Origin of the sequence: Streptomyces sp. NPDC091271, assembly GCF_044757505.1 — a bacterium.
In the GTDB taxonomy this organism is placed as follows: Bacteria; Actinomycetota; Actinomycetes; order Streptomycetales; family Streptomycetaceae; genus Streptomyces.
Genome location: NZ_JBIVVD010000008.1, coordinates 171056 through 227875 on the forward strand (window position 1 = coordinate 171056; position 56820 = coordinate 227875).

General features: G+C 70.4%; 53 protein-coding genes, 1 tRNA gene and 1 pseudogene (2 of these 55 only partly in view). 37 read left to right on the forward strand and 18 right to left on the reverse strand.

Annotated features, from left to right (window positions below; genetic code table 11):
* Positions 1–59 carry the end of an alpha-L-arabinofuranosidase C-terminal domain-containing protein gene (locus ACIQM3_RS30560; RefSeq protein WP_401630098.1) on the forward strand. It extends 2494 nt beyond the left edge of the window, so 59 of the gene's 2553 nt are visible here — the last part of the coding sequence; its start codon lies beyond the left edge, outside the window; its stop codon occupies positions 57–59.
* A gap of 45 nt (positions 60–104) precedes the next feature.
* Here the strand turns inward: ACIQM3_RS30560 and ACIQM3_RS30565 are convergent.
* Positions 105–192: transfer RNA gene (locus tag ACIQM3_RS30565), tRNA-Leu, on the reverse strand.
* 184 nt (positions 193–376) lie between these two features.
* Here ACIQM3_RS30565 and ACIQM3_RS30570 point away from each other — a divergent pair.
* From ACIQM3_RS30570 to ACIQM3_RS30580, 3 genes are all read left to right on the forward strand, one after another.
* A complete protein-coding gene (locus ACIQM3_RS30570; RefSeq protein ID WP_401630100.1) occupies positions 377–1711 on the forward strand; it encodes a M20/M25/M40 family metallo-hydrolase in 1335 nt (444 codons plus the stop codon).
* A 144-nt stretch (positions 1712–1855) separates the two neighbouring features.
* Positions 1856–2089: a chaplin ChpH gene (gene chpH, locus ACIQM3_RS30575; RefSeq protein WP_351283273.1), complete on the forward strand. Its 234-nt coding sequence runs from the start codon at positions 1856–1858 to the stop codon at positions 2087–2089.
* A gap of 139 nt (positions 2090–2228) precedes the next feature.
* Complete coding sequence (locus tag ACIQM3_RS30580; protein WP_401630102.1) at positions 2229–2972, forward strand: chaplin; 744 nt, start codon at positions 2229–2231, stop codon at positions 2970–2972.
* Between the two features lie 51 nt (positions 2973–3023).
* On the opposite strand, the gene ACIQM3_RS30585 is transcribed toward ACIQM3_RS30580, so the two are convergent.
* A complete protein-coding gene (locus ACIQM3_RS30585) occupies positions 3024–3212 on the reverse strand; it encodes a DUF5703 family protein (RefSeq protein ID WP_053930948.1) in 189 nt (62 codons plus the stop codon).
* A 47-nt stretch (positions 3213–3259) separates the two neighbouring features.
* Here ACIQM3_RS30585 and ACIQM3_RS30590 point away from each other — a divergent pair, with 47 nt between their 5' ends.
* A complete protein-coding gene (locus ACIQM3_RS30590) occupies positions 3260–3928 on the forward strand; it encodes a hypothetical protein (protein WP_401630104.1) in 669 nt (222 codons plus the stop codon).
* 80 nt (positions 3929–4008) lie between these two features.
* On the opposite strand, the gene ACIQM3_RS30595 is transcribed toward ACIQM3_RS30590, so the two are convergent.
* Together ACIQM3_RS30595 and ACIQM3_RS30600 are read right to left on the reverse strand one after the other, a co-directional pair.
* Entirely contained in the window at positions 4009–6267 is a 2259-nt protein-coding gene (locus ACIQM3_RS30595; RefSeq protein WP_401630106.1) for a helix-hairpin-helix domain-containing protein, read from the reverse strand.
* Positions 6264–7247, reverse strand: a complete 984-nt coding sequence (locus ACIQM3_RS30600) for an aldo/keto reductase (RefSeq protein ID WP_401630108.1) — start codon at positions 7245–7247, stop codon at positions 6264–6266. The genes ACIQM3_RS30595 and ACIQM3_RS30600 overlap by 4 nt, the downstream gene beginning before the upstream one ends.
* Positions 7248–7389: 142 nt before the next feature.
* Between ACIQM3_RS30600 and ACIQM3_RS30605 the strand changes: the two genes are divergently transcribed.
* Together ACIQM3_RS30605 and ACIQM3_RS30610 are read left to right on the forward strand one after the other, a co-directional pair.
* Positions 7390–8442: an LLM class F420-dependent oxidoreductase gene (locus tag ACIQM3_RS30605; RefSeq protein WP_356714632.1), complete on the forward strand. Its 1053-nt coding sequence runs from the start codon at positions 7390–7392 to the stop codon at positions 8440–8442.
* Between the two features lie 240 nt (positions 8443–8682).
* The gene (locus tag ACIQM3_RS30610; protein WP_401630109.1) at positions 8683–9471 is read left to right on the forward strand and encodes a ferritin-like domain-containing protein; all 789 of its coding nucleotides are present in this window, start codon (positions 8683–8685) and stop codon (positions 9469–9471) included.
* A gap of 6 nt (positions 9472–9477) precedes the next feature.
* Here the strand turns inward: ACIQM3_RS30610 and corA are convergent, their stop codons facing one another.
* A complete protein-coding gene (gene corA, locus ACIQM3_RS30615) occupies positions 9478–10464 on the reverse strand; it encodes a magnesium/cobalt transporter CorA (RefSeq protein ID WP_401630111.1) in 987 nt (328 codons plus the stop codon).
* Between the two features lie 52 nt (positions 10465–10516).
* Here corA and ACIQM3_RS30620 point away from each other — a divergent pair, with 52 nt between their 5' ends.
* The 4 genes from ACIQM3_RS30620 (at position 10517) to mshC (ending at position 14122) form a co-directional block, all read left to right on the forward strand.
* Positions 10517–11227 (forward strand): histidine phosphatase family protein, encoded by a 711-nt coding sequence (locus tag ACIQM3_RS30620; RefSeq protein WP_362937750.1) that lies wholly within the window; start codon positions 10517–10519, stop codon positions 11225–11227.
* A gap of 105 nt (positions 11228–11332) precedes the next feature.
* A complete protein-coding gene (locus ACIQM3_RS30625) occupies positions 11333–11923 on the forward strand; it encodes a DUF3090 domain-containing protein (protein WP_104790241.1) in 591 nt (196 codons plus the stop codon).
* On the forward strand, positions 11887–12747 hold the full coding sequence (locus ACIQM3_RS30630; RefSeq protein ID WP_401630114.1) for an SCO1664 family protein: 861 nt from the start codon (positions 11887–11889) through the stop codon (positions 12745–12747). Before ACIQM3_RS30625 ends, ACIQM3_RS30630 begins: the two co-directional genes overlap by 37 nt.
* 145 nt (positions 12748–12892) lie before the next feature.
* On the forward strand, positions 12893–14122 hold the full coding sequence (mshC, locus tag ACIQM3_RS30635; RefSeq protein ID WP_401630116.1) for a cysteine--1-D-myo-inosityl 2-amino-2-deoxy-alpha-D-glucopyranoside ligase: 1230 nt from the start codon (positions 12893–12895) through the stop codon (positions 14120–14122).
* A gap of 85 nt (positions 14123–14207) precedes the next feature.
* Here mshC and ACIQM3_RS30640 read toward each other — a convergent pair whose 3' ends face one another.
* The gene (locus tag ACIQM3_RS30640) at positions 14208–15251 is read right to left on the reverse strand and encodes a PAC2 family protein (RefSeq protein ID WP_401630118.1); all 1044 of its coding nucleotides are present in this window, start codon (positions 15249–15251) and stop codon (positions 14208–14210) included.
* A 229-nt stretch (positions 15252–15480) separates the two neighbouring features.
* Between ACIQM3_RS30640 and ACIQM3_RS30645 the strand changes: the two genes are divergently transcribed.
* Both ACIQM3_RS30645 and ACIQM3_RS30650 read left to right on the forward strand, forming a co-directional pair.
* Positions 15481–16803, forward strand: a complete 1323-nt coding sequence (locus ACIQM3_RS30645; RefSeq protein WP_401630119.1) for an L-fuconate dehydratase — start codon at positions 15481–15483, stop codon at positions 16801–16803.
* Complete coding sequence (locus tag ACIQM3_RS30650; protein ID WP_401630121.1) at positions 16800–17585, forward strand: SDR family NAD(P)-dependent oxidoreductase; 786 nt, start codon at positions 16800–16802, stop codon at positions 17583–17585. Before ACIQM3_RS30645 ends, ACIQM3_RS30650 begins: the two co-directional genes overlap by 4 nt.
* Here the strand turns inward: ACIQM3_RS30650 and ACIQM3_RS30655 are convergent.
* The 7 genes from ACIQM3_RS30655 to ACIQM3_RS30685 all read right to left on the reverse strand — a co-directional run bounded on the left by ACIQM3_RS30655 (position 17574) and on the right by ACIQM3_RS30685 (position 25541).
* Positions 17574–18245 carry a FadR/GntR family transcriptional regulator gene (locus tag ACIQM3_RS30655; protein ID WP_401630123.1) on the reverse strand — a complete coding sequence of 224 codons (672 nt, stop codon included), beginning with the start codon at positions 18243–18245 and terminating at the stop codon, positions 17574–17576. The genes ACIQM3_RS30650 and ACIQM3_RS30655 overlap by 12 nt on opposite strands.
* Before the next feature lie 100 nt (positions 18246–18345).
* The gene (locus ACIQM3_RS30660; RefSeq protein WP_401630125.1) at positions 18346–19404 is read right to left on the reverse strand and encodes an LLM class flavin-dependent oxidoreductase; all 1059 of its coding nucleotides are present in this window, start codon (positions 19402–19404) and stop codon (positions 18346–18348) included.
* Positions 19405–19438: 34 nt separating this feature from the next.
* Complete coding sequence (locus ACIQM3_RS30665; RefSeq protein ID WP_401630127.1) at positions 19439–20404, reverse strand: LLM class flavin-dependent oxidoreductase; 966 nt, start codon at positions 20402–20404, stop codon at positions 19439–19441.
* A 125-nt stretch (positions 20405–20529) separates the two neighbouring features.
* Positions 20530–22140 (reverse strand): FAD-dependent oxidoreductase, encoded by a 1611-nt coding sequence (locus ACIQM3_RS30670; RefSeq protein WP_401630129.1) that lies wholly within the window; start codon positions 22138–22140, stop codon positions 20530–20532.
* A 12-nt stretch (positions 22141–22152) separates the two neighbouring features.
* Positions 22153–23682, reverse strand: coding sequence for a glycerol kinase GlpK (gene glpK, locus ACIQM3_RS30675; RefSeq protein WP_401630131.1), 1530 nt, complete (start codon positions 23680–23682; stop codon positions 22153–22155).
* Between the two features lie 40 nt (positions 23683–23722).
* Complete coding sequence (locus tag ACIQM3_RS30680; RefSeq protein ID WP_401630133.1) at positions 23723–24514, reverse strand: MIP/aquaporin family protein; 792 nt, start codon at positions 24512–24514, stop codon at positions 23723–23725.
* A gap of 262 nt (positions 24515–24776) precedes the next feature.
* A complete protein-coding gene (locus ACIQM3_RS30685; RefSeq protein WP_362943046.1) occupies positions 24777–25541 on the reverse strand; it encodes an IclR family transcriptional regulator in 765 nt (254 codons plus the stop codon).
* A 239-nt stretch (positions 25542–25780) separates the two neighbouring features.
* Between ACIQM3_RS30685 and metH the strand changes: the two genes are divergently transcribed.
* The 3 genes from metH to ACIQM3_RS30700 all read left to right on the forward strand — a co-directional run bounded on the left by metH (position 25781) and on the right by ACIQM3_RS30700 (position 32091).
* Positions 25781–29293, forward strand: coding sequence for a methionine synthase (metH, locus tag ACIQM3_RS30690; protein WP_401630135.1), 3513 nt, complete (start codon positions 25781–25783; stop codon positions 29291–29293).
* A 140-nt stretch (positions 29294–29433) separates the two neighbouring features.
* Entirely contained in the window at positions 29434–30132 is a 699-nt protein-coding gene (locus tag ACIQM3_RS30695) for an HAD family hydrolase (RefSeq protein WP_401630137.1), read from the forward strand.
* A 366-nt stretch (positions 30133–30498) separates the two neighbouring features.
* Positions 30499–32091, forward strand: a complete 1593-nt coding sequence (locus ACIQM3_RS30700; protein WP_401630139.1) for an ABC transporter substrate-binding protein — start codon at positions 30499–30501, stop codon at positions 32089–32091.
* Between the two features lie 96 nt (positions 32092–32187).
* Here ACIQM3_RS30700 and ACIQM3_RS30705 read toward each other — a convergent pair whose 3' ends face one another.
* Together ACIQM3_RS30705 and ACIQM3_RS30710 are read right to left on the reverse strand one after the other, a co-directional pair.
* Positions 32188–32859, reverse strand: coding sequence for a response regulator transcription factor (locus ACIQM3_RS30705; protein ID WP_104790259.1), 672 nt, complete (start codon positions 32857–32859; stop codon positions 32188–32190).
* Between the two features lie 9 nt (positions 32860–32868).
* Positions 32869–33714 (reverse strand): RecB family exonuclease, encoded by an 846-nt coding sequence (locus ACIQM3_RS30710; RefSeq protein ID WP_401630615.1) that lies wholly within the window; start codon positions 33712–33714, stop codon positions 32869–32871.
* A 170-nt stretch (positions 33715–33884) separates the two neighbouring features.
* Here ACIQM3_RS30710 and ACIQM3_RS30715 point away from each other — a divergent pair, with 170 nt between their 5' ends.
* The 3 genes from ACIQM3_RS30715 (at position 33885) to ACIQM3_RS30725 (ending at position 36881) form a co-directional block, all read left to right on the forward strand.
* Positions 33885–35135 (forward strand): site-2 protease family protein, encoded by a 1251-nt coding sequence (locus tag ACIQM3_RS30715; protein WP_401630617.1) that lies wholly within the window; start codon positions 33885–33887, stop codon positions 35133–35135.
* Between the two features lie 42 nt (positions 35136–35177).
* A complete protein-coding gene (locus tag ACIQM3_RS30720; RefSeq protein ID WP_401630141.1) occupies positions 35178–36086 on the forward strand; it encodes a tRNA (adenine-N1)-methyltransferase in 909 nt (302 codons plus the stop codon).
* A 198-nt stretch (positions 36087–36284) separates the two neighbouring features.
* On the forward strand, positions 36285–36881 hold the full coding sequence (locus ACIQM3_RS30725; RefSeq protein ID WP_401630143.1) for a hypothetical protein: 597 nt from the start codon (positions 36285–36287) through the stop codon (positions 36879–36881).
* A 4-nt stretch (positions 36882–36885) separates the two neighbouring features.
* Here ACIQM3_RS30725 and ACIQM3_RS30730 read toward each other — a convergent pair whose 3' ends face one another.
* Complete coding sequence (locus tag ACIQM3_RS30730; RefSeq protein WP_104790263.1) at positions 36886–37197, reverse strand: ferredoxin; 312 nt, start codon at positions 37195–37197, stop codon at positions 36886–36888.
* Between the two features lie 241 nt (positions 37198–37438).
* Here ACIQM3_RS30730 and arc point away from each other — a divergent pair, with 241 nt between their 5' ends.
* From arc to prcA, 6 genes and pseudogenes are all read left to right on the forward strand, one after another.
* Positions 37439–39205, forward strand: a complete 1767-nt coding sequence (gene arc, locus ACIQM3_RS30735) for a proteasome ATPase (RefSeq protein ID WP_401630145.1) — start codon at positions 37439–37441, stop codon at positions 39203–39205.
* 227 nt (positions 39206–39432) lie between these two features.
* On the forward strand, positions 39433–40944 hold the full coding sequence (dop, locus tag ACIQM3_RS30740; RefSeq protein WP_401630147.1) for a depupylase/deamidase Dop: 1512 nt from the start codon (positions 39433–39435) through the stop codon (positions 40942–40944).
* A gap of 120 nt (positions 40945–41064) precedes the next feature.
* Entirely contained in the window at positions 41065–41283 is a 219-nt protein-coding gene (locus tag ACIQM3_RS30745; protein WP_104791959.1) for a ubiquitin-like protein Pup, read from the forward strand.
* A gap of 127 nt (positions 41284–41410) precedes the next feature.
* A pseudogene (locus ACIQM3_RS30750) lies at positions 41411–41590 on the forward strand (endonuclease domain-containing protein); the annotation flags it as partial.
* Positions 41542–42387, forward strand: a complete 846-nt coding sequence (gene prcB, locus ACIQM3_RS30755) for a proteasome subunit beta (RefSeq protein ID WP_401630150.1) — start codon at positions 41542–41544, stop codon at positions 42385–42387. The pseudogene ACIQM3_RS30750 and the gene prcB, both read left to right, overlap by 49 nt.
* A 55-nt stretch (positions 42388–42442) precedes the next feature.
* A complete protein-coding gene (gene prcA / locus ACIQM3_RS30760; protein WP_401630152.1) occupies positions 42443–43303 on the forward strand; it encodes a proteasome subunit alpha in 861 nt (286 codons plus the stop codon).
* 62 nt (positions 43304–43365) lie between these two features.
* Here prcA and ACIQM3_RS30765 read toward each other — a convergent pair whose 3' ends face one another.
* Complete coding sequence (locus ACIQM3_RS30765) at positions 43366–44394, reverse strand: LacI family DNA-binding transcriptional regulator (protein WP_401630153.1); 1029 nt, start codon at positions 44392–44394, stop codon at positions 43366–43368.
* A 129-nt stretch (positions 44395–44523) separates the two neighbouring features.
* On the opposite strand from ACIQM3_RS30765, the gene ACIQM3_RS30770 reads away from it, so the two are divergent.
* The 12 genes from ACIQM3_RS30770 to ACIQM3_RS30825 all read left to right on the forward strand — a co-directional run bounded on the left by ACIQM3_RS30770 (position 44524) and on the right by ACIQM3_RS30825 (position 56522).
* A complete protein-coding gene (locus ACIQM3_RS30770; RefSeq protein ID WP_401630155.1) occupies positions 44524–45783 on the forward strand; it encodes an MFS transporter in 1260 nt (419 codons plus the stop codon).
* Between the two features lie 9 nt (positions 45784–45792).
* Entirely contained in the window at positions 45793–47154 is a 1362-nt protein-coding gene (gene pafA / locus ACIQM3_RS30775) for a Pup--protein ligase (RefSeq protein WP_401630157.1), read from the forward strand.
* A gap of 121 nt (positions 47155–47275) precedes the next feature.
* Complete coding sequence (locus ACIQM3_RS30780; RefSeq protein WP_401630159.1) at positions 47276–48211, forward strand: FKBP-type peptidyl-prolyl cis-trans isomerase; 936 nt, start codon at positions 47276–47278, stop codon at positions 48209–48211.
* Positions 48212–48254: 43 nt separating this feature from the next.
* A complete protein-coding gene (locus tag ACIQM3_RS30785; protein ID WP_124279619.1) occupies positions 48255–48629 on the forward strand; it encodes an FKBP-type peptidyl-prolyl cis-trans isomerase in 375 nt (124 codons plus the stop codon).
* 115 nt (positions 48630–48744) lie between these two features.
* A complete protein-coding gene (locus ACIQM3_RS30790) occupies positions 48745–49698 on the forward strand; it encodes a YafY family protein (protein WP_104790273.1) in 954 nt (317 codons plus the stop codon).
* A 15-nt stretch (positions 49699–49713) separates the two neighbouring features.
* A complete protein-coding gene (locus tag ACIQM3_RS30795) occupies positions 49714–50670 on the forward strand; it encodes a helix-turn-helix transcriptional regulator (RefSeq protein ID WP_401630162.1) in 957 nt (318 codons plus the stop codon).
* Between the two features lie 37 nt (positions 50671–50707).
* A complete protein-coding gene (locus ACIQM3_RS30800; RefSeq protein ID WP_362939756.1) occupies positions 50708–50983 on the forward strand; it encodes a hypothetical protein in 276 nt (91 codons plus the stop codon).
* Between the two features lie 23 nt (positions 50984–51006).
* A complete protein-coding gene (locus tag ACIQM3_RS30805) occupies positions 51007–51204 on the forward strand; it encodes a hypothetical protein (protein WP_129261536.1) in 198 nt (65 codons plus the stop codon).
* A gap of 214 nt (positions 51205–51418) precedes the next feature.
* Positions 51419–51712, forward strand: a complete 294-nt coding sequence (gene tatA, locus ACIQM3_RS30810; RefSeq protein ID WP_356716962.1) for a Sec-independent protein translocase subunit TatA — start codon at positions 51419–51421, stop codon at positions 51710–51712.
* A gap of 49 nt (positions 51713–51761) precedes the next feature.
* Positions 51762–52724 carry a twin-arginine translocase subunit TatC gene (tatC, locus tag ACIQM3_RS30815; protein WP_401630164.1) on the forward strand — a complete coding sequence of 321 codons (963 nt, stop codon included), beginning with the start codon at positions 51762–51764 and terminating at the stop codon, positions 52722–52724.
* An 18-nt stretch (positions 52725–52742) separates the two neighbouring features.
* Positions 52743–53633: a diacylglycerol kinase gene (locus ACIQM3_RS30820; protein WP_401630166.1), complete on the forward strand. Its 891-nt coding sequence runs from the start codon at positions 52743–52745 to the stop codon at positions 53631–53633.
* A 60-nt stretch (positions 53634–53693) separates the two neighbouring features.
* Entirely contained in the window at positions 53694–56522 is a 2829-nt protein-coding gene (locus tag ACIQM3_RS30825; protein ID WP_401630168.1) for a DEAD/DEAH box helicase, read from the forward strand.
* Positions 56523–56609: 87 nt separating this feature from the next.
* Here ACIQM3_RS30825 and ACIQM3_RS30830 read toward each other — a convergent pair whose 3' ends face one another.
* Positions 56610–56820: the 3' portion of an SPW repeat protein gene (locus tag ACIQM3_RS30830; RefSeq protein ID WP_401630619.1), read on the reverse strand. It continues 176 nt past the right edge of the window; only the last 211 of its 387 coding nucleotides appear in the window; the start codon falls outside the window, past its right edge; its stop codon occupies positions 56610–56612.

Sequence of the window (56820 nt, forward strand, 5' to 3'; positions counted from 1 at the left end):
GCGTACTCACCCACACCTTCCCGGCACATTCCGTGACCTTCCTGCGCATCAGGGAGTAGGGCGGGAAAAGCGAGAACCCCCAGGATGACCTGGGGGTTCTTCGCTGGTGTCCGAGGGGGGACTTGAACCCCCACGCCCGATAAAGGGCACTAGCACCTCAAGCTAGCGCGTCTGCCATTCCGCCACCCGGACAAGGTGTCTGTCTCGCGGGCCCTGGCCCGTTCCGACGTGGAAAACCATAGCAAACATTCGAGGGTGCTCGATCACGCCCCTGTCATGTGAAAGGCGCATGACGGGGGCCGGGCGGTCTTGGGCAGGCGGGGCCGGGCGCGCGAGGATGAGGGGGAGCACCACCGCGACAGTGGAAGGAAGCAGCGTGAGCGAGACCAACACGGCCCGGGCCGGCATCGGCGAGACCGCGGAGAATGAGGTCGTGGACCTCTGTCGTGACCTGATCCGGATCGACACCAGCAATTACGGCGACCACTCCGGCCCCGGAGAACGGGCCGCCGCCGAGTACGTCGCCGAGAAGCTCGCCGAGGTCGGGCTGGAGCCGAAGATCTTCGAGTCCCACAAGGGCCGCGCCTCCACCGTGGCCCGGATCGAGGGCGAGGACCCCTCCAAGCCGGCGCTGCTGATCCACGGGCACACCGACGTCGTGCCGGCCAACGCGGCGGACTGGACGCACGACCCGTTCTCCGGCGAGATCGCGGACGGCTGTGTGTGGGGACGCGGCGCGGTCGACATGAAGGACATGGACGCGATGACCCTCGCGGTCGTCCGCGACCGCATGCGCAGCGGCCGCAAGCCCCCGCGCGACATCGTGCTGGCCTTCCTTGCCGACGAGGAGGCGGGCGGCACGTACGGGGCGCGCCACCTCGTCGACAACCACCGGGACCTCTTCGACGGCGTCACCGAGGCTATCGGCGAGGTCGGCGGTTTCTCCTTCACCGTCAACGAGAACCTGCGCCTCTATCTGGTGGAGACTGCGCAGAAGGGCATGCACTGGATGCGGCTCACCGTGGACGGCACCGCCGGTCACGGCTCCATGACCAACAACGACAACGCCATCACCGAGCTCTGCGAGGCCGTCGGCCGGCTGGGCCGGCACAAGTGGCCGGTCCGGGTGACCAAGACCGTACGGTCCTTCCTCGACGAGCTGTCCGACGCGCTGGGCACCCCGCTCGACCCGGAGGACATGGAGGCGACGCTCGCCAAGCTCGGCGGGATCGCCAAGATGGTCGGCGCCACCCTGCAGAACTCCGCCGCCCCCACCATGCTCGGCGCCGGCTACAAGGTGAACGTGATCCCCGGACAGGCCACCGCGCACGTGGACGGGCGCTTCCTGCCCGGCTACGAGGAGGAGTTCCTGGCCGACCTCGACCGGATCCTCGGGCCGCGGGTCAGGCGCGAGGACGTGCACGGCGACAAGGCGCTGGAGACGAGCTTCGACGGGTCCCTGGTGGACGCGATCCAGCTCGCGCTCAAGGCCGAGGACCCGATCGCCCGTGCCGTGCCCTACATGCTCTCCGGCGGCACCGACGCGAAGTCCTTCGACGACCTCGGCATCCGCTGCTTCGGCTTCGCCCCGCTGAAGCTGCCGCCGGAGCTGGACTTCGCCGGCATGTTCCACGGTGTGGACGAGCGGGTGCCGGTGGACGGCCTGAAATTCGGCGCGCGAGTGCTCGACCGGTTCATCGACCACTCCTGACCGTCGGACGACCGAATTCGCCTGCCTGTACGGACCTCACCGGAAAGGGTGAAAGGCATCGTGCGCTCGTAGCCCCCTCACTGCCTCCTCGTTACAAGTGATGCGGTCCGCGGCTGGGACCGCACTTGTCAATCAGGAGGAATAATGATCAAGAAGGTCGTCGCAATCGCGGCTGCTACCGGTGGTCTCGTGCTCGCAGGTGCGGGTATGGCTTCCGCCGACGCCGGCGCCCAGGGTGCCGCCATCGGCAGCCCCGGCGTGCTCTCGGGCAACGTCGTTCAGGTGCCGGTCCACGTTCCGGTGAACGTGTGCGGCAACACGATCAACGTGATCGGGCTGCTGAACCCCGCCTTCGGCAACACCTGCGTCAACGCGTGACGATGCGCGTCAACCCGTAAGGGTTTGAGTCCGGTCGGCCTCGGGGTGCGCGCCATGCGCCCCGGGGCCGCTGGGCATTCGGCCCCCGGCACGGCTGTGCCCGGGGCATTTCGGTAGGCAGAAGGCAGGAAGACAACCTATGCGACAGGTCACACGTAAGGGCCTGATCACCATGGCAGCGGCGGGTGGAGTGCTCGCGCTCGGCGGCGGTTACGCGCACGCCGACGCGGGAGCGGCCGGCGCCGCGTCGGGTTCACCGGGAGTGCTCTCGGGGAACTCGATCCAGGTCCCGATCGATGTACCCGTCAACGTGTGCGGAAACTCCGTGGACGTCGGCGGTCTGCTCAACCCCACGAGCGGAAACGACTGCGGAAACGGATCTTCGGAGTCCGGCCACGCGCACACCTCCGACGGCGCTGCCTCGTCCGGTCACGGCTCCGGGAGCCGGGCGTCCGGGCACGAAGAGGCGGGCGACAGCGGGGCGGGGACGGGCAGGCACCGTGCCTCCGGCACCTCGGCCCAGGCGGAGACGAAGGGGTCCCCCGGGATCCTCTCCGGCAACCAGGTGCAGGTGCCGGTGGAGATCCCGCTGAACGTCTGCGGCAACAGCGTCACCGTCGGAGGACTGCTCAACCCGGTCTTCGGCAACGGCTGCGAGAACGACTCGGAGACGGTCCCGCCTCCCGTCGTGCCGCACACCCCGGAGAAGCCGGTCACGCCGGACGCCCCTCCGGCCCCCGAGACCCAGCTGGTGACGGGCGAGCAGCTCGCGCAGACCGGCGGGGGCGGGCTCGACCTGCTCATCCCGGCGAGCGCGGGGATGCTGCTCGCCGGTGCGGGCACGGTCCTGTACCGGCGGTCGCGCGGCGCCGCACAGCGGTAGCACGACAGCGGTCCGACGAGCGGGTTCCGCGCACGCGGGACCCGCTCCGTCCTACCAGGTGGGCCGGAGCTGGCGGATGATGCGGCGGCGCAGCCGCACCCGGCGGCTGCCGTCACGGCGCAGCGTCAGCCGGTCCAACTCCCAGTGCCCGTACTCGGCATGGTCGGTCAGCAGGCGGGCCGCCTCCTTGCGGGACACCCCGCGCGGCACGTACACGTCGATGAATTCGTATTCCGGCATCGCATCTATTGTGCGGGCAGACCCCCGGTACGGATAGCGTCTGTCCTATGTCTGATGCTGCGCAGCCCACCGCTGCCGAGGTACGCGCCGCCGCCGATGCCGTCAAAACCGCGCTCGACCGCCACCTCCAGGCAGTCGAACGCCGTACCGGGGACGACGACCCCACCGTCTACGACGCGTTCAACGCACTGGCCGCTGCGGCCGAGGTCTACGACGAACTGCTCTACGAGCGCTACGACGAGGTCACCCCCTTCGAGATCCCGGCCGCGGAGGACTCCCTCCCGCCCTATGCGGGCCCGGAGGAGCCGCACGCCGTCAGCGTGCTGATCAGGCGCGACTACGCGGTGGCGGAGCCCGCGCGGCTGCTCGCCCAGGCCCAGCGGCTCGCCGACCTCGATCCGGACGGACAGGACGGGGACGCCGACGCCGTGGCGGCCGCCGGCGCCGGCGTGCATGCCGCGCTGGGAGTGGTGTTCGGCGAGTACGAGGCGGACGAAATCGCGTCCCGGCACAAGGAGTTCGGCCTGGAGGAGGGGGACTCCACCCTCTGGGTCTCCGCCGTGGAGGAGCTTCCCGAGCCGGGGGAGTGGCTCGGGGCGCCGTTCGACGAGGCGGATCCCGCCATGGTGGTCTGCCGCTTCGACGCCAGCTCGGTCTTCGACGAGGAGGACGAGCTGGACGGCGACCTGGACGACATCGTCCCGGACCGCGCCTGATCCCACGACCGCCCGCCGGTCCCGGTGCGCAGTGCACCGGGACCGGCGTCCTACGAGGCGTCCGGAGCCCGGGGACGGGCCTACGAGGCGTCCGGAGTGGGCAGCGCCTTTAGCAGGGGCCGCAGCCGGGTCGTCCGCTCCTGGGCGGGCACCTCGGCCACCGCGCGCGGCAGGGCCTGGTCCACGCCGTGCACCACGGACAGGTGCCGCTCCCCACGGCTGAACGCCGTGTACACCCAGGGCCTGCTGAGCCCCTGCGCGGCGTCGCCGGGCAGGACGACGACGGCGGCCGGCCAGCGCATCCCGGCCGCCTGGTGGGCGCTGAGCGCCCACCCGTGGCGTACCGAGGTCTCCACCCGGTCCTGCGGTACGACGACGGGTGTGCCCGCGCAGTCCAGGTGCAGCCCCTCGGCGTCGGCCGAGACGACCGAGCCGGGCACCGCCCTGCCGGGCGAGGGGACGTGGACCACGCGGTCACCGGGATCGAAGCCGTCGAACCGGCCCGGCCCCGGATTGAGCCGCTGCTTGAGCGCGGCGTTCAGGGCGGTCGTGCCCGCCGAGCCGCCGTGCCCGACCGTGATCACCTGGGTGTCGGAGGAGGGTACGCCGATGGCGCGCGGCACCGAGTCGGCCACCAGCTGCACCGTGCGGTGGACGGCCTCACCCGCGTCCCGCACGGGCACGATCACCACTTCCTTGCCGGGCGCCTCGACCTGGGCGAGCTCCCCGGCCCCGATGCCGGAGACCAGCTCGCCGATCGGTCCGGGGTCGGGCGTGCGCGAGACCACGTGCGGACAGGCCCGAGCCGCGATCACATCGGCGAAGACCCGGCCCGCGCCGGCCGACCCGAGCACTCCCGGGTCGCCGCTGAGGATCAGCCGCGTCCCGTCGGCGAGGGACTCCACCAGCATCGCGGCCGTCTCCACGTCGAGCTGCGGGGCGTCCAGCACCACCAGCACGTCGAGCGCGAACGCGCCGTCCGCGTCCCGGCCGGGTCCGTCCTCGCCGGAGAGCAGGGCGGAGAGTGTGACGGCGGAGCCCGGGTCACCGACCGCGGCCGCCAGCCTGCGCCGCCCGTCCTCGCTGTGGGTGGTGCCCAGGGCCCGCAGCCCGAGGCCGTGCGCGGCGGCGACGAGGGCGGCGGGCTCGGCCCGGGCGGTCTCGCCCCCGCTGTGGGCCACCAGGCCCGCGGTCGCGGCAGCCCGGACCAGCTCGCCCGCCGAAGGTGACGGGACGGCGGCAGCGGCATCCGTCCAGTCGGCGCCCTTCTCGCAGGTGTTGACGAGCCGTGCCAGACCGTCGGCGAGGCTCTCCTCGGCCAAGGCGTACCTGTCGAGGCCCAGCAGCACCCTGACCGGCTCCTCGTCCCCCCGCGTGCCGTCCTCGGGCGTCTCGCCGGCCTCCTCGGTGTCCTCCGGCTCCGTGGCGCCGTCCTCGGCTTCGTCGTCCTGGAAGACCAGCACGACGCCCTCGGCTGCGGCCTGCTGGACGGCCTCCCCGGGATCGGTCACCGCGAATCCGGCGAGCGCCGTCCGCACCTCGTCGGCGTCCATCGCCGTGTGGCCCCGCAGCGCCGCCCGCTCCAGCAGCCAGCCCACCAGGGCAGCCGTGCGCCGCTCGTCGCCGGGTCCGCACCCGGCGCCCAGCAGCGCCCGCGCGAAGCCGTCGGCCTGCTCGGGCCGCACGCCCGGCACGGACAGCAGCTGCCACGGGTCCTCCCGGAGGACACCCGCGGCCCCTTCGCCGAGCGTGGCGGCGGCAGGGCCTGCCAGGGCCCCGGGGGCACCGCCCTCGGCGAGCACCTCCGCGACCGAGGCGGCGGCCTCGGGGGACGCGGCCCGGTGAGCCTGCCGCTCCGGGGCCGGGGAGGGACGGACGGGTGCGGCCGGGGCGGCGGGGGCCGCCCGGCGGGGTGCGGGCGCCGAGGCGGGCGAGTCGAAGAAGGCGGTGCCAGGCTTCTCGCCGCTCTCCACCGCGCGCACCGCCGCGAGCAGATCCGCCGCCGGCCCGCTCAGCTTCGTGCCCGCGGCGATCGGCGCTTCCTTCTCGGCCTTGCGCTGCTCGATCCGCTCGCGCAGCTCGCGCTGCGCGGCCAGCTCCGCCTCGGCCTCCGAGAGGGCGGGCGCGGGGGAAGCGGCCGCTTCGGGAGCCTGCTCCAGGTCCTGTGCGCCCTCCGTGCCGTCCGCGGCCTCCGCGCCGTCGTCCGCCGCCTCCGCACTCCCCGCGCCGCCCTCGTCGGGCGTGCCGGGCGTGTCGGCGGCCTGGGTAACGGCGTCCTCGACGGCCTCGTGGTCCTCGGCCGCGGGATCCGGGGATTCTCCCCGGGGATGCGCAGTCACAGCGTGCTCCAGTCCTGGTCGGGATAGCGGTGCACGGGCGCCGACACATCGTCGAGCGCCTGGCAGATCTCGTCAGGAAGACTAAGCGCCTCCACTGACAACGCTTCGGTCAGCTGCTGCGCGTTGCGCGCGCCGACGATCGGAGCCACCACTCCCGGCCGGTCCCGCACCCAGGCGAGCGCGACCTGGAGGGGCGTCGTGGCGAGGCCGTCGGCGGCCGTGGCCACCGCGTCCACGATCCTGCCCGCCGCCTCGTCGAGGTACGGCTCGACGAAGGGGGCCAGCTGCTCGGAGGCCCCGCGCGAGCCGGACGGCGTGCCGGTGCGGTACTTGCCGGTCAGCACGCCGCGGCCCAGCGGCGACGACGGCAGCAGCCCGACCCCGAGGTCCAGCGCGGCCGGCAGCACCTCCCGCTCGACGCCCCGCTGGAGCAGTGAGTACTCCATCTGCGTGCACGCCAGCCGGGTGCGCAGCCCGGGCGCGGCGAGCTGCCAGGTCGCCGCCTTGGCCAGCTGCCAGCCGCTGAAGTTGGACACTCCGGCATACCGGACGCGCCCCGAGGACACCGCCAGGTCCAGTGCCTGCAGGGTCTCTTCCAGCGGCGTCACGGGGTCGAAGGCGTGGATCTGCCACAGGTCGACGTAGTCCGTCCCGAGCCGCCGCAGGGACGCGTCGAGCGCGGCGAGGAGATGCCCCCGCGATCCGTCGAAGCGGCGGTAGGGGTCGGGCACACTGCCCGCCTTGGTCGCGACGACCAGGTCCTGCCGCGGCACCAGATTGTCCAGAAGGCGCCCCAGCAGATATTCGGCCTCCCCGCCGCCGTAGACGTCGGCGGTGTCGACGAGGGTGCCGCCCGCGTCCCAGAAGGCCTTGAGCTGGTCCGCGGCGTCGTGTTCGTCGGTGTGCCGGCCCCATGTGAGGGTGCCCAGCCCGATCCGGGACGCGCGAAGGCCGGTACGGCCGAGATGCCTCTGCTCCATGGGCGCTGAGATTACTGGCCAAGGCACCACGGGGTGGAGGCCTGTGGACAACCGTCGTCCCCGGGCGCGCCTGCCGGATTCGGGCGCCCCGCGCTAGAGTCCGGGACACAGGAACGTTACTGATCAGTAGAGGAGCGTGGGTATGCGGCTCGGCATCAATCTCGGTTACTGGGGTGCGGGGATGGACGGCGACAACCTCGCCGTGGCCCAGGAGGCCGACCGGCTCGGCTACGACGTCTGCTGGGCGGCCGAGGCGTACGGCTCCGACGTGCCGACGGTGCTCGCCTGGGTCGCGGCCCGGACCGAGTCCATCGACGTGGGCTCCGCCATCATGCAGATCCCGGCCCGCCAGCCCGCCATGACGGCCATGACCGCGGCCACCCTCGACTCGCTCTCCGGGGGCCGTTTCCGTCTCGGCCTCGGTGTCTCCGGACCGCAGGTCTCCGAGGGCTGGTACGGCGTCAAGTTCGACAAGCCGCTGGCCCGCACCCGCGAGTACGTCGAGATCGTGCGCAGGGCGATGTCCCGGGAGCGTCTGTCCTACGAGGGCGAACACTGGACGCTGCCGCTGCCCGACGGCCCGGGCAAGCCCATCAAGCTGACCGTCCACCCGCAGCGCGAGCACATCCCGCTCTACATCGCCGCGATCGGCCCGAAGAACCTGGAGCAGACCGGCGAGATCGCCGACGGGGCCCTGCTGATCTTCCCCTCCGCCGACCACCTGGAGGAGACCGCGGTGAAGCACCTGCGGGCCGGGCGCGAGAAGGCCGGTAAGACGATGGACGGCTTCGACGTCTGTCCCACGGTGCCGCTCGCCGTCGGCGACGACGTCAACGGTCTCGCCGACATGTTCCGCCCGTACACCGCTCTCTACGTCGGCGGCATGGGCAGCCGCAAGCAGAACTTCTACAACCAGCTCGCCCAGCGCATGGGCTACGAGAAGGAAGCCGCCGAGATCCAGGACAAGTACCTGTCAGGCGACAAGGCCGGCGCGGCGGCCGCCGTCCCGCACCAGCTGATCGACCAGACCACGCTGCTCGGCTCGGTGGACCGGATCGCAGACCGGATGCAGGCGTACGCGGCCGCCGGCGTGACCACGCTGACCCTCGCCCCGGCGGGCTTCACGCTCGACGAGCGGCTCGCGGCCCTGCGCGCCGGGACCGACGCCCTGGAGCGCTCCGGCCTCGCCGCGTAACCACCGGCGCAGCACTACGGCCGTGGTGGGGGCTCGGGGGTCCTCCCCGCCACGGCCGTCACACGGAACAACGCGCCGCCGGGCCCCCGGGTTACGCCCCGTACTCCTTGCGGGACGCCCGGGCAGGTCCGGCCGCCGCCGGGCGCCCGTTCGGCCCTGCCGGGCCCCTCCCGTGTTGCCTACCGACGCGTACCGAATTTGACTGTGCCTCTGCGGACACCGGTGCGAAAGGTGGCAGTGATGCTCTCGGCAAAGAGTCTGTTCCAGGAGATCCTCGACAACGACGAGTCGTTCCGGCTGTTCTGCTCGATCGCCGCCGGCGGGGAGACGCAGGGCGGCTGGGAGAACGGTCGTATCGCCGCGCTCGTCCCCCCGGGCCTGCGCGAGCTGGCGCCCAAGGTCGCCCGGCACGGTGCCGACGAGGACAAGCACGGCCGGATCTTCAACGCCCTGCTGAAGCAGCGCGGACTCCAGCCGGTGACGGTGCCGTACGAGACCGACTACACCCTCCTGCTGGAGCGCCACGGCATCGGCCTGGCACACGACCGGCTCAGCCGTGAGGAGCCGCTCACCGAACGGGACATCATCGTCTACCTGGCCCACAGCAGGGTCACCGAACAGCGGGCGTCCGAGCAGATGCGGCTCCTGCTCAAGTACTTCGCCGGGCACCCCGTCCTCGGCCGCGCCGTGAAGATGATCTCGCGGGACGAGGACAACCACCTCGCGTACTGCCACGAGGAACTCCTCCGCTTCGCCCGGGCCGGACACGGCCGGACGATCCAGTCCGTCCTGCGGGAGTGCGCCCAGGCCGAGATCCGCGTGTACCGCGACGTCAGCATCGCCGTGATGAGCCACATGGGAGCCGTGCTGGGCTGGCCCCGCGCCAAGTCCGCCGTACTCGTCGCGGGCATCCACGCGATGCACGCCTACGAGCGGCTGGTGGGATGGCGGCGCATGGTGAGCCTCGAACAGCCCGCCCTGCGCGACGCGCTCGGCGGCCCGGCCGTACCCGAGAACGAATACGCCTGAGACGCCCTACAGCCAGTCTCGGCGCTTGAACAGGCGGTACAGCCCGGCGACCGCGATGCCCATCAGCGCGATCACCGCCGGGTAGGTCCAGGCCCAGTGGAGTTCGGGCATGTGCTCGAAGTTCATGCCGTAGATCCCCGCCACCATGGTGGGTACGGCGGCCATGGCGGCCCACGCCGAGATCTTCCGCATGTCGTCGTTCTGCCGGACGCCCACCTGCGCCAGGTGCGCCGACAGAATGTCCGAGAGCAGCCGGTCGAGCCCTTCCACCTGCTCGACGGCACGCGTCAGGTGGTCGTTCACGTCCCGGAAGAACGGCTGCGAATCCGTGTCGACGAACGGCACGCCCGCGCTCGACAGCCGTGCCATCGGTGCGCTCAGCGGATTCGTCGCCCGGCGGAATTCGAGCACCTGCCGCTTGAAGGTGTAGATGCTCGCCGCCGTGTTCGTGGTGTCCCTGGAGCCGGTCGGGGCGAAGACCTGGGCCTCCAGCTCCTCCAGGTCGACCTGGAGCTCCGCGGCGACCTCGATGTAGTGGTCGACCACGGCGTCGCTGACCGCGTAGAGCACCGACGTGGGCCCGTGCCTGAGGACCTCGGGCTCGGCCTCCAGCCGCTGCCGCACCGCCGCGAGCGGCGCGCCCTCGCCGTGCCGCACCGTCACCACGAAGGAATCGCCTATGAACAGCATCAGCTCACCGGCGCTCACCGTGTCGCTCTCCTGCTCGTAGACCACCGGCTTGATCACCACGAACAGTGAGTCGTCGTAGATCTCCAGCTTGGGCCGCTGATGGGCGCGCAGGGCGTCCTCCACCGCCAGCGGATGCAACGAGAACTCACTGGTGACCAGGTCGAACTCCTTCTCCGTCGGCTCGTGCAGCCCGATCCAGAGAAAAGCGTCCCCGCTGGAACGTGCCTCGTCGAGGGCATCGGAGAAGTCGGCGGGACCTTCGGTCCGACGCCCGTCCCGGTAAATTCCGCAGTCGACGATCACTCGCGCATTCTTCCCTGCCGCGGAGGGTTCACGCACCTCTACGCTGGCAGGTATGCCCACGCTCATCCTTGTACGCCACGGACGCTCGACCGCCAACACCTCCGGAGTGCTCGCGGGCCGGACCCCTGGCGTCTCCCTCGACGAACGCGGCGGAGAACAGGCCGCGGCCCTGCCCGGCCGCCTGGCCGCCCTCACGCTCGTGGCGGCCGTCAGCAGCCCTCTGCAGCGCTGCCGGGAGACGCTCCAGCCGCTGCTCGACGCCCGCCCGGACCTCCCGCTGCACACCGAGGACCGCATCAGCGAGTGCGACTACGGGGACTGGTCGGGGCGCAAGCTCGCCGAACTCTCCGACGAACCGCTGATGAGGGTCGTCCAGCAGCACCCCTCGGCCGCCGCCTTCCCCGGCGGCGAGTCCATGCGGGCCATGCAGGCCCGGGCCGTCGACGCCGTGCGGGACTGGAACTCCCGTGTGGAGGCGGAGCACGGCGAGGACGCCACGTATGTGATGTGCTCGCACGGCGACATCATCAAGGCCCTCGTCGCCGACGCGCTCGGCATGCACCTCGACCTCTTCCAGCGCCTGCACGCGGACCCGTGTTCCGTCACCGCGATCCGCTACACCTCGTTGCGCCCGTTCCTCCTCCGCCTCGGCGACACCGGCGACTTCGCGTCCCTGGCACCACGGGAACAGGCCATCGGGGCCGACGCGGCAGGGGAGAGGGCAACGGATGCGGCCGTCGGGGGCGGCGCTGGGGCACCGTGATCGCTCCGCGCAGTAGGGTGGACGCGCCGTAGAGCCCTTGCGGGACATCTCGCAGGGCCCCGGGGCCGCCCCCATCCGCCATCACATTCTCAAGGGAGACAGGACGTGTCCCGTCAGGTGTTCCTCTACGACCCTCCGGACCGTTTCGTGGCCGGTACGGTCGGGCTGCCTGGCCGCCGTACGTTTTTCCTGCAGGCATCCTCGCGCGGACGGGTCACCAGCGTGGCCCTGGAGAAGACGCAGGTCGCCGCGTTGGCCGAACGGATCGACGAACTCCTCGACGAGGTCGTGCGGCGGACCGGCGGCAACTCACCGGTGCCCGCGGTGGCACCCATGGACGTCACCGACAGCGCTCCGCTCGACGCCCCCGTCGAGGAGGAGTTCAGGGTCGGCACGATGGCACTCGCCTGGGACGGCGAGGAGCAGCGCATGATCGTCGAGGCGCAGGCCCTCGTCGAACTGGACGCCGACTCCGAGGACGACCTCGCCGAGGCCGAGGAAAGGCTTCTGCAGGACGAGGAGAACGGCCCGCCGATGCTGCGCGTCCGGCTGAGCGGTGCCCAGGCGCGGGCGTTCGCCAAACGCGCGCTGGACGTCGTGAACGCGGGCCGCCCGCCCTGCCCGCTCTGCAGCCTCCCCCTCGACCCGGAAGGACACGTATGCCCGCGCCAGAACGGATACCGTCGCGGGGCCTGACGGAGGCGGGGCTGCGCACTCTCCTCGCCGAGGGGGAGCTCACGGTCCTCGGCCGGGTCAGGGGCGCGTCGAACGCGGTGCTCCACTGCACGGTCGCGTACGAGGGCGAGGAACGCCTCTGCGTCTACAAGCCGGTCGCCGGCGAGCAGCCGCTGTGGGACTTCCCCGACGGCACGCTCGCCCAGCGGGAGGTCGCCGCGTACGAGATCTCCGAGGCCACCGGCTGGGGACTCGTGCCGCCCACGGTGCTGCGGGAGGGCCCCTACGGCGAGGGGATGTGCCAGCTGTGGATCGAGGCGGAGGCCGACGGCGAGGACGCCGCGGCGTCCGCCCACGGGCTGCCGCCCCTGCTCGCGCTCGTCGAGGCCGAGGAGCCCGGGGACGGCTGGAAAGCGGTCGGCTTCGCCGAGGTGGGGGAGGGGAAGACCGCCCTGCTGGTGCACGCCGACGATCCCCGTCTGCGCAGGCTCGCGGTCCTGGACGCGGTGATCAACAACGGTGACCGCAAGGGAGGGCACCTGCTGTCCGCTCCGGGCGGGCGGCTGTACGGCATCGACCACGGCGTCACCTTCAACGCCGACGACAAGCTGCGCACGCTCCTCTGGGGGTGGGCGGGCGAGCCGCTGACTGCGGAGGCGGCCGAGGTGCTCGACCGGCTCTCCGCCGGCCTGGAACCGGGCGCGGTGCTTGCCACCCGGTTGGGGGAACTGATCACCGCCGCGGAGACCGAGGCGCTGCGCGACCGGGTGGAGAGCCTCCGCAAGTCCGGCCGCCACCCCCTGCCGAGCGGGGACTGGCCGCCGATCCCGTGGCCGCCCGTGTGACACCGCCCCACCGGGGCCCGGGGCGGGTGGGCCGCTCCGGGCCCCGGTGCGTAGGCGAAGACCGCCCCGCCCGCAAGACCGCCTCTTCGGCCACGATCTGCCATCCGGTTCGTATCCGGAAGCATCGTCCGGTTACGCTCATGACATGCATGCCTGGCCCGCTTCTGAGGTCCCCGCCCTGCCTGGCAAGGGCCGCGACCTTCGGATCCACGACACCGCGACCGGCGGACGGATCACCCTTGACCCCGGTCCCGTCGCCCGCATCTATGTCTGCGGCATCACGCCGTACGACGCGACCCATATGGGTCATGCGGCGACCTACAACGCGTTCGACCTCGTGCAGCGCGTGTGGCTCGACACCAAGCGGCAGGTTCACTACGTCCAGAACGTGACCGACGTGGATGATCCGCTGCTGGAGCGGGCCGTGCGCGACGGCGAGGACTGGACCGAGCTCGCGGAGCGCGAGACGGCTCTCTTCCGGGAGGACATGACCGCACTGCGCATGCTCCCCCCGAAGCACTACATCGGGGCCGTCGAGGCGATACCCGGCATCGTCCCGCTCGTGGAACGTCTCCGTGACGCGGGCGCCGCCTACGAACTCGACGGGGACGTGTACTTCTCCGTCGAGTGCGACCCGCACTTCGGCGAGGTCTCCGGCCTCGACGCCGAGGCCATGCGGCTGCTCTCCGCCGAGCGCGGCGGTGACCCGGAGCGCCCCGGCAAGAAGAACCCGCTCGACCCGATGCTCTGGATGGCCGCCCGTGAGGGCGAGCCGAGCTGGGACGGCGGCTCCCTCGGCCGTGGCAGGCCCGGCTGGCACATCGAGTGCGTCGCCATCGCGCTCGACCACCTCGGGATGGGCTTCGACGTGCAGGGGGGCGGCTCCGACCTCGCCTTCCCGCACCACGAGATGGGCGCCTCGCACGCCCAGGTGCTGACGGGCGAGCACCCCTTCGCCCGCGCCTACGTCCACGCCGGCATGGTCGCCCTGAACGGCGAGAAGATGTCCAAGTCCAAGGGCAACCTCGTCTTCGTGTCGGCGCTGCGCCGGGACGACGTGGACCCCGCGGCGATCAGGCTCGCCCTGCTCGCTCACCACTACCGTGCCGACTGGGAGTGGACCGACCAGGTACTCGCCGACGCGGTCGAGCGTCTCGCCAAGTGGCGCGCCGCCGTCTCCCGTCCCGACGGTCTCCCCGCCGACGCGCTGGTCGAGGAGGTGCGGGAGGCCCTGGCCGACGACCTGGACGCCCCGGCCGCCCTCGCCGCCGTGGACCGCTGGGCCGCGGAGCAGAACTCCGGCGGGGGCACGGACGAAGGTGCGCCCGGGCTCGTCTCACGCACCGTCGACGCCCTGCTGGGCGTCGCGCTCTGACCCTGCCCACAGGTCGCCGAACGGCCCCGGACTTCGTGAGAGATCGACGAAGTCCGGGGCCGTTCCCCGTGCGGGAGGCGGGCGGTCAGTCGTCCGAGGCGTCCTCGTCCGGCCCTGCGGGCGGCGGGTCCTCGGGCGTGGTGCCCCCGTCGGCGTCCTTCGGCCGGCCCTTGTCCTTCTCCGGACGCTGCGGCTTCGGCGGCCTCGTACGGCCGCTGGAGGTGTCCCGCAGATAGGGCACGTCGCCGCTCTCCGTGGCGTGACCGCCCGGCCCCTGGCCGGGGCCGCCGATGTCCCTGCGCCGCAGGTAGCGCTCGAACTCGCGGGCGATGGCCTCTCCCGACGCCTCGGGCAGCTCGGCGGTGTCCCGCGCCTCCTCCAGCGTCTGTACGTACTCCGCGACCTCGCTGTCCTCGGCGGCCAGCTGATCGACCCCGAGCTGCCAGGCGCGGGCGTCCTCGGGCAGCTCGCCCAGCGGGATCCGCATTCCGAGCAGATCCTCCAGGCGGTTCAGGAGCGCCAGCGTCGCCTTGGGGTTCGGCGGCTGCGACACATAGTGCGGCACCGCCGCCCACAGGCTCACCGCGGGCACCCCCGCATGCGTGCAGGCCTCCTGGAGGATGCCCACGATGCCGGTCGGCCCCTCGTACCGGGTCTCCTCCAGGTCCATGGTCCTCGCCAGGTCCGGATCCGAGGTGACCCCGCTGACGGGCACCGGCCTGGTGTGCGGGGTGTCGCCGAGCAGCGCTCCCAGGATGACGACCATCTCGACGCCCAGCTCATGGGCGAAGCCCAGGATCTCGTTGCAGTACGAACGCCAGCGCATGGACGGTTCGATGCCGCGGATCAGGACCAGATCACGGGGCTTCTCGCCACCGACCCGCACCACGGAGAGCCGGGTGGTGGGCCAGGTGATCTTGCGTGTCCCGCCGTCCAGCCACACCGTGGGCCGGTTGACCTGGAAGTCGTAGTAGTCCTCGGCGTCGAGCGCCGCGAAGACCTCGCCCTTCCACTCCCGGTCCAGATGCGCGACCGCTGTGGAGGCGGCGTCACCCGCGTCGTTCCAGCCCTCGAACGCGGCCACCATGACCGGGTCGATCAGCTCGGGTACCCCCTCGAGCTCGATCACCCAGGCCTCCTTCCGAAGTTCCCTTGTGTACGGACCAACCTTACGGCTTCCGCCCTGTTCCGCCGTAGCCGTTTGCGCGCGGAGGTGAAGCGTGCCACCTCTTGATTCATCCGAGCTGTAACGGCTGAAACTGATCGAAATCGCTCCGGGCCCTGGACTGTGGGGCCTGCGGGAGGTTATACATCGGATGACCACTGAGAGATCCGATGTTATTCCCCTGGGGGCGCACATGAGTCTGACCGTCATGGATTTCGAGGTCGACGACATCCGCTTTCCCACCTCGGAACAGCTGGACGGCTCGGACGCCATGAACCCCGACCCCGACTACTCCGCCGCCTATGTCGTCCTGCGCACGGACGGCGAGGGCGCGGAGGGGCACGGCTTCTGCTTCACCATCGGCCGCGGCAACGACGTGATGGCCGCGGCCATCGAGGCACTCCGCTCCTATGTGGTGGGCCGCCCCGCACCACGGACGGCGGCGGACCTCGCCGCCCTCTACCGCCGGCTCACGCACGACTCCCAGCTGCGCTGGCTCGGCCCCGAGAAGGGCGTGATGCACATGGCGGCCGGAGCCGTCGTCAACGCGGCCTGGGACCTCGCGGCGCGGCTGGCCGGGAAGCCCGTCTGGCGGTTCCTCGCGGAGATGACCCCGGAGGAGCTCGTCTCCCTCGTCGACTTCCGCTACCTCAGCGACGCCCTCACCCCGCAGGAGGCGCTCGGCATCCTCCGCGCCGCGGAGCCGGGCCGCGCCGAGCGCACCGAGCGGCTGCTGGCCGAGGGCTATCCGGCGTACACCACCTCGCCCGGCTGGCTGGGATACGACGACGACAAGCTCGTGCGCCTGGCCGAGGAGGCCGTCGCGGACGGTTTCACCCAGATCAAGCTGAAGGTCGGCGGCGATCTGGACGACGACATCCGCAGACTCACGCTCGCCCGCCGGGCCGTCGGCCCCGGCATCCGGATCGCCGTCGACGCCAACCAGCGCTGGGACGTCGCCGAGGCGGTGGAGTGGATGACCGCCCTCGCCCCGTACGACCCGTACTGGATCGAGGAGCCGACCAGCCCCGACGACGTGCTCGGCCACGCCGCCGTGCGCGCCGGGCAGCCCGTCAAGGTCGCCACCGGCGAACACATCGCCAACCGGGTCGTGTTCAAGCAGCTGCTCCAGGCCGGCGCGGTCGACTTCGTCCAGATCGACGCCGCACGCGTGGCCGGGGTCAACGAGAACCTCGCGGTCCTGCTGCTCGCCGCCAAGTTCGGCGTCCCGGTCTGCCCCCACGCCGGAGGCGTCGGACTCTGCGAACTCGTCCAGCACCTCTCGATGTTCGACTACGTCGCGGTCTCTGGCAGCCAGGAGGACCGCGTGATCGAGTACGTCGACCATCTCCACGAACACTTCGCCGACCCGGCCGTCGTCGAGCACGGCCGCTACGTCACCCCGCGCGGACCGGGCTTCTCGGCCCGGATGCTCCCCGCCTCCATCGCCGCGCACCGTTACCCGCAGGGCCTCGCGTGGCAGGCCCCCCGCACCCCCGAGGAGACCGACCGATGACCGGTACGCAGGATTTCGACGGACTGTCCGCCCTGGTGACGGGCGGCGCGTCCGGGATCGGGGCCGCCGTGGCGACCCTGCTGCTCGCCCGTGGGGCGCGAGTCGCGGTACTCGACCTCGATCCCAAGGGCGCTCCCGAGGGGGCACTCGCCCTGGAGGCAGACGTCACCGACGACGAAGCCGTACGGGACGCCGTCGACCGGGCCGCCGCGGAACTGGGCGGCCTGCACACCCTGGTGTCCAACGCGGGGATCGGCTCGATCGGCACCGTCGAGGACAACACGGACGCGGAATGGACTCGCGTACTGGACATCAACGTGCTCGGCATGGTCCGCACGGCCCGTCACGCGCTGCCCCATCTGCGCCGCGCCGCCGCCGGGCGGCCAGGGGCCGTGTCGATCACCCAGACCTGCTCCATCGCCGCGACAGCCGGTCTGCCGCAGCGCGCGCTCTACAGCGCCAGCAAGGGGGCCGTGCTCTCCCTCACCCTCGCGATGGCCGCCGACCACGTCCGCGAGGGGATCAGGGTCAACTGCGTCAATCCGGGGACCGCGGACACCCCCTGGATCGGCCGGCTGCTCGGCCGGGCCGAGGACCCGGCAGCCGAGCGCGCCGCGCTCGACGCCCGTCAGCCACTGGGACGGCTGGTCTCCGCCGACGAGGTGGCCGCGGCCGTCGTCTACCTGGCGAGCCCGGCGGCGGCGTCCGTCACCGGCACCGCGCTCGCCGTCGACGGCGGGATGCAGGGCCTGCGGCTGCGCCCCGCCCCCTCACAGGGTTGACCGCAGCCACTGCTCCACGCTCGCCACGTGCACCGTCGCCCAGGACCGGGCCGCCTCGGCGTCCCGGTCCCGCAGCGCGGCCAGAATCGCCCGGTGCTCGCGCAGGGTGCGGCCGACCGCGTCCTCCTGGGTCAGCCCGCGCCACACCCTGGCCCGGGTGGTCGGGCCGGACAGGCCGTCCAGCAGGGAGCACAGCACCGAATTGCCGGAGTGCTGGACGATGCTGCGATGGAACTCCAGGTCGCCGGCGACCAGCGCCTCCACCGATGGCTCCGGGCCCAGCGCGTCCAGCTGGGCGCTCAGCGCGTCCAGTTGTTCCTCGGTGATGCGCAGTGCCGCCATCGCCGTGGCCGCCGGCTCCAGGATCCGGCGGACCGCGAAGAACTCCAGCACCGTGTCGTCGCGGTGGAAGTCCACCACGAAGCTGAGTGCCTCCAGGAGCAGCTGCGGGTCCAGACTGGTGACGTAGGTGCCGTCGCCCTGACGGACGTCGAGGATCCGGATCAGCGACAGCGCGCGCACGGCCTCCCGCAGGGAGTTGCGCGACAGGCCCAGTTCGGCCGCGAGTTCGCTCTCCTTGGGGAGACGGTCCCCCGGGGCCAGCGCGCCTGAGACGATCATTCCCTTGATCTTCTCGATCGCTTCGTCGGTGACGGCCATGAAGGCCTCCTCGCGCACAAGACATCCGATGTATGGATCTCATTATGCGGCCCCCGGGCGTCGCCGCGCCCCACACCCGGTCGGAGGCACCGGCCCCCGGTCACTCCCAGAGCGTGGAGGGCGCCTCGCGCCGTACGACCGGGGCGATCTCCTCGGCGAACCGCTGCAGTGTCTCCAGCTGTTCGCCGTGCGACAGGCCGAAGCCGTCCACGGTGATCGACTGCAGGTCATGCCCGTACACCGCGTGGTAGCCGAGGATCTTGTCGATGATCTGCTGAGGGGAGCCGATGAGCTGCGGCCCGTTCGCGATCGCGTCCTCGATCGTGCGGAACGGGGTGTTGTAGCCGGCCCTGCCTTCCAGGTGCGGCTTGAACGACCGGGCGACCCCGGCCTCGTACAGCTCCTTGTAGCGCTCCACGGCCTTCTCCGTCGTGTCCGCGATCAGCAGACCGCCGGAGCCCGCCGCTACCCGCGCTCCCGCCGGATCGTGTCCGTACTCCTCGAACCGCTCCCGGTAGTGGGCGATCAGCCCGGCGTATGCCTCACGGGGCTGGATCGCGTTGGCCGTGAAGAGCGGATCGCCGTGCTTCGCCGCGAGCTCGGGGGAGTTGAGGCTGGTCGCCGAGCCGTGCCAGACACGCGGGGGACCGGCGTACGGACGTGGCACGGTCGTCACGCCCTTCAGCGGCGGACGGAACTCACCCTCCCAGTCGACGCCCTCCTCGCTCCACAGCCGCCGCAGCAGCTCGTACTTCTCCCTCTGCAGATCCCACTGCCGCTCCTCGTCCAGCCCGAACAGGCTGAAGTGACCGGCCTCCGCGCCCTTCCCCACGACGAGTTCGAGCCTGCCCCGCGAGATCTGGTCGAGTGTGGCGAACTCCTCCGCCACGCGCACCGGATCGAGGATCGCGACGACCGTGACCCCGGTCAGCAGCCGGATGGTGGAGGTCCTCGCGGCAAGCGCGCCCAGCACCACGCCGGGGCTCGACGAGAGGAACGGCCCGGCGTGCCGTTCCCCGACGGCGTACGCGTCGAAGCCGAGCCGCTCCGCCGCCGCACCGGTCTCGATCACTTCGTGGAACCGCTCGGCGGCCGAGGGGAGCCCGCCCGTCAGCGGATGCGGGGCATGGCCGAGGAGGGAGAGTACGGAGAACTTCAAGGGGGCCTTCCTTCGTCGGATCCGGGGGCGGGGGTCAGGCGGCGGCGAGGCCGAGGTGGCCGCGCAGGGTCCGGGCGGAGTATCCGGTGCGGAAGAGCCCTCGTCGCTGCAGCACGGGCACCAGCCCGGCCACGATCGCGTCGAGGTCGTCGGGAAGCACCGCAGGCCGCAGCCGGAACCCGTCCGCGCCGCCCTCGTGGAACCACTCCTGAAGAAGGTCGGCCAGCCCCGCCGGCGTACCGGAGAAGACGGCGGCGTCCGAGGTGAAGGGCGCTCCGGCGGCCTCCTCCAGACCGGCCCGGCGCGCGTCGGCCGCCTCCTGGCTGTCGTCCAGTACGACATCGATGTCGGCGAAGACGCGCAGCGAGCCGGCCGGGCGGCCCGCCTCCTCACGCAGCGACTCGACCTCCTCGCGCACGGCGGCCAGCGCCTCGGTGTCCGCCGGGGTCACGAGGACGACATCGCCGTGGGCGGCCGCCAGCCGGTACGGGACCGTGGCGTGCGCGAGCAGCACCAGCGGCGGCCGGCCCTGCGGAGAGGGCACGGCGTTCTCCCACGCCGCTGTGGCCTCGGTCAGGAAATCATCTGCCTGCGAGAAGAGTTGGGCCACCCGCCGGTCGCCCTCGGGAGTGCCGAGGATCGCCACGAGCCGGGCGTGCTCCGGATTGCCCGTCGTGGCCCGGGGCCGTACCCCCGCCCGCCCCGCGCTCAGATGGTCGAGCGTCGCGATCCGCGTCGCCCAGGCCGTGGGGTCACCCGTCGTGGGGCCCAGCGGGACGAGCCCGATCCGGTCGGTGACCTGCGCCGCCAGCGCGAGCAGCAGCGCGGAGTCGAGCCGCCCCGGGCCGTCCTCCACCGTGATGAAGTCGAGGAGCCCGGCCTCGGCGCCGCGCACCAGCCGGGCGTAGTCGTCGGGTGTGAAGGGTCTGGCGGGCGCGGCCGGATGCGAACCGGCGCCGTTGAGCGCCACTGACAGATGGAATCCCTGGTGTTCGGACATCTCTCCACTGTCCCCGCGTCACATTGCACCCGTATGGCGGCTGCATGGCACGTCCCGGGGAGCCCACGCCGCAGGGGCGGCCTCCCCGACCGGGAGACCGCCCCTGCTCCTGCGTGCCGGCGCCGTCAGCGCCCGTCGGCCAGCATGTCCTCGACCCTGGCCCGGATGCCGTCCGTCGCCAGGCCCCGGATCGTCAGCGTCGTCCGGCGGCGCAGCACGTCGTCCGCCGTCTCGGCCCACTCGCGGTCGCGCGCGTACGCCACCTGCGCCCAGATCTCCGGGGCGTCGGGGTGGATGCGCTCGGCCAGCGCGGGGTTCTCGTTCGCGAGACGTGCGATGTCGAAGGAGAGCGAGCCGTAGTGGGTGGCCAGGTGCCGGGCCGTGTCGGCGGGCATCCGCGGACCCGGCGTACCGCCGTCGACCAGCAGCCGGTGCGCGACCGCGTTCGGGTTGGCGATACCGGGCAGCGGCACCTTCTTCGGCAGCCGTGCCATCGGCTCCATGTCCTCGCCGAGGGGGTGCCCGGGCAGTTCGGCCAGCTTGTTCATCACCGTACGGCCGATGTGGCGGAAGGTCGTCCACTTGCCGCCCGCGACCGACAGCATCCCGCCGCGGCCCTCCGTCACGACCGTCTCGCGCTTGGCCTTGGACGTGTCGCCCGGACCGCCGGGCAGCACCCGCAGCCCCGCGAAGGAGTACGTGATCAGATCGCGGGACAGCTGCTGGTCCCGGACGGAGAAGGCCGCCTCGTCGAGGATCTGCGCCGTGTCCTTCTCGGTGACCGCGACATCGGCCGGGTCGCCCTCGTACTCCTCGTCGGTCGTGCCGAGCAGCAGCATGTCCTCCCACGGCAGGGCGAACGTGATCCGGTACTTGTCGATCGGCGTCGCCAGCGCGGCCTTCCACGGGCGGGTGCGCCTGAGGACGAGGTGGGCGCCCTTGGACAGACGTATGGAAGGCGCGGAGGCCGGGTCCTCCAGCTTCCGCAGGTGGTCGACCCACGGGCCGGTGGCGTTCAGCACGAGCCTGGCGTTCACGCCGAACTCCGAGCCGTCCTGACGGTCCTCCAGCTCGGCCCCCGTGACGCGGCCCTTGGTGAACCGCAGCCCGGTCACCGCGGCGTGGTTGAGGACGACGGCGCCCGCGTCGACGGCCGCGCGGACGGTCATCAGCGCCATCCGGGCGTCGTTCATCTGGTCGTCGCCGTAGACCGCGACGGCCTTCAGATTGTCCGTACGCAGCTCGGGCACATCGCGCGCGGCCCGGGACGGGCTGATCACATGGCCGACACCGTCACCGAACGCGGACAGCGCCGAGTAGGCGAAGACACCCGCGCCGAGCTTGGCGGCGCCGTGCGGCCCGCCCTTGTAGACGGGCAGGTAGAAGGTGAGCGGGTTGGCCAGGTGCGGGGCGACCTGACGGGACACCGCGCGCCGCTCGAAGTGGTTCTCGGCGACCAGCTTCACCGCGCCGGTCTGGAGGTAGCGCAGACCGCCGTGGAGCAGCTTGGAGGAGGCCGAGGAGGTGGCGCCGGCGAAGTCGCCGGCGTCCACCAGGGCCACCCGCAGTCCGGACTGCGCGGCATGCCAGGCGGTGGAGATGCCGAGGATGCCGCCGCCGATCACCAGGAGGTCGTACGTCGCCTTGGAAAGCTGCTCCCGGGTTTCGGCACGGCTCGGGAGGGAGCCGGAGGCCGGATGCGTCCCGAGGGCGGGGACGCTCTGCAGGGTGGTCATGTCGATTGCTCCTCAGATCTCTTCGTCCTCGATCCAGCCCATGGTCCGTTCGACGGCCTTGAGCCAGCTCTTGTACTCGCGGTCACGGGTGGCCGCGTCCATGCGGGGTGTCCACTCGGCGGCACGGCGCCAGTTGGCGCGCAGTGCGTCGGTGTCCGGCCAGAAGCCGACGGCGAGGCCGGCGGCATAGGCGGCGCCGAGGCAGGTGGTCTCGGCGACCATGGGGCGCACGACGGGCGCGTCCAGGAAGTCGGAGAGCGTCTGCATCAGCAGGTTGTTGGAGGTCATGCCGCCGTCGACCTTGAGCGCGGTCAGCTCGACCCCGGAATCCTTGGTCATGGCGTCGCTGATCTCGCGGGTCTGCCAGGCGGTGGCCTCGAGCACGGCCCGGGCGATGTGCGCCTTGGTCACGTAACGGGTGAGACCCGCGATGACACCGCGGGCGTCGGGCCGCCAGTACGGGGCGAACAGACCCGAGAACGCGGGCACGAAGTACGCGCCGCCGTTGTCCTCGACGGAGGAGGCCAGCGTCTCGATCTCGGCCGCGGACTTGATCAGGCCCATCTGGTCGCGCATCCACTGGACCAGCGAACCGGTGACGGCGATGGACCCCTCGAGGGCGTACACCGGCTTCTGGTCGCCGATCTGGTACCCGACGGTCGTCAGCAGCCCGTTGTACGAGTTCACCGGGGTGTGGCCGGTGTTCATCAGCATGAAGGTGCCGGTGCCGTACGTGGACTTGGCCTCGCCCTGGGCGAAACACGTCTGGCCGAACAGCGCCGCCTGCTGGTCGCCGAGCGCGGAGGCCACCGGGACGCCGTCGAGGACGCCGCCCTTGGCGGTGCCGTACACCTCGGCGGAGGACCGGATCTCGGGCAGGACGGCGGGCGGGATCTCCATCGACTGGACGATCTTGTCGTCCCACTGCATCTTGTGCAGGTTCATCAGGAGGGTGCGGGAGGCGTTGGTGACGTCGGTGACATGGACGCCGCCGTCGGTGCCGCCGGTCAGGTTCCAGATGACCCAGGAGTCCATCGTGCCGAAGAGGATGTCGCCACGCTCGGCGCGCTCGCGCAGCCCCTCGACGTTGTCGAGCAGCCAGCGGACCTTGGGGCCCGCGAAGTACGACGCGAGCGGCAGGCCGGTCTCGCGGCGGAACCGGTCCTGGCCCACGTTGCGGCCGAGCTCCCTGCAGAGCGCGTCCGTGCGGGTGTCCTGCCAGACGAGGGCGTTGTGGACGGGCTCACCGGTGTTCTTGTCCCAGAGCAGAGTGGTCTCGCGCTGGTTGGTGATGCCGATCGCCTTGACGTCGGCGGAGGTGATGCCGGCCTTGACGACTGCCCCGGCGACGACCTCCTGGACGTTCTCCCAGATCTCCTTGGCGTCGTGTTCGACCCAGCCCGGCTTCGGGAAGATCTGCTCGTGCTCCTTCTGGTCGACGGAGACGATCCGGCCGTCCTTGTCGAAGACGATGCAGCGGCTGGAGGTGGTGCCCTGGTCGATGGCCGCGATGAACGGTCCGGTGGTGTGTGCGTCGGTCACGGTTGGCTCCCGGAAGTCTGTGTGGTGCGGAGATGAGGGCTCAGGCGAAGGCGAGGTTGTAGAGCCCGCCGGCGAGTGCGCCCCCGATGAGCGGTCCTACCACCGGTACCCAGGCGTAGCCCCAGTCCGACCCGCCCTTGTTGGGCAGGGGCAGCAGCGCGTGCACGATGCGCGGACCGAGGTCGCGCACCGGGTTGATCGCGTAGCCGGTCGGGCCGCCGAGCGACAGACCGATACCGACGACCACCAGTGCGGTGATCAGGGCACCGAGCGCTCCGAGGCCGTTGCCCTCGTCGTTGAGGCCCTGGGTGAGGATCGCCAGAATCAGTACGAAGGTGGCGATGATCTCCGTGACCACGTTCTGCACCGCGTGCCGGATCTCCGGGCCCGTGGTGAAGATGCCGAGTACGGGGCCCGCCTTCGGCGCCGACGACTGGTCGACCATGGCCTTCTCCGTGGGCTGGTCCTTCACGATCTCGGGATCCGTGAGGTGCGCGTGGAACTGGCCGTAGTACACGGCCCAGACGAGCACGGCACCGATGATCGCGCCGAGCAGCTCGGAGGCGAGGTACAGGGGAACATCGCTCCACGCGGTGCCGCCCTGGATCGCCAGGCCGATCGTGACCGCCGGATTCAGATGGGCGCCGGACACACCGGAAGCTATGTAGGCGCCGGTCAGTACGGCGAAGCCCCACCCGAAGGTGATCGCCAGCCAGCCGGCGTTGTGCGCCTTGGAGCGCTTGAGCGTCACGGCGGCACAGACACCGCCGCCGAGCAGTATGAGTACGGCGGTACCGATGGTCTCGCCGATGAAGATGTCGGAGCTGGACACCCGTGACTCCTTTGTCCTTCGTCCAGGGGAAGGCGAAACACCGGGTCCCTCCGGTGGATCGCGCCCCCAGGTGGGTACTCGTCGGGAACGGGCACTTCACCTGTAGGGCTTGACCGGCCCTCGGCACTGTCACACCCTAACGCGTATTGCCGTTAAGCGTTCGACAATGCCGACCGGTGAACGGCAATGTTTCTCCCCGATGGGGGGTGCGTCAAGAGGTGTGTGACGCGCGACTCGATCGTTACCGACGCCGCGGGTGTGCTCAGAAGCGCCCGGCGCCCAGGTCCCGGGACACGGCGCGGGCGCAGTCCCGTACGGCCGCGACGAGCTCGGGTCGCAGCTCGCCGCCGGCACAGACACGCTCCACCGCGCCGGTCACGGCCACGGCGCCGACCGGCATCCTGCGGCGGTCGTGGATGGGGGCGGCCGCGGCGGCCACGCCCTCCCAGGTCTCCTCGACGTCGGCCGCCCAGCCCTGCGCCCTGATCAGGTCGAGCAGCGACTCGAACTCCTCGTCGCCCGTCACCGTGCGCGGCGTGAAGGACCGCCGCTCCACCTCCGTGGCCTCGCTGTGCGCGACCGGGTCGTAGGCGGCCAGGACCTTGCCCAGGGCGGTGGAGTGCAGCGGCTGCATGGCGCCGACCTCGAGCACCTGGCGGCTGTCGTCGGGCCGGAAGACGTGGTGGACGATCAGTACCCCGTGCTGGTGCAGCACGCCCAGGTGGACGCTCTCGCCGCTGGAGCGGGCCAGGTCGTCGGTCCACACCAGTGCGCGGGCCCGCAGCTCGTGCACGTCGAGATAGCTGTTGCCCAGGCGTAGCAGCTCGGCGCCCAGCTGGTAGCGGCCGGACGCGGCGTCCTGCTCGACGAAGCCCTCGTGCTGGAGGGTGCGCAGAATGCCGTGCGCGGTGCCTTTGGCCAGACCCAGGGACGACGAGATGTCGGACAGGCCGAGCCGACGCTCGCCGCCCGCCAGCAGACGCAGCATCGCGGCTGCCCGCTCGAGCGACTGGATGTTCTTCGCCATCGCGCCGTACTCCTCCACCTCGGTTCGACAATGCTGAACACTATCGGTCGATGCCGACCTCTGTCCGGTGGCGCGAAGATTATGCGTCACCCCGTGAGCGGGCCCGTTCACGGGACAGCATGCAGTCCGCCCCGTGGGACGCGATGCCCGCCCCGGGCGCCTCCCCGCTACGCTGGCCGCGTGCCCCTTCCGCAGAAGGGCGCAAAGCCGACAGCCGTCGCATCCCAGGGAGAACATCCATGGCCTCGTTGCCGACCCCCGCAGCTGACAGCCGGACCCGAGCCGCAGCGCTCCGTGAGGCGCTCGCCACCCGGGTCGTGGTGGCCGACGGTGCCATGGGCACCATGCTCCAGGCCCAGGACCCCACCCTCGAGGACTTCGAGGACCTCGAAGGCTGCAACGAGATCCTGAACGTCACGCGCCCCGACATCGTCCGCTCGGTGCACGAGGAGTACTTCTCGGTCGGCGTGGACTGCGTCGAGACGAACACCTTCGGGGCCAACGCCTCCGCCCTGGGTGAGTACGACATCCCCGGCAGGATCCAGGAGCTCTCCGAGGCCGGCGCGAGCATCGCCCGCGAGGTCGCCGACCGGTTCACCGAGTCCACCGGACAGCAGCGCTGGGTGCTCGGCTCCATCGGCCCCGGCACCAAGCTGCCGACCCTGGGCCACGCGCCCTACACGGTCCTGCGCGACGGCTTCCAGCAGAACGCCGAGGGGCTGATCGCCGGCGGCGCCGACGCGCTCATCATCGAGACCACGCAGGACCTGCTGCAGACCAAGGCCGCCGTGCTGGGTGCCCGGCGCGCCCTGGAGGCGATGGGCAGCGACCTCCTGGTGCTCTGCTCACTGGCCTTCGAGACCACCGGCACCATGCTGCTCGGGTCCGAGATCGGTGCCGCGCTGACCGCGCTCGAACCGCTCGGTGTCGACATGATCGGCCTCAACTGTTCGACCGGCCCCGCGGAGATGAGCGAGCACCTGCGCTACCTCACCCGCCACTCCCGCATCCCGCTGCTCTGCATGCCGAACGCCGGGCTGCCGGTGCTCACCAAGGACGGGGCGCACTTCCCGCTCGACGCCGAGGGCCTGGCCGACGCCCAGGAGACCTTCGTCCAGGAGTACGGCCTCTCGCTCGTCGGCGGCTGCTGCGGTACGACGCCCGAGCACCTGCGCCAGCTCGTGGACCGCGTCCGCGGCTCCGAGCTCACCACCCGTGCCCCGCGCCCCGAGCCCGGAGCGGCCTCGCTCTACCAGACCGTCCCGTTCCGCCAGGACACCTCGTACCTCGCGATCGGCGAGCGTACGAACGCCAACGGATCAAAGAAGTTCCGTGAGGCCATGCTCGACGCGCGCTGGGACGACTGCGTCGAGATGGCCCGCGACCAGATCCGCGAAGGCGCCCACATGCTCGACCTCTGCGTCGACTACGTGGGGCGCGACGGGGTCGCGGACATGGACGAGCTGGCCGGCCGGTTCGCCACCGCCTCCACCCTGCCGATCGTGCTCGACTCCACCGAGGTGCCCGTCCTGCGCGCCGGACTGGAGAAGCTGGGCGGCCGCGCCGTACTGAACTCCGTCAACTACGAGGACGGCGACGGCCCTGAGTCCCGCTTCGCCAAGGTGAGCGCGCTGGCCGCCGAGCACGGCGCCGCGCTGATCGCGCTGACCATCGACGAGGAGGGCCAGGCCCGCACCGTCGAGCACAAGGTCGCCATCGCCGAGCGGCTCATCGAGGACCTCACCACCAACTGGGGCATCCACGAGTCCGACATCCTCATCGACTGCCTGACCTTCACCATCTGCACGGGCCAGGAGGAGTCCCGCAAGGACGGGATCGCCACGATCGGCGCCATCCGCGAGCTGAAGCGCCGCCACCCCGACGTGCAGACCACGCTGGGCCTGTCGAACATCTCCTTCGGCCTGAACCCGGCCGCACGCGTCGTCCTGAACTCCGTCTTCCTGGACGAGTGCGTGAAGGCGGGTCTGGACTCCGCGATCGTGCACGCCTCCAAGATCCTGCCGATCGCCCGGCTGGAGGAGGAGCAGGTCAAGGTCGCGCTCGACCTGATCCACGACCGCCGGGAGGAGGGCTACGACCCGCTGCAGCGGCTCATGGAGCTCTTCGAGGGCGTCAACATGAAGTCGATGAAGCAGGGCAAGGCCGAGGAACTCCTCGCCCTGCCGCTGGACGAGCGGCTCCAGCGCCGCATCATCGACGGCGAGAAGAACGGGCTGGAGACCGACCTCGACGAGGCGCTGGAGACCCGGCCCGCGCTCGAGATCGTCAACGACACCCTGCTGGCGGGCATGAAGGTCGTGGGTGAGCTCTTCGGCTCCGGCCAGATGCAGCTGCCCTTCGTGCTGCAGTCCGCCGAGGTCATGAAGACCGCGGTCGCCTACCTCGAACCGCACATGGAGAAGACCGACGACGACGGCAAGGGCACCATCGTGCTGGCCACCGTCCGCGGCGACGTCCACGACATCGGCAAGAACCTCGTCGACATCATCCTGTCCAACAACGGCTTCAACGTGGTCAACCTGGGCATCAAGCAGCCCGTCTCCGCGATCCTGGACGCCGCCGAGGAGCACCGCGCCGACGTCATCGGCATGTCGGGCCTCCTGGTGAAGTCCACCGTGATCATGAAGGAGAACCTGCAGGAGCTGAACCAGCGCAAGATGGCGGCCGACTACCCGGTCATCCTCGGTGGCGCCGCCCTGACCAGGGCCTACGTCGAACAGGACCTGCACGAGATCTACGAGGGCGAGGTCCGCTACGCCCGCGACGCCTTCGAGGGGCTGCGCCTCATGGACGCCCTCATCGCGGTCAAGCGCGGTGTCCCCGGCGCCAGCCTCCCCGAGCTGAAGCAGCGCAGGGTGCCCAAGCGGGACACCCCCGTGGCCGAGGTCGTGGAGCCCGAGGACGGTGTGCGGTCCGACGTCTCCGTCACCAACCCGGTCCCCGAGCCGCCGTTCTGGGGCACCAGGGTCGTCAAGGGCATCCAGCTCAAGGAGTACGCATCCTGGCTGGACGAGGGCGCGCTCTTCAAGGGCCAGTGGGGCCTCAAGCAGGCCCGCGCCGGTGACGGCCCGACGTACGAGGAGCTCGTGGAGCGCGAGGGCCGGCCGCACCTGCGCGGCTGGCTCGACAAGCTGCACACCGAGAACCTGCTGGAAGCCGCCGTCGTCTACGGCTACTTCCCCTGCGTCTCCAAGGGCGACGACCTGATCCTGCTGCACGAGGACGGCTCGGAGCGCACCCGCTTCACCTTCCCGCGCCAGCGCCGCGGCCGCCGCCTCTGCCTGGCCGACTTCTTCCGCCCCGAGGAGTCGGGGGAGACGGATGTGATCGGCCTCCAGGTCGTCACGGTCGGCTCGAAGATCGGCGGGGCCACCGCCGAGCTCTTCGAGTCGAACTCCTACCGCGACTACCTGGAGCTCCACGGACTGTCCGTACAGCTGGCCGAGGCGCTCGCCGAGTACTGGCACGCACGGGTCCGCAGCGAGCTGGGCTTCGCCGGCGAGGACCCCTCTGACGTCGAGGACATGTTCGCGCTGAAGTACCGCGGCGCGCGCTTCTCCCTGGGCTACGGGGCCTGCCCCGACCTGGAGGACCGGGCCAAGATCGCGGAGCTCCTGGAGCCCGAGCGGATCGGTGTGAAGCTCTCCGAGGAGTTCCAGCTCCATCCCGAGCAGTCCACGGACGCGATCGTCATCCACCACCCGGAGGCGAAGTACTTCAACGCACGGTAGGGCACCGTTCAACGCGCGGTAAGGCGCTACTCCGCGCGCAGGACGTGCACGAGTCGTAGACTGGTCGGTCCAGTGCAGGCCGGTCGCCGTTCCCACCGGGAAGGCGGCCGGCCTTCTCGTCCCTCATGGAGGTGTGCCGGATGACCAGTACGGTCCCCGCGTCCCTGACCCGTACGGCCGAAGGGTCGGCGCTGCAAGCCGTCCTTCTCGACATGGACGGCACACTGGTCGACACCGAAGGATTCTGGTGGGACGTGGAGGTCGAGGTCTTCGCCGACCTCGGTCACCGGCTCGAGCCGGCCTGGCGGGAGGTGGTCGTCGGCGGGCCCATGACCCGCAGCGCCGGCTACCTCATCGAGGTCACCGGGGCCGACATCGCCATCGAGGAACTCACCGTGCTGCTCAACGACCGATTCGAGAAGCGCATCGGACGCGGTGTGCCGCTGATGCCGGGCGCCGCACGGCTGCTCGCCGAGCTCGCCGCGCACGAGGTGCCCACCGCCCTGGTCTCGGCCTCGCACCGGCGCATCATCGACCGGGTCCTGGACTCGGTGGGCCGTCACCACTTCGCGCTCACGGTCGCGGGCGACGAGGTGTCCCGTACGAAGCCCCACCCCGACCCCTACCTCGCGGCGGCGGCGGGTTTCGGGGCGGATCCCTGGCGCTGCGCGGTCATCGAGGACACCGCCACCGGGGTCGCCGCGGCCGAGGCAGCGGGCTGCCGGGTCGTCGCCGTGCCCTCCGTGGCGCCGATCGCCCCCGCCCCCGGACGGGTGGTCGTTCCCTCCCTGGAGCAGGTGGATCTCGCCTTCCTGCGGGACCTGATCGCCGACGAGTGAGAGCCGGTACACGAAGAGTGTTTCGTGGACAGGCGACAAGAATTCAGCCGTGAAATCTGTTCGTTCCCCGCTTTCGCGCACCGTCTGAATCAGGTCCATGTCAAGACGCCCAACGGTGCGGGGGCGTGATGTTCGTCACTCGGCGTAATGTTCGTGGGGCCTGCGAATCAGCCAAGCTGTCTGATTCGGGGCCCCTATACGTCCGCATTGATGGAGTCGTGTACGAAACATTCCCGAGCGTGACATGGACAACCCGTCATCGGCGATCACCGAGTGAATACGCCGCCGATCCGCACCGGTCAAGCCCCCCTGCGGCGCCTACTAATCTCGGTTTTCTCACATGCCGGAATGAGGGAGAACGTCCAGATGAACCGCAAGACGCTGGTGCTGCCGGCCGTAGTGGGCCTGCTCGCACCCGTGCTCGCCGCCTGCGGCGGGTCGGACGACGGGGGCGATGCCATCGTTGTCGGGACCACGGACCAGTTCATCGCCTCGAAGGACGACCCGGCCCCCCTCGACCCCGCCATCGGTTACGAGGCGGGCGTGTGGAACGTCCTGCGCCAGACCGTGCAGACCCTGACCCACATTCCCCGCGGCGGCGGCGAGCCGGTGCCCGAGGCGGCGAAGAGCTGCACGTTCACCGACACCGAGAACGAGAGCTACCGCTGCACGCTGCGTGACGGGCTCACCTTCGCGGACGGCACCCCGGTCACGCCGGAGGACGTGAAGTACTCCATCCAGCGCGTGATGGACATCAAGGACGAGAGCGGCCCGGTCGGCCTGCTCGCCAACATCGACGCGGTCGAGACCAAGGGTGAGAACCAGGTCATCTTCCACCTGAAGACCTCGGACGCCACCTTCCCCTACAAGCTCGCCACGCCGCCCGCCGGCATCGTCCAGAAGGACAAGTACCCGGCGAAGGCTCCCCGTGAGGGCCTCCAGGTCGACGGATCCGGCCCCTACACGATGAAGCCCGAGGTCGAGGGCGGCCGGGTCGTCAAGGTGGTCTTCACCAAGAACCCCAAGTACAAGGGGGATCTGAAGGTCAGGAACGAGAAGGTCGAACTGGACCTGTTCCCCGACGCGGCGGCGATGGGGAAGGCGCTCGACGACAAGAAGATCGACATGATGACGCGCACCATGTCGCCCGAGCAGTCGCAGAAGATGCTGGAGGACCCGGCGGAAGGCGTGAAGCTGACGGAGATGCCGGGCCTCGCCATCAGCTACCTCGGGTTCAACACCGAGGATCCCGTGGTGAAGAACAAGGCCGTACGCCAGGCCATGGCCCAGGTCATCGACCGCGGGTCCATCGCGAGCAAGGTGTACGGCAGCACCGCCGAGCCGCTCTACTCGCTGATCCCGTCCGGCATCACCAGCCACACCAATTCGTTCTACACCAAGTACGGTGAGCCCGACCTGGACACGGCCGCCGGGATTCTGGACAAGGCCGGTATCAGCACACCGGTGAAGTTCACCCTGCACTACACGACCGACCACTACGGTCCCGCCACCAAGGCGGAGTTCGAGGCGCTGGCGAAGCAGCTCAACGACACGAAGCTCTTCGAGGTCGACGTCAAGGGCACCCCCTGGGACAAGTTCCGTCCCGCCCAGAAGAAGGGCGAGTACGCCGTGTACGGGATGGGCTGGTTCCCCGACTTCCCGGACCCGGACACCTACATCGCGCCGTTCCTCGACGAGAACAACTTCCTCAACTCCCCGTACACGTCGGCCGAGGCGCAGGGCACGCTCATCCCGCAGTCCCGCCGCGAGGCCGACCGCAGTGCCGCGACGCCGACCTTCGAGAAGCTCCAGGACATCGTTGCCAACGACGTCCCCGTGCTCCCGGTCTGGCAGGGCAAGCAGTACGTCGCCTCGCTCGACGAGCTGACCGGCGTGGAGTGGGCCGTCAACTCCTCGGCCGACCTGCAGCTCTGGGAGCTGGCACGCGGCGACTCCTGACGCGGCGTCCTCCGGACGCGGGGGCGGGGGGGGGGGGGGGGGGGCCCGCCCCCCCCCCCCCCCCCCCCCCCCCGGTCCCCGCGTCCGCACCCGGTCTCACTGGGCGCCGGGACGCACCAGACCGCTCTCGTAGGCGTAGACGGCGGCCTGCACACGGTCACGCAGACCCAGCTTCGTCAGCACATGGCCCACATGCGTCTTGACCGTCGTCTCACTGACGAACAGGTCCGCCGCGATCTCCGCGTTGGACAGCCCGCGCGCCACCAGCTTCAGCACCTCGACCTCGCGCTCGGTCAGGGTGTGCAGGGCGTCCGGGACGGGGTCCTCGCCCGACGGCAGATGGTCGGCGTACTTGTCGAGCAGCCGGCGCGTGATGCTCGGCGCCAGCATCGCCTCGCCCGCGGCCACCACCCTGATGGCCTGCACCAGCTCGTTGGCCGGCGCGTCCTTCAGCAGGAAGCCGCTGGCGCCGGCGCGCAGCGCCTCCACCACGTACTCGTCGAGATCGAACGTCGTCAGCACCAGGACCTTCGCCGGGCCGTCCCGCCCGGGGCCCGTGATCTGGCGGGTCGCCTCGACCCCGTCCATCCGAGGCATCCGGATGTCCATGAGCACGACATCGGGCTGCAGCGCCCGCACCTGGTCGATGGCCTGCAGGCCGTCCCCGGCCTCACCGACCACCGCCAGATCGCCCTCCGCCTCCAGGATCATCCGGAAACCGGTGCGCAGCAGTGGTTGATCATCGACGAGCAGGACGCGGATAGCCACGTAATCTCCTTAAGGGCCTTCGAGGGCCACGGGCTGGCCGGCCTCGGACCGGACCGGCTCCATTCTGCCCTGCACAGCCTCCACCGATTCGGGCGGGCGCACGGACAGCGGATAGACCGGGGGAGTCCCGCCGAATTCCGGGCAGACCGCCCGGTGGTCGCACCAGCCGCACAGCTTCGTCGGCCTCGGCCGCCACTCACCCGTCTCGGTGGCCAGCCGGATCGCCTCCCACAGCGCCAGCAGCTTGCGCTCCACCCGCTCGAGGTCCGCCGGAACGGGGTCGTACGTCAGCACGTCACCGCTGCCGAGATAGACCAGCTGGAGCCGGCGCGGGACCACGTTCTTCAGGCGCCACACCACCAGGGCGTAGAACTTCATCTGGAACAGCGCGCCCTCCGCGTACTCCGGCCGGGGCGCCTTGCCCGTCTTGTAGTCCACGATGCGGACGTCACCCGTCGGGGTCACGTCCACGCGGTCGATCACGCCGCGCAGCCTCAGCCCCGAATCCAGCTCCGTCTCGACGAACAGCTCCCGCTCGGCCGGCTCCAGGCGCGTCGGATCCTCCAGCGAGAACCACCGCTCCACGAGCCGCTCCGCCTCGCCCAGCCAGCCCGCGAGCCGCTCTCCCTCCGGATCCCCCTCGAAGAGCTCCGTCAGCTCGGGCTTCGACTCCAGCAGCCGGTCCCACTGGCCCGGGATCAGCGCCTTGGCCCTCGGCGCCGTACGGTCCGCCGCCGGGGCGTCGAACAGGCGCTCAAGCACCGCATGCACCAGCGTGCCCCGGGTAGCAGCCTCACTGGGCCTCTCCGGGAGCTTGTCGATGACCCGGAAGCGGTACAGCAGGGGGCACTGCATGAAATCGCTCGCGCGCGACGGCGACAGGGACGAGGGTGGCTGAGGCGGGCGCGGTACGGACGTCATGTCGCAGACCCTACGGCCCGCCACTGACACCTAGCGGCATACCATCGACGACAGAGCTCGCACACAGCATGATCGTGGCAGAAGCCACCGACCGAAGGGACCCCGTGGACGAGAGCGGCGACAGCGGGCGCCCGCAGCCCGGCGCAGGGGACAAGGACCCCGGCACCGGACCGGACAAGGGCAAACCGCGACGCCCGGCAGACCCGGGAGGCGGCCTCCTCATGGGGCGCCCCTTCGGCGTGCCCGTGTACGTCGCACCCAGCTGGTTCGTCGTCGCGGCGCTGATCACATGGGTCTTCGGAGGGCAGCTCGACCGCGTCCTGCCGGAACTCGGCGGGGCCCGCTACCTGGTCGCGCTCTTCTTCGCCATCGCCTTCTACGCGTCCGTGCTCGTACACGAGCTCGCCCACACCGTAGCCGCCCTGCGCTACAAGCTGCCGGTGCGCCGCATCCAGCTCCAGTTCTTCGGCGGCGTCTCCGAGATCGAGAAGGAGACCGAGACCCCCGGCCGCGAGTTCGTCCTCGCCTTCGTGGGCCCCCTCCTCTCCCTCGTCCTCGGCGGTGTCTTCTACATCCCGCTCCAGTTCGTCGAAGCGGGCACCGTCCCCGGCGTGCTCCTCGCCGGGCTGATGGTCTCCAACCTCATCGTCGCCGCCTTCAACCTGCTGCCCGGTCTGCCCCTGGACGGCGGACGCATGCTCCGCGCCGTCGTCTGGAAGATCACGGGCAAGCCGATGAGCGGCACCATCGCCGCCGCATGGGTCGGCCGCGGCCTGGCCATCACCGTCTTCGTCGGCCTCCCCCTGCTCACCCACACAGGCGCGCTCGGCAACGCCACCGGTGAGATCAGCGGCTTCGAGACCGTCACCGACGCCCTCCTCGCGGCGATCCTCGCGGCGATCATCTGGACCGGCGCCGGGAACAGCCTGCGGACGGCCCGGCTCCGTGAGCACCTCCCCGAACTCCGCGCCCGTACCCTCACCCGGCGTGCCGTCCCCGTGGAGTCCGCCACCCCCCTCTCCGAGGCTCTCCGCCGCGCCAACGAGGCGGGCGCCCGCGCCCTCGTCGTCGTCGACGGCCAGGGCAGCCCCAAGGGCGTCGTCCGGGAGGCGGCCATCGCCGGCGTCCCCGAACACCGCCGGCCCTGGGTGGCCGTCAGCGGCCTCGCCCAGGACCTCACCGACGGTATGAAGGTCCCGGCCGAACTCGCGGGCGAGGCCCTGCTGGACCGGCTGAAGGCCACACCGGCCACCGAGTACCTGGTGGTCGAGGAGACCGGCGAGATCTACGGCGTCCTCTCCACCGCCGACGTCGAGCGCGCCTTCATCAAGGCCATGGCCCGTCCCTCGGCCTGACGCCCCGAAAAGCGGCCCCCGAAATACCGGTAGGCTGGTCACATGTCCGAACCGACCGGTGCCGCCCGCCGTCGCGGCCCATTCAAAGTCGGGGACCAGGTCCAGCTCACCGACCCCAAGGGACGCCACTACACCTTCACGCTCGAGGCCGGAAAGAATTTCCACACCCACAAGGGTTCTTTCCCGCACGACGAGCTGATCGGTGCTCCCGAGGGCAGTGTTGTCCGAACCACGGGAAACGTCGCCTATCTCGCGCTGCGTCCCCTGCTCCCCGACTACGTCCTGTCCATGCCCCGCGGTGCCGCCGTGGTCTACCCGAAGGACGCGGGCCAGATCCTCGCCTTCGGCGACATCTTCCCCGGTGCGCGCGTCGTCGAAGCCGGCGTCGGCTCGGGTGCGCTGAGCACCTTCCTGCTGCGCGCCATCGGCGAGCAGGGCATGCTGCACTCCTACGAGCGCCGCGAGGACTTCGCCGAGATCGCCCAGCAGAACGTCGAGCGCTACTTCGGCTCGCCGCACCCGGCCTGGCAGCTCACCGTCGGCGACCTCCAGGACAACCTCTCGGACACCGACGTCGACCGTGTCGTCCTCGACATGCTCGCCCCGTGGGAGTGCCTCGAGGCCGTCTCCAAGGCCCTGGTGCCCGGCGGCATCCTCTGCGCGTACGTCGCGACCACGACCCAGCTCTCGCGGACCGTCGAGTCCATCCGCGAGATCGGCTGCTTCGCGGAACCGCAGCCCTGGGAGTCGATGATCCGCAACTGGCACGTCGAAGGCCTGGCCGTCCGCCCCGACCACCGGATGATCGGCCACACCGGCTTCCTCGTCACCGCCCGCCGTCTCGCGGACGGTGTCGAGCCGCCGCTGCGCCGCCGCCGCCCGTCCAAGGGCGCCTACGGCGACGACTACGACGGCCCCGGCAGCCGGAGCGGCTCCGCCGCCCGCGACTGACCCCCACAACGCGAAGGCGCCGCCGCCGAGTTCCCGGACCGACCCGGGAGCCCGGCGGCGGCGCCTTTTCCGCCGGCCGCGACGACCCCGCCGTTCCCCTCGGGTGTGAGGTGTGGCACGATGCTGGCCACCCCCCGCCCGCCGACATCCGTCCGGCACCGCCTATCCAGGCACCAGGAACCACAGGAGACATACCGCGTGCAGACCTCCGCGCTCCCGGACCTCGCGCACACCGATGCCAAAGCGGTGCACTGGCTCGCCACGGCGACGGCGATGGCCGCGGTCGTCGCCGCCGCGGGCCTGCTCCAGCCGGCCGCGGCCACCGCGACGGCCTCCGCGTCGGAGGACCGCGTCACCACGCAGCACGGGAGCGCGCCCGTCGCGAAGGCACCCGACCCGGCCCAGGTCACCTTCCCGCTCGATTGCGGAGCCAACGGACACACCGTGGCCGACAGCGCCCCGGGAGACCTCGACGGGGACGGCGGGCCCGAGACCGTGGCCGTCGTGCGCTGCGCCGCGGGGTCCGGCACCCCGCCCAGCGGCATCTACGTCGTGACACAGCCGAGCGGGGCCGCACCCCGGGTCGTGGCGACCCTGGTGGACCCCGCTCAGAAACTCAGCGTCACCGACTTCACCGTCCGTGACGGCCGGGTGTCGGCGACCCTGCTCGGCTACTCCTCGGCCGACGTACCCCGCTGCTGCCCCGACGAGCTGGAGAGCGCCTCCTGGCAGTGGAAGGGCAACGCGTTCATCAAGTCCGCCGGCCCCGCGGGCTCCACCGCGCGAGGCGTCTGAGCCGTTACTCCGCGTCGGGCCCGAAGACCTCTACATTGTCCGAAACGCGACGTACATGAATACAGTCGCCCGGGCATTCCTTGGCCGAGTCCACGACGTCCTGGAGGAGAGGCAGCGGCACCGGTGTGGTGGCGCCCTTGTCCTGGAGGAGCTCGTCCTCGTCGCTCTTGACGTACGCCAGACCGTCGATGTCCAGCTCGAACACCTCAGGTGCGTACTGCACGCAGATGCCGTCGCCCGTACAGAGATCCTGGTCGATCCAGACCTCGAGATCCTGCGTGTCGCTGTCGCCCGGAGCGTCCTGCTGCACGGTCATGTGTCCTGCCGTTCCCTGCGTATCTGCACCAATTGAAGCCAGCCCTGACGGGTGTTGAACGCTTCGACGATACAACCGGCTGCTTTCCGGTGCCGAAGGGTGGGTATTCCCTTGGCGTGAGGGAGAGCGCAAGGGTGAAGATCGGACAGACTCCCGGGTCTTTGTGATCTAGGGGTTTCAATCATCACCCACCCAGGTAGGGTCAGGAAGCGTCCAGCTCCCCTTGGAGGAGGTGAGGACCGTGGCAGCCCACGACGACGACATCAACCGCGGCAACCGGCCCGGGCGAGGGTCAGATGACCCAGCCGGCCAGGTCGCCTATCTCGAGCAGGAAATCGCCGTCCTGCGACGTAAGCTCGCCGACTCTCCGCGTCATACGAGGATTCTCGAAGAGCGGATCGTCGAGTTGCAGACCAACCTGGCAGGCGTGTCCGCGCAGAACGAGCGGCTCGCCAACACACTCCGGGAGGCCCGCGACCAGATCGTGGCCCTCAAGGAGGAGGTCGACCGGCTCGCGCAGCCGCCGGCCGGCTTCGGTGTCTTCCTGCAAGCCAACGAGGACGACACCTGCGACATCTTCACCGGGGGCCGCAAGCTCCGGGTGAACGTCAGCCCGAGCGTCGAGCTCGAAGGCCTCCGGCGAGGCCAGGAAGTCATGCTCAACGAGGCGCTCAACGTGGTCGAGGCCATGGAATTCGAGCGGGCCGGGGACATCGTCACCCTCAAGGAGATCCTTGAGGACGGCGAGCGCGCCCTGGTCGTCGGGCACACCGACGAGGAACGGGTGGTGAGGCTCGCCGAGCCTCTGCTGGACATCACCATCCGCCCCGGCGACGCCCTCCTGCTCGAACCCAGGTCCGGCTACGTCTACGAAGTGGTCCCCAAGAGCGAGGTCGAGGAGCTCGTTCTCGAAGAGGTCCCGGACATCGACTACAACAAGATCGGCGGTCTGGGCGACCAGATCGAACTGATCCGCGACGCGGTCGAGCTCCCGTACCTCCACCCGGACCTCTTCAAGGAGCACGAACTCCGTCCGCCGAAGGGCATCCTGCTCTACGGCCCCCCTGGCTGCGGCAAGACACTCATCGCCAAGGCCGTCGCCAACTCGCTGGCCAAGAAGGTCGCCGAGGTCACGGGCCAGCCCGCGGGGAAGAGCTACTTCCTCAATATCAAGGGCCCCGAGCTCCTCAACAAGTACGTCGGTGAGACCGAGCGGCACATCCGTCTCGTCTTCCAGCGTGCCCGGGAGAAGGCGAGCGAGGGCACCCCCGTCATCGTCTTCTTCGACGAGATGGAATCTCTCTTCCGCACCCGTGGTTCCGGTGTCAGCTCGGACGTGGAGAACACCATCGTCCCCCAGCTGCTCGCCGAGATCGACGGTGTGGAGGGCCTGGAGAACGTCATCGTCATCGGTGCCTCCAACCGTGAGGACATGATCGACCCCGCGATCCTGCGGCCCGGCCGTCTCGACGTGAAGATCAAGATCGAGCGTCCGGACGCGGAGGCCGCGAAGGACATCTTCGCGAAGTACCTCACTCCCTCGCTGCCGCTGCACTCGGACGACCTGTCCGAACACACCGGGTCGAGGGAGGCCGCCGCCCACGCGATGATCCAGTCCGTCGTGGAGCGGATGTACACGGAATCCGAGGAGAACCGCTTCCTCGAGGTCACCTACGCGAACGGCGACAAGGAAGTCCTGTACTTCAAGGACTTCAACTCCGGAGCGATGATTCAGAACATCGTGGACCGGGCAAAGAAAATGGCCATCAAGGCATTCCTCGAGCAGGGCCAGAAGGGCCTGCGCGTCTCCCATCTCCTCCAGGCATGCGTGGACGAGTTCAAGGAGAACGAGGACCTGCCCAACACCACCAACCCGGACGACTGGGCCAGGATTTCCGGAAAGAAGGGCGAGCGGATCGTGTTCATCCGCACACTCGTCACCGGAAAGCAGGGCGCAGACACCGGTCGCTCCATCGACACGGTGGCAAATACCGGACAGTACCTGTAAAACGCAGACCGGCTGCGGATGCCCGGCAGGGTATCCGCAGCCGGCCGTTTTCCCGGCAGCTCCGGCCACACCCGAACAATGACGTAATTGATCTCCCCTCCGGCGCAGAGGCGCTCTAGGCTCTGCCGTACCGCCGAGTCGCGCAGTGCGGGGACGGGCACCGCGGACCAGCAGCGGTACTTGAGCGCCGCTCCCGGACGGGAGCGACGCCGGGCAAGGAGGGCCGCATGACCGTACGGCGAGTGATGGGCATCGAGACGGAGTACGGGATCTCCGTCCCCGGTCAACCCAACGCCAATGCCATGCTCACCTCGTCCCAGATCGTCAACGCCTACGCGGCGGCGATGCACCGGGCGCGCCGCGCCCGCTGGGACTTCGAGGAGGAGAACCCGCTGCGCGACGCGCGAGGCTTCGACCTCGCCCGTGAGACCGCGGACTCCAGCCAGCTCACCGACGAGGACATCGGCCTCGCCAATGTCATCCTCACCAACGGTGCGCGGCTGTACGTCGACCACGCGCACCCCGAATACAGCTCACCGGAGATCACCAACCCGCTGGACGCGGTGCTCTGGGACAAGGCCGGCGAGCGGGTGATGGCGGAGGCGGCCGAACGGGCGGCCGCGATCCCGGGCGCCCAGCCGATCCATCTGTACAAGAACAACACCGACAACAAGGGCGCCTCCTACGGCACGCACGAGAACTACCTGATGAAGCGGGAGACCCCCTTCTCGGACATCGTGCGCCACCTGACCCCCTTCTTCGTCTCCCGCCAGGTCGTCACCGGCGCGGGCCGGGTCGGCATCGGCCAGGACGGCCATGAGCACGGATTCCAGATCAGCCAGCGCGCGGACTACTTCGAGGTCGAGGTCGGCCTGGAGACGACCCTCAAGCGCCCCATCATCAACACCCGCGACGAACCGCACTCCGACGCCGAGAAGTACCGCAGGCTGCATGTGATCATCGGCGACGCGAACCTTTCCGAGATCTCGACCTATCTGAAGCTCGGCACCACCTCGCTGGTCCTGGCCATGATCGAGGACGGCTTCATCAATGTCGACCTGGCCGTGGACCAGCCGGTCCGCACGCTGCACCAGGTCTCGCACGACCCGACACTGAAGCAGCTGGTCACACTCCGTAGCGGCCGGACACTCACCGCGGTGCAGCTGCAGATGGAGTACTTCGAGCTGGGCCGCAAGTACGTCGAGGAGCGGTACGGGGCGGACGCGGACGAGCAGACCAAGGATGTCCTGGCCCGCTGGGAGGACACCCTGAACCGCCTGGAGAACGACCCGATGAGTCTGGCGGGCGAGCTGGACTGGATCGCCAAGCGGGAGCTCATGGAGGGCTACCGGCGCCGGGACAGCCTGGACTGGGACGCGCCGCGCCTGCACCTGGTGGACCTCCAGTACGCCGACGTACGGGCCGACAAGGGCCTGTACAACCGTCTGGCGGCCCGGGGGAAGATCAAGCGGCTCCTCGACGAGAGCGACGTCGAGAGGGCCCGTACGAAGCCTCCCGAGGACACCCGAGCCTATTTCCGGGGCCGCTGCCTGGAGCAGTACGCGGACGATGTGGCCGCGGCCTCCTGGGACTCGGTCATCTTCGATCTGCCCGACCGTGACTCGCTGCAACGGGTGCCCACGATGGAGCCGCTGCGCGGAACACGTGAGCACGTCAAGGAGCTCCTGGACCGCTGTCGCACGGCGGAAGAGCTGGTCCGGACGCTGACGGGGGGCTGAAAGGCCCTCCGGCTGGGAATCAATCAGATGACCTCCGGACGTTGAGGAAAGTACCGGGCCAATGTCGGACCCCGTAGGTAGGGTCTGATCAAGTGCTTCGAACCGAGCGGGGTGAGCTACATGGCGACCAAGGACACCGGCGGCGGACAGCAGAAGGCGACGCGTTCCACCGAGGAGACCGAGGAGCAGGCGCAGGACGCGCAGGCGTCCGAGGACCTTGCGGAGCGACAGGAGAAGCTCAGCGAGGACGTGGACGACGTCCTCGACGAGATCGACGACGTACTCGAGTCCAACGCCGAGGACTTCGTTCGATCGTTCGTTCAAAAGGGCGGCGAGTAACAGCCGGATACCCGGCCGGGCCGTTCGTCGGCGGGCTCGCGCCGCCGGCAGCCGATTTCCGTGGGATGCCCTCGCCCGCACCGGGTATCACCGGGGCATCCCACGGAAGTGCTTCCGCACCCGGGATCATGTTGATCACCGTCACAGGACGGGTAGGGTCCGAGGCGTACTGTGCTTCAACTGCAATTCGGCCATCGGCAAGTTGGGGGATGATCCTGACTCCTTGCGCAGGGCCATCGCATACCTGGAGGGAAACGCGTGGAAGCCAACACTCGTAGCACCGGGCGTCTACCAGCTGCCTTCCTGACGCCGGGTTCGTCCTCGTTCATGGACTTCCTGTCCGACCACTCACCCGAGATCCTTCCCGGCAACCGCAGCCTGCCGCCGCTGCAGGGTGCCATCGAGGCGCCGCACGGCACGACCATCGTGGCGGCCTCGTTCCCCGGCGGAGTGGTGCTGGCCGGTGACCGGCGGGCGACCATGGGGAACATGATCGCGCAGCGCGACATCGAGAAGGTGTTCCCGGCCGACGAGTACTCCGCGGTGGGGATCGCCGGTACGGCGGGTCTCGCCGTGGAGATGGTCAAGCTGTTCCAGCTGGAGCTGGAGCACTTCGAGAAGGTCGAGGGCGCCACGCTCTCCCTGGAGGGCAAGGCCAACCGGCTCTCCACGATGATCCGCAGCAACCTGGCGATGGCCATGCAGGGGCTGGCGGTCGTCCCGCTGTTCGCGGGGTACGACGTCGACCGCGAGAAGGGCCGGATCTTCTCGTACGACGTCACCGGCGGCCGTTCCGAGGAGCGCGGCTACGCGGCCACCGGCTCCGGCTCCGTCTTCGCGCGCGGATCGATGAAGAAGCTGTTCCGCGACGACCTGACGGAGGAGCAGACTCTCACGCTGGTCGTGCAGGCGCTGTACGACGCGGCCGACGACGACTCGGCGACCGGGGGTCCGGACGTGGCCCGCCGGATCTATCCGATCGTCACCGTCATCACCGACGAGGGCTTCCGCAGGCTGGACGACACGGAATCCTCGGAGATCGCGCGCGCGATCCTGGAGCGCCGGCTCGAGCAGCCCGACGGCCCCCGCGCCGCGCTGCTCTGACCGGCCCGATGCTTCTCCGATGCACTCGTCACTGACAGAAAGGGACGGATAGCCGGTGTCGACGCCGTTCTATGTCTCACCTCAGCAGGCCATGGCCGACCGGGCGGAATACGCCCGGAAGGGCATCGCCCGTGGTCGCAGCCTGGTTGTGCTGCAGTTCGCCGACGGCATTGTGTTCGTCGGCGAGAACCCGTCCCGCGCGCTGCACAAGTTCAGCGAGATCTACGACCGGATCGGCTTCGCCGCCGCCGGCAAGTACAACGAGTACGAGAACCTCCGCATCGGCGGAGTGCGCTACGCCGATCTGCGGGGATACACCTACGACCGCGACGACGTGACGGCCCGTGGGCTGGCCAACGTCTACGCGCAGACGCTCGGCACCATCTTCTCCAGCGCCGCCGAGAAGCCGTACGAGGTGGAGCTGGTGGTCGCCGAGGTCGGCGCCGGGCCCGAGGGCGATCAGATCTACCGGCTGCCGCACGACGGCTCGATCGTGGACGAGCACGGCTCCGTCGCGGTCGGCGGGAACGCCGAGCAGATCAGCAGCTTCCTGGACCAGCGCCACCGCGACGGGATGTCGCTCGCCGAGGCGCTGAAGCTGGCCGTGCAGGCGCTGTCCCGCGAGGCCAACGGCAATGAGCGGGAGATCCCCGCCGAGCGGCTCGAGGTGGCGGTCCTGGACCGCACGAGGCCGCAGCAGCGCAAGTTCAAGCGGATCGTCGGCCGGCAGCTGGCCAGGCTGCTGGACGCGGACGGCGCGGGGGCGACCCCGACGGACGCTCCGTCCGACACGGAGGAGCCCGAGGGCGGCTCCACCCCGGCCGTGGGTGCCGACACGCCCGAGAAGGGTACCGACACCCCTGAGAAGGGCGCCGACGGTCCCGCGAAGGGCGCAGGCGAGACCCCGAAGGAGTAACCGGTACCGGAAGATCCGGACGGAGCCCTCCGGCCGTCGTACGCGGCGGCCGGAGGGCGCCGTCATGCCGTGGCCGGGGGTGCGGTGGAGCCCCGTACCACCAGACGGACGGGGAGGTCGTGGTGGGCCGCGGGGCGGCCCTCCAGGACGGCCAGCAGAGCCGTCATGCCGCGCTCACCCACCTGCTCGGCCGGGAGGCGCACGGTGGTGAGCTCCGGCTCCACCGCCGTGGCGAGCGCCAGGTCGTCGAAACCGGTCACGGAGATGTCGTCGGGCACCCGCAGCCCCCGTCTGCGGACCGCCTTGCAGGCGCCGGCGGCCAGGATGTCGTCGTCGCAGACGATGGCCGTCGGCAGCGGGCCGGGGGCGGCCAGGACCCTCTCGGTGGCCTCGCGCCCGGACCGTACGTCCAGCGGGGCGGTGACGGTACGCAGAACGGCGCCGGGGACGCCACGCACGGCCTCCCGCAGCGCCTGGGCGCGCACCGCGAAGGTCCAGGTGCCCACGGCGGAGGCGAGGTGCGTGATCCGGCGGTGGCCGAGGCCGAGCAGATGGTCCGTCACCTGGCGCATGCCGTCCGCGATGTCGAGGTTCACGCGCGCAGCGGCGCCGTGGTCCTCGGGGTCGCTGTCCAGCATCACCAGCGGCAGGTCCGCGCCCCTCAGTGCCCCCAGGGCGTCCGCCGCCATCGACGAGGCGATCACCCCGTCGAGCGCCGCGCGGGCCGAGGCGAACGGGTCCCTGGCAGGCCCGGTGCCGTCGGGGGACGGGTAGAGGACCACGCCGAAGTCGTGCTCGGCGGCGACGGCGGCGGCCCCCGTGTACACCCGGGCGAAGAACTCGTTGGTGAGCGCCGGGACGACGAGGAGGGCGGTGCGGGTGCGGCCCAGCCGGAGACTGCGGGCCGCGAAGTTCGGCCGGTAGCCGAGGTCCCTGGCACTGTCGCGGACCCGTTCGGCGGTAGCCGTGGACACCCGGCCCCGCCATTTGTCTCCGAGTACGAGCGAGACCGTCGCCTGCGAGACGCCCGCCGCCCGGGCCACGTCACGGCTGGTGGGCCGTGGTGGGGAGGGCTGCTGGGTGCTGCTCACTCGTGCCTCCGTGCTGGGCCGGTCTGATCGTGGCGGGATGGACTCCCGGGCTGCCCACATGGTACGTATGAGCGTCGAGGTTATACGTAAAACCCCAGGGTGTGGCGCCGCTGGGGGAGAGGGGCGGACATGGCCGCGGGGTACATGGACATCCTCCGGGCGCGGCACGCCGCCCGGCTGCTGGCGGGAACGCTGGTGGGGCGGCTGCCGAACGGCACCGCCCCCATCGCGATCGTCCTGTTCACCCGTGCGGAGGGCGGCAGCTACTCGCTGGCCGGCGCCCTGGCGGCGGTGTACGGCCTAGCCACAGCGGTGGGGCAGCCCCTGCTGGGCCGGGCCGTGGACCTGTACGGCCAGCCGCGCGTCCAGCTCCCCGCGGCGGTCCTCTCCGCGCTCGGCATGGCCGTGCTCGCGCTGATCGGCCTCGGCTCGCTCCCGGCCGCCTACGCGGCGGTCGTCGTGGCCGGTGTGTTCACGCCCCCGCTGGAGGGCGGTCTGCGCGCCCTGTGGCCGACGGTCCTGGGCCGGGAGGACCGGGTGCATCGCGCGTACGCCATGGACGCGGTGGCCCAGGAGATCATGTTCACCGTGGGGCCGCTCCTCGTGACGGTCCTGGTGTCGCTCTGGTCGCCCGCCGCCGCACTCCTGGTCATCAACGCCATCGGCGTACTGGGCGCGCTGTCCGTCGTCCTGTCCGAGCCCTCCAGGGTGTGGCGCTCGGCCCCCCGCGAGGCGCACTGGCTGGGCGCCCTGCGCTCGCCGGGACTGCTGGCCCTGCTCGGCTCCTTCTTCTTCGTCGGGCTCGCGCTCGGCTCCATCACGGTGGCCGGTGTCGCCTACGCCGACGACCAGGGCCGGGAGTCCGTGTACGGCTGGCTGATGGCCGCGCTCGGCCTCGGCGCCCTGATCGGCGGAGCGGTCTACGGCGCGCGGCAGTGGGCCGGGGCGCCCGAGCGCAGGCTGCGGATCATCGTCGCGCTGCTGGCACTGGGCTATCTGCCGCTGATGCTGACGCCCGGCGTGCCCGCCATGACCGCGCTGGCGGCGCTCGCAGGAGTGTTCCTCGCCCCGGCGATCGCATGCTCGTTCATCGTCGTGGACCGGCACGCGCCGCAGGGCACGGTGACCGAGGCGTTCTCCTGGCTCGTGACGACCTTCGGGGTGGGCGCGGCGGCCGGAACGGCGGTGGCGGGCCCGGCCGTCGAGCTCGGCGGGACGGCGTGGAGTTTCGCCGTCGCCGGGGCCGGTGGAGTGGCGGCGCTGCTGGTTCTGCTGGCCACCGGAAGGGTCCTCGCAGCTCCCGGGCGTACGCCCGCGGTTGTGGCCGGTTCGGAAAATGATCGAAACGGTGCTGCCGAACCCGGTTTCAGCTCAGGCCATAAGGCGTAATGTTCAGTCATGGACCGCCGCATTTTCGGGCTGGAGAACGAGTACGGCGTCACGTGCACGTTCAGGGGACAGCGCCGACTGTCACCTGACGAAGTGGCGCGCTACCTCTTCCGCCGTGTTGTGTCATGGGGCCGCAGCAGCAATGTCTTCCTGCGGAACGGCGCCCGCCTGTACCTCGACGTGGGATCGCATCCGGAATACGCGACACCCGAATGCGACAACGTGACCGAACTGGTCACGCACGACAAGGCGGGCGAGCGCATTCTCGAAGGCCTGCTCGTCGACGCCGAACGCCGCCTGCACGAGGAGGGAATCGCGGGCGACGTCTATCTCTTCAAGAACAACACCGACTCGGCTGGAAACTCCTACGGGTGCCACGAGAACTACCTCGTGGCCCGGCACGGAGAATTCTCCCGGCTCGCGGACATCCTCATTCCGTTCCTCGTCACCCGTCAGCTGATCTGTGGTGCCGGCAAGGTGCTGCAGACGCCGCGCGGAGCCGTCTACTGCGTGAGCCAGCGGGCCGAGCACATCTGGGAGGGCGTCAGTTCCGCGACGACGCGCTCCCGCCCGATCATCAACACCCGGGACGAACCGCACGCCGACGCGGAGCGGTACCGCCGCCTCCACGTCATCGTCGGTGACTCCAACATGTCCGAGACGACCATGCTGCTCAAGGTCGGCGCCACCGATCTCGTGCTGCGCATGATCGAGGCGGGCACCGTGATGCGCGACCTGACCCTGGAGAACCCGATCCGGGCGATCCGCGAGGTCAGTCACGACATCACGGGACAGCGCAAGGTGCGCCTGGCAAGCGGCCGCGAGGCGTCCGCCATCGAGGTCCAGCGCGAGTACTACGAGAAGGCCGTCGACTTCGTCGAGCGCCGAGGCATCCGCACCGGCACCGTCGACCAGGTCCTCGAGCTGTGGGGCCGCACGCTGGAGGCCATCGAGGCCGAGGACCTCGACCGGATCGGCACCGAGATCGACTGGGTCATGAAGTACAAGCTCATCGAGCGGTACCGGGCCAAGCACAACATGACCATGTCGAATCCGCGGGTCGCCCAGATAGACCTCGCCTACCACGACATCCACCGGCGTCGCGGGCTCTACTACCTCCTGGAGCGCAAGGGCCAGGCCGCCCGCATCTGCAACGACATGAAGATCTTCGAGGGCAAGTCGGTGCCCCCGCAGACGACCAGGGCGCGGCTGCGCGGAGACTTCATCAGGCGGGCCCAGGAGCAGCGGCGGGACTTCACCGTCGACTGGGTCCACCTCAAGCTCAACGACCAGGCGCAGCGCACCGTGCTGTGCAAGGACCCCTTCCGTTCCGTCGACGACCGGGTGGAGAAGCTGATCGCGGGCATGTGACCCGGACAGAAATGTCCTGCCCCGTATGTGACCGGGCCCCGTACGTTCCTCGTACGGGGCCCTTCCGTCCGCCTAGAGTGTCGGGGGACCATTCACGTGCCGTCTGAGATCTGAGGAACCAGTGCGCCGACTTGCCGGCCTTCTCGTCGTCCCCCTACTGCTGCTGTCCACGGCGGCATGCGGCGACGACAAGGCCTCCGACTCCGCCTCGACCGAGAAGGGCGTTCCCGCGATCACCGCGGGCGCGAAGTTCGGCGAGAAGCCCACTCTGGCGAAGGGGGAGGGTGATCCCCCCAAGGAACTGAAGACCGACGTCATCAGCGAGGGTGACGGCGCGAAGCTCAAGAACGGCGACGCGATCCAGGTCAACTACCTCGGGCAGGCGTGGGACTCCACCAAGCCGTTCGACAACAGCTTCGACCGCAAGCAGCCCTTCGACCTGACGCTCGGCGCGGGCATGGTCATCCAGGGCTGGGACAAGGGGCTCGTCGGCCAGAAGGTCGGAAGCCGCGTCGAGTTGGTCATCCCGCCGAGCCTCGGCTACGGCAAGCAGGGCCAGGGCGACATCAAGCCCAACGCCACCCTCGTCTTCGTCGTCGACGTCGTGAAGGCGACGCAGATCCCGAAGTCCGCCGAGGGCACGGCGGTGGCCCAGGACAACATCGACCTGCCGAAGGTCGGAACCAAGACCGACGGCAAGGCGCCGACCGTCACGATCCCCAAGAGCGACCCGCCGAAGAAGCTGGTCTCCAACTACGTGCTGGAGTCCAAGGGCGACGTCATCAAGGAGACCGACAGCGTCGTCGTGAACTACGTGGGTCTGCTCTGGAAGGGCAGCAAGGCCTTCGACAGCACGTACCAGACCGGCAAGACCCAGACCTTCCCGCTCGCCCAGGTCACCCTCAAGGGTCTCAAGAACGGTCTCGTCGGCAAGAAGGTCGGCAGCCGTGTGCTGCTCGTCATCCCGCCGGACCAGGGCTTCGGCAACGAGGCACAGCAGTCCATCCCCGGGAAGTCCACTCTCGTCTTCGCCGTGGACATCCTGACAAAGATGTAAGACTGTCCCGGTTGCCCAGTTCATCAGTAAGAGGAGCAGTTCAGTGAGCATCGACAAGCCCGAGATCGACTTCCCGGGTGGCGAGCCGCCGGCCGACCTGGAGATCAAGGAAATCTGGGAGGGCGACGGACCGGTGGCCCAGGCGGGTCAGACCGTCTCCGTGCACTACGTCGGTGTGGCCTTCTCCACCGGCGAGGAGTTCGACGCCTCGTGGAACCGCGGCACCCCGCTGCAGTTCCAGCTCGGTGCCGGCCAGGTCATCGCCGGCTGGGACCAGGGTGTCCAGGGCATGAAGGTCGGCGGCCGTCGTCAGCTGACCATCCCCGCGCACCTCGCCTACGGTGACCGTGGCGCGGGCGGCGGCGCGATCGCCCCGGGCGAGACGCTGATCTTCGTCTGCGACCTCGTCGGCGTCTGATCCGTCCGTCTACAGCAGTCAGGGCCCGTGCCGCAAGGCACGGGCCCTCGCTTTGGTCCGGACACCCCGGGGCGGTACGGTCGACGGTCGGAGAGCACGTCGAGAAAGGGCGTCGATGGCGATTGCCAAGGCCGAACGGCTGATGAACCTGGCACTGTGTCTGCTGGGTACCCGGCGTCCGCTCAGCAAGCGTGAGCTCCGCGGGTCCATCGAGGCCTACCTGGAGGCGGGCTCCGACGAATCCTTCAACCGGATGTTCGAGCGCGACAAGGACGACCTGCGTGAACTCGGCCTGATCATCGAGACCGTGGAGAATCTGGACGGCGACACCGGATACCTCGCGCGCCGCGACAGCAACCGGCTGCCCCCCATCACCCTGGACGCCGAGGAGGCCGCCGCCCTCGGGCTCGCCGCCAAGGTCTGGCAGCAGGCCCGGCTCGCCGGTGCCGCCAGCGGAGCCCTGCAGAAGCTGCGGGCCGCCGGCATGCCGGAGGCCGAGGACGCCTACGAGGTGCACAGCGCCCTCGAACCCCGTATCCCGGTCCACGAGGCCGCCTTCGAGCCGCTGATGCTCGCCTGCCGGGACCGCCGCCCGGTCACCTTCGACTACCGCAAGGGCAACGCCGCACGCCCGGAGCAGCGCCAGGTCGAGCCCTGGACGCTCGAGTGCTGGCGCGGCCACTGGTATCTGGCCGGCTGGGACCGCGAGCGGGGTGCCGAGAGGGTCTTCCGTCTCTCCCGGATCTCCGGCCGGGTCCGCTCCCGCGCGGGGGCCTTCACGGCCCCCGTGCCCGACGCCGTCACCGTCCGCGAGACGGTGGAGAGCTGGGCGGGGGAGACCGCGACCAGGACCGCCCGCATCAGGCTGCGTACCGGCTCCGGCTACCCGCTGCGCTCCCGCGCGATATCCGTACGGGAACTGGGCGACGGCTGGGACGAGTTGGAGATCCCGTACGGGCACGGGCTGGACGCCTGGCTCGTGGAGTTCGGGCCCGACGTGATCGTGAGCGAACCCGCCGATCTGCGGGCCGACGTGATGGACCGGCTGCGCGCCGTGGCCAAGGACTGAGGGGGACCCGTACTCGTGGCCACGAACGCGATCGACCAGACCCGGCGGATGCTCTCCCTCGTCACGTATCTGCGTGAGCGCCCCGGCGCGCACGTCCAGGACGTGGCCCGGGCCTTCGGGATCACCGAGGACGAGCTGATCTCCGACCTCGACGTACTGCCGATGTGCGGGACCAGCTTCCGCGGTGGTGACCTGCTGGACATCGACACCGACGGCGACCGGATCTGGTGGCACAACCCGGACGACGTCGCGGAGCCGTTGCGTCTGGCCGCCGACGAGGCGACGGCCCTGCTCGTCGCCGCCCGTGCCGTGGCCACGCTCCCCGGCCTGCGGGAGAGCGACCGGCAGGCGCTGGTGCGCGCGACCGCGAAGCTGGAGACGGCCGCCGGTGAGGTGGGGGCCGCGAGCTCGCGGCTCTCGGTCACCTTCGAGTCCGAGGGCGGTGTCTTCGCCGACGTCGACCGGGCGATCTCCGAGCGGCGCCGCCTCTGGCTGCGTTACTACTCACCCGCGCGCGACGAGCTGACCGAGCGCGAGGTGGACCCGATCCGGCTGTTCGCCGTCGGCCACACCTACATGGAGGGCTGGTGCCGCCTCTCCGAGGCGCGGCGTACGTTCCGGCTCGACCGGGTCGCCGAGATCCGACTCCTCGACGCCCCGTCCGCCCCGCCGGAGCTGGAGCTGCGGGACCTCTCCGAGGGGCTGGTGCAGCCCGCCGCCGAGGACCCGGAGGTCGTGATCGAGGTGGGTCCCGGCGGCCGCTGGGTCGCCGAGTACTACCCGCACGACAGCGCGGACGAACTCCCCGACGGCGGTCTGCGGATCACGCTCCGTACGCCCGACCCGGCCTCCCTGCGCAGGCTCGCCCTGCGGCTCGGAGGCGAGGGACGCATCACGTCGCCCCCGGACCTGGCCGAGAGCGCCCGGATGGCGGCGCGTGAGGCACTGGCCGCCTACGACGGCGCGCTCTGAGAGGCGGCCGGCGGTGCACCGAGGAGACGAAGGCCATATGACTGCGATATCGAGCACACAGACCGGACCGGTTCCGGTCACGGTGCCCGACACCGTGCGCTTCCGGGCGGCCTGCCCGGACTGCCGTGAGCGGTTCGAGCTCGGAGCCGGCTCACTGCGGCTGGCCATAGGCGCCAGCCGCCGTACGACCTTCTACTCCTTCACGTGTCCCGCCTGCGGGTCCGCGGTCCGCAAGCCGGCCGGGGAGCGCATCATCGAACTCCTCAGCGGCGGCGGGGTGCGGACACTGCGCCTGCACACCGCCCTGCGGTAACGAGAAACACCGAGGATCCGCCCATGTTCTGGCCCATGCTCGCCATCGCTCTGGGATTCGCCGGCCTGGCCGTGCTCGGCGTCCTGGCTGTCAAGGTCTTCGTCGAGGCACAGCGGCTCGCCGGACAGGTCGCCGCGACCACGCGGCGGATCAATCGAGCGGCGGAGGATCTCGAACGAGCGGCCACCACCCTCGCCGACACGGGAGAGGCCCTGCGATAGCAGTGCGCGGCCTCCTGATTCACCGGTTCGGGGGGTACGCTGCTGGAGCGGCCCAGGCAGGGAGGTGTGGGCCGCAAGCGGGAGTACGCACAGGCATTGCCTCGCGTTTACCCCTGCGGGTTACGATCGCTGCCGACGCGAAGGTCGGACAACTGTCCGGTCGACCGGGTAGCGAGCCCACCCTCCAGACGCCTCAGTGAGAAGGAAGTCGCACATGATCGGCAATCTGAAGCCCCTCGAGATCGTTCTGATCATCGCTGTCGTCCTGCTGCTCTTCGGTGCCAAGAAGCTCCCCGACATGGCGCGTTCGCTCGGCAAGTCGGCCCGCATCCTCAAGAGCGAGGCCAAGGCCATGAAGAAGGACGACGCGGAGCCCGCGGCGCCCACCACGGAGAACGTCGCGGACACCACCCCGCCCGCGGCCACCGCGCGCACGATCCAGGCCGCTCCGGGAGATGTCACCAGCTCCCGCCCGGTCAGCGAGGCCAAGCCCACCACCCAGAGCTGACAGCTGATCCGCACCACCTGAAGCTGCCGCACGAGACGAGGGAAGTGGGTTGCTCAAGTCTGCCCGCAAGCAGGAGAAGGACGACGAGGGGCGGATGCCCCTCCTCGATCACCTGCGTGAGCTGCGCAACCGGCTGCTGAAGTCGGTCCTGGCGATCATCGTCGCCGTGATCGTGGCGGCGTTCTTCCAGAAGGAAATCTTCGAGTTCCTGATGAAGCCGATCCTGGACTCGGTCGGCTGCAAGAACGGCGCCGTGACCATGATCAACGGTCGGCCCTGCGCGGAGATGACCACCAACGGTCTGCTGTCGCCGTTCACCATCGCGCTGAAGGTGTCCCTGATGGCAGGCGTACTGGTGGCCACCCCGGTGTGGCTGTACCAGCTGTGGGGGTTCGTCGCCCCCGGCCTGCACAAGCAGGAGAAGCGCTACTCGATCGCCTTCGTCGTGGCCGGGGTGCCGCTCTTCGTCGCGGGCGCCTACCTGGCGTACGCGATCCTCCCGCAGACCGCGCAGATCATGCTGGGCTTCACACCCGACAACGTGAAGAACCTGCTGCCGCTTGACGACTTCCTGGACCTGATCACCCGCATGGTGATCGTCTTCGGGCTCGCCTTCGAGCTGCCGCTCCTGCTCATCCTGCTCAACCTGACCGGTGTCCTGTCCGGCGCCCGCATGCTGCGCTGGTGGCGCGGGATGCTCGTCGGGCTGACCGCTTTCGCGGCCATCGCCACGCCTGGCGGCGAGCCCATCTCGATGCTGCTGCTGGCCGGCCCGCTCGCCGTGCTCTACTTCGTGGCCGTCGGCTTCTCGCTGCTCAACGACAAGCGCAAGCGGCGTGCCGATCCCGACGCCGAGCTCGACGACGACGAGGCGTCGAGCCTGGACCTCACCCCCGAGACGGTCGGCGCCGTCGAACCGGTGTCCTCCCGGCCCGCTCTGCCCGAGCAGGCGAGCGGCGACGCGGACGGCGGGCGGTCGAACCGGCTCAACGGTTACGACGACATCACCTGACCTTGTAAGGTCCCGCGGGTGACCAGCGAGATCACCCTCTTCGTCAATCCCACCGCGGGGAGCGGCCGGGGCGCGCGTGCCGCGCAGCCGGCCGCTTCCGCTCTGCGGGACGCCGGCTTCTCCGTACGGACGGTTCTCGGCGAGGACGCCGACGACGCACTGCGACGGGCCCGGGAGGCGGTCGCACTGGGGACCGGGGCGCTGATAGCCGTGGGCGGGGACGGCATGATGTCCCTCGCCCTGCAGGCCGTCGCCGGTACCTCGACGCCGCTCGGCGCCGTGGCCGTGGGTACCGGGAACGACTTCGCCCGCGCCCTCGGGCTGCCGATACGCGCCCCCGCCGCCGCGGGTCGGCTGGCCGCCGAGATGCTCAAGGCCGGGACGGCGCGCGCGATCGACCTGGGCCGGGTCGGGGAGCGCTGGTTCGGCTCCGTGCTGGCCTCGGGCTTCGACTCGCGGGTCAACGACAGGGGGAACCGGATGCGCTGGGTCGGCGGGCGCTTCAAGTACGACCTGGCGATCCTCGCCGAGCTGGCCTCCTTCAGGTCGATCCCTTACCGCGTCAGGCTGGACGGCGGACCCGTGACCGAGATCGAGGCGACTCTGATCGCCGTGGGCAACGGGACGACGTACGGCGGCGGCATGCGGATATGTGCCGACGCGGTCATGGACGACGGGCTCTTCGATGTGACCGTGGTGGGTGACTGCAGCCGGACCACCCTGCTCAAGGTCTTCCCGAAGGTCTACAGGGGCACGCACCTCGGACATCCGAAGGTCACCGTGCACCGGGTGTCCTCGATAGAGCTGGCCGCGGGCGGTGTCACGGCGTACGCGGACGGTGAGCCGCTGGGCGGGCTGCCGCTCAGCGCCACGTGCGTGCCCGGTGCGGTCCGGGTCCTCGCGCCGTAGAAGCACCGTGAAACAAAGATCGGGCTGACTGTCATACGGGGCGGGTAGGCTCGTATCAAGATGACAGAGGACCTCTCACCAGCTGAGCGATACCAGGCGTCCCGGCTCCGTGCGGCCGAGCAGGCCACGGCCCTCGCGCCCTTCCGCGAGATGTACGAATTCGGGCTGGACCCGTTCCAGATCGAGGCCTGCCAGGCGCTGGAGGCCGGCAAGGGGGTGCTGGTCGCGGCCCCGACCGGGTCGGGCAAGACGATCGTCGGTGAGTTCGCCGTGCACCTGGCTCTGCAGCAGGGCCGCAAGTGCTTCTACACCACGCCCATCAAGGCGCTCTCCAACCAGAAGTTCACCGATCTCGTCCGGCGCTACGGCGCGGACAAGGTCGGTCTGCTGACCGGTGACAACAGTGTCAACGCGGACGCACCCGTGGTCGTCATGACGACCGAGGTCCTGCGCAACATGCTGTACGCGGGCTCCCAGGCGCTCACCGGCCTCGGGTATGTGGTCATGGACGAGGTGCACTACCTCTCCGACCGCTTCCGTGGCGCGGTGTGGGAGGAAGTGATCATCCACCTGCCGGAGTCCGTCACGCTGGTGTCGCTGTCGGCGACCGTGTCCAACGCCGAGGAGTTCGGCGACTGGCTGGACACCGTCCGCGGTGACACCCAGGTGATCGTCTCCGAGCACCGGCCCGTGCCGCTGTGGCAGCACGTCATGGCCGGACGCCGGATGTACGACCTCTTCGAGGAGGAGACCGACCACGGCGGCCGGGGCACCGGCCGGCGCGAGGTCAGTCCGGACCTCGTCCGGCTCGCCCGTATGGAGAACCAGCGCGGATACAACCCGCGCGACCGCCGGCGGGGGAAGATGGTGCGCGAGGCGGACCGCGAGCGCGAGCGCCGTCAGCGCAGCCGGATCTGGACCCCGTCCAGGCCCGAGGTCATCGACCGGCTCGACGCCGAGGGGCTCCTGCCCGCCATCACCTTCATCTTCAGCCGGGCCGGCTGCCAGGCGGCCGTCCAGCAGTGCCTGCAGGCCGGGCTCCGGCTGAACGACGAGAACAAGCGCGGGCTGGTGCGGGAGATCGTCGAGGAGCGGACGGCGTCCATTCCCCCCGAGGACCTCCATGTCCTCGGGTACTACGAGTGGCTCGAAGGTCTGGAGCGCGGCATCGCGGCGCACCACGCCGGAATGCTGCCGACCTTCAAGGAGGTCGTGGAGGAGCTGTTCGTCCGCGGCCTGGTCAAGGCGGTCTTCGCCACCGAGACGCTGGCGCTCGGCATCAACATGCCCGCGCGGTCCGTGGTGCTGGAGAAGCTCGTCAAGTGGAACGGCGAGCAGCACGCCGACATCACGCCCGGCGAGTACACCCAGCTGACCGGGCGGGCCGGGCGCCGTGGCATCGACGTCGAGGGCCACGCGGTCGTCCTCTGGCAGCGGGGGATGGACCCCGGCGCGCTCGCGGGACTCGCGGGGACGCGTACGTATCCGCTGCGCTCCAGCTTCAGGCCCTCGTACAACATGGCCGTCAACCTCGTCCAGCAGTTCGGGCGGCACCGCTCGCGCGAGCTGCTCGAGACCTCCTTCGCGCAGTTCCAGGCCGACCGGTCCGTCGTCGGGATCTCCCGGCAGGTCCAGCGCAACGAGGAGGGCCTCGAGGGCTACAAGGAGGGCATGACCTGCCACCTCGGAGACTTCGAGGAGTACGCGCGGCTGCGCCGCGACCTCAAGGACCGCGAGACGGAGCTGGCCAAACAGGGCGCGGCCCAGCGGCGGGCGGCCGCCGCGTCGTCCCTGGAGAAGCTGAAGCCCGGTGACGTCATCCACGTCCCCACCGGCAAGTTCGCCGGACTCGCCCTGGTCCTCGACCCGGGCCTGCCCGCCGGGCGGACCAACGGGCATCGCGGGCTCGAGTACCACGACGGACCGCGTCCCCTGGTGCTGACCGCCGAGCGGCAGGTCAAGCGGCTGGCCCACATCGACTTCCCCGTGCCGGTCGAGGCGCTGGAGCGGATGCGGGTGCCCAAGTCGTTCAACCCGCGCTCACCGCAGTCCCGTCGCGACCTGGCCTCCGCGCTGAGGAGCAAGGCGGGGCACATCGACCCGGGCCGGCACCGCAAGCAGCGGGCCGCCGCGGCCGACGACCACGAGATCGCCCGGCTGCGCACGGAACTGCGCGCGCACCCCTGCCACGGGTGCGACGAGCGGGAGGACCACGCGCGCTGGGCCGAGCGGTATCACCGGCTGCAGCGCGACACCCGGCAGCTGGAGCACCGCATCGAGGGCCGGACGAACACCATCGCCCGGACCTTCGACCGCATCGTCGCGCTCCTGACCGAGCTGGACTACCTGCGGGGCAACGAGGTCACCGACAACGGCCGGCGGCTGGCCCGGCTCTACGGAGAGCTCGACCTGCTGGCCAGCGAATGCCTGCGGGACGGCGTCTGGGAGGGGCTCAACCCCGCCGAACTGGCCGCCTGCGTATCGGCGCTCGTCTACGAGGCGCGCCAGGCGGACGACGCGGTGGCACCCAAGCTGCCCTCAGGGCCCGCGAAGGCGGCGATGGGCGAGATGATCCGCATCTGGGGCCGTCTCGACGCCCTGGAGGAGGACTTCAAGATCAGCCAGACGGAAGGGGTCGGCCAGCGCGAACCCGATCTCGGTTTCGCCTGGGCGGTCTACATGTGGGCCTCCGGGCGGACGCTGGACGAGGTCCTCCGGGAGGCGGAGATGCCGGCCGGCGACTTCGTACGGTGGTGCAAGCAGGTGATCGACGTGCTCGGCCAGATCGCGGCCGCCGCACCCCGGGACGGCAGTTCGGTCGCGAAGAACGCCCACAAGGCCGTCGACGCGGTGCTGCGGGGCGTGGTGGCGTACAGCTCGGTGGGGTGAGCGGCTTCCCTCCCCACGGGTGAGGAGAACGGACGAGTGGCCACGGGCGGCTGTGCGTGCCTGTGGCCACTCCTGTGCGTTCTCCCGTCAGGTCTTCTTCTTGTTCTTCATCGAGAGTCCCGCGCAGGCTGCCCCCAGCACAATCGCCAGACCACCGACGATCACGTTGTTGAGGACGACGCCCATGTCAGGGCTCTGGCCCACGATCCACGTCGACACGATGAGCCAGGCGCCCAGCGCGACGATGGCGATGCTCATCCCGGTCATCCGCTCGGGCATGGCGGTGAAGCAGAGTGCC

Coding starts and splice junctions, on each gene's coding strand:
- chpH (WP_351283273.1), top strand. CDS start 1,856: ATGATCAAGAAGGTCGTCGCAATCGCGGCTGCTACCGGTGGTCTCGTG.
- ACIQM3_RS30580 (WP_401630102.1), top strand. CDS start 2,229: ATGCGACAGGTCACACGTAAGGGCCTGATCACCATGGCAGCGGCGGGT.
- ACIQM3_RS30585 (WP_053930948.1), bottom strand. CDS start 3,212: ATGCCGGAATACGAATTCATCGACGTGTACGTGCCGCGCGGGGTGTCC.
- ACIQM3_RS30590 (WP_401630104.1), top strand. CDS start 3,260: ATGTCTGATGCTGCGCAGCCCACCGCTGCCGAGGTACGCGCCGCCGCC.
- ACIQM3_RS30600 (WP_401630108.1), bottom strand. CDS start 7,247: ATGGAGCAGAGGCATCTCGGCCGTACCGGCCTTCGCGCGTCCCGGATC.
- ACIQM3_RS30605 (WP_356714632.1), top strand. CDS start 7,390: ATGCGGCTCGGCATCAATCTCGGTTACTGGGGTGCGGGGATGGACGGC.
- ACIQM3_RS30610 (WP_401630109.1), top strand. CDS start 8,683: ATGCTCTCGGCAAAGAGTCTGTTCCAGGAGATCCTCGACAACGACGAG.
- ACIQM3_RS30620 (WP_362937750.1), top strand. CDS start 10,517: ATGCCCACGCTCATCCTTGTACGCCACGGACGCTCGACCGCCAACACC.
- ACIQM3_RS30630 (WP_401630114.1), top strand. CDS start 11,887: ATGCCCGCGCCAGAACGGATACCGTCGCGGGGCCTGACGGAGGCGGGG.
- mshC (WP_401630116.1), top strand. CDS start 12,893: ATGCATGCCTGGCCCGCTTCTGAGGTCCCCGCCCTGCCTGGCAAGGGC.
- ACIQM3_RS30645 (WP_401630119.1), top strand. CDS start 15,481: ATGAGTCTGACCGTCATGGATTTCGAGGTCGACGACATCCGCTTTCCC.
- ACIQM3_RS30650 (WP_401630121.1), top strand. CDS start 16,800: ATGACCGGTACGCAGGATTTCGACGGACTGTCCGCCCTGGTGACGGGC.
- ACIQM3_RS30655 (WP_401630123.1), bottom strand. CDS start 18,245: ATGGCCGTCACCGACGAAGCGATCGAGAAGATCAAGGGAATGATCGTC.
- ACIQM3_RS30665 (WP_401630127.1), bottom strand. CDS start 20,404: ATGTCCGAACACCAGGGATTCCATCTGTCAGTGGCGCTCAACGGCGCC.
- ACIQM3_RS30670 (WP_401630129.1), bottom strand. CDS start 22,140: ATGACCACCCTGCAGAGCGTCCCCGCCCTCGGGACGCATCCGGCCTCC.
- ACIQM3_RS30685 (WP_362943046.1), bottom strand. CDS start 25,541: ATGGCGAAGAACATCCAGTCGCTCGAGCGGGCAGCCGCGATGCTGCGT.
- metH (WP_401630135.1), top strand. CDS start 25,781: ATGGCCTCGTTGCCGACCCCCGCAGCTGACAGCCGGACCCGAGCCGCA.
- ACIQM3_RS30695 (WP_401630137.1), top strand. CDS start 29,434: ATGACCAGTACGGTCCCCGCGTCCCTGACCCGTACGGCCGAAGGGTCG.
- ACIQM3_RS30700 (WP_401630139.1), top strand. CDS start 30,499: ATGAACCGCAAGACGCTGGTGCTGCCGGCCGTAGTGGGCCTGCTCGCA.
- ACIQM3_RS30710 (WP_401630615.1), bottom strand. CDS start 33,714: ATGCAGTGCCCCCTGCTGTACCGCTTCCGGGTCATCGACAAGCTCCCG.
- ACIQM3_RS30720 (WP_401630141.1), top strand. CDS start 35,178: ATGTCCGAACCGACCGGTGCCGCCCGCCGTCGCGGCCCATTCAAAGTC.
- ACIQM3_RS30730 (WP_104790263.1), bottom strand. CDS start 37,197: ATGACCGTGCAGCAGGACGCTCCGGGCGACAGCGACACGCAGGATCTC.
- dop (WP_401630147.1), top strand. CDS start 39,433: ATGACCGTACGGCGAGTGATGGGCATCGAGACGGAGTACGGGATCTCC.
- ACIQM3_RS30745 (WP_104791959.1), top strand. CDS start 41,065: ATGGCGACCAAGGACACCGGCGGCGGACAGCAGAAGGCGACGCGTTCC.
- ACIQM3_RS30770 (WP_401630155.1), top strand. CDS start 44,524: ATGGCCGCGGGGTACATGGACATCCTCCGGGCGCGGCACGCCGCCCGG.
- pafA (WP_401630157.1), top strand. CDS start 45,793: ATGGACCGCCGCATTTTCGGGCTGGAGAACGAGTACGGCGTCACGTGC.
- ACIQM3_RS30790 (WP_104790273.1), top strand. CDS start 48,745: ATGGCGATTGCCAAGGCCGAACGGCTGATGAACCTGGCACTGTGTCTG.
- ACIQM3_RS30800 (WP_362939756.1), top strand. CDS start 50,708: ATGACTGCGATATCGAGCACACAGACCGGACCGGTTCCGGTCACGGTG.
- ACIQM3_RS30805 (WP_129261536.1), top strand. CDS start 51,007: ATGTTCTGGCCCATGCTCGCCATCGCTCTGGGATTCGCCGGCCTGGCC.
- tatA (WP_356716962.1), top strand. CDS start 51,419: ATGATCGGCAATCTGAAGCCCCTCGAGATCGTTCTGATCATCGCTGTC.
- ACIQM3_RS30825 (WP_401630168.1), top strand. CDS start 53,694: ATGACAGAGGACCTCTCACCAGCTGAGCGATACCAGGCGTCCCGGCTC.